This window comes from Vibrio sp. 10N.261.52.C2, assembly GCF_041471425.1.
GTDB lineage: Bacteria > Pseudomonadota > Gammaproteobacteria > Enterobacterales > Vibrionaceae > Vibrio > Vibrio crassostreae_C.
Window position 1 is genome coordinate 1 of sequence record NZ_JBFROH010000008.1, and the last position, 57,671, is coordinate 57,671.

Annotated in this window: 42 protein-coding genes; 19 read left to right on the forward strand and 23 right to left on the reverse strand. The window is 45.4% G+C overall.

The window, feature by feature from the left end:
- Positions 1-67: 67 nt before the first annotated feature.
- The gene (gene nadC / locus AB4307_RS01735) at positions 68-958 is read right to left on the reverse strand and encodes a carboxylating nicotinate-nucleotide diphosphorylase (RefSeq protein WP_004738163.1); all 891 of its coding nucleotides are present in this window, start codon (positions 956-958) and stop codon (positions 68-70) included.
- A 134-nt stretch (positions 959-1,092) separates the two neighbouring features.
- Between nadC and ampD the strand changes: the two genes are divergently transcribed.
- The 5 genes from ampD (at position 1,093) to lpdA (ending at position 9,237) form a co-directional block, all read left to right on the forward strand.
- The gene (gene ampD, locus AB4307_RS01740; RefSeq protein ID WP_372130924.1) at positions 1,093-1,641 is read left to right on the forward strand and encodes a 1,6-anhydro-N-acetylmuramyl-L-alanine amidase AmpD; all 549 of its coding nucleotides are present in this window, start codon (positions 1,093-1,095) and stop codon (positions 1,639-1,641) included.
- 483 nt (positions 1,642-2,124) lie between these two features.
- Positions 2,125-2,886 carry a pyruvate dehydrogenase complex transcriptional repressor PdhR gene (gene pdhR, locus AB4307_RS01745; RefSeq protein ID WP_029225519.1) on the forward strand — a complete coding sequence of 254 codons (762 nt, stop codon included), beginning with the start codon at positions 2,125-2,127 and terminating at the stop codon, positions 2,884-2,886.
- 62 nt (positions 2,887-2,948) lie between these two features.
- Positions 2,949-5,612: a pyruvate dehydrogenase (acetyl-transferring), homodimeric type gene (gene aceE, locus AB4307_RS01750; protein WP_017059442.1), complete on the forward strand. Its 2,664-nt coding sequence runs from the start codon at positions 2,949-2,951 to the stop codon at positions 5,610-5,612.
- A gap of 26 nt (positions 5,613-5,638) precedes the next feature.
- Entirely contained in the window at positions 5,639-7,564 is a 1,926-nt protein-coding gene (gene aceF, locus AB4307_RS01755) for a pyruvate dehydrogenase complex dihydrolipoyllysine-residue acetyltransferase (protein ID WP_372130926.1), read from the forward strand.
- A gap of 242 nt (positions 7,565-7,806) precedes the next feature.
- On the forward strand, positions 7,807-9,237 hold the full coding sequence (gene lpdA, locus AB4307_RS01760; RefSeq protein ID WP_017059440.1) for a dihydrolipoyl dehydrogenase: 1,431 nt from the start codon (positions 7,807-7,809) through the stop codon (positions 9,235-9,237).
- 203 nt (positions 9,238-9,440) lie between these two features.
- On the opposite strand, the gene AB4307_RS01765 is transcribed toward lpdA, so the two are convergent.
- The gene (locus AB4307_RS01765) at positions 9,441-10,046 is read right to left on the reverse strand and encodes a LuxR/HapR/OpaR family quorum-sensing transcriptional regulator (protein WP_019824386.1); all 606 of its coding nucleotides are present in this window, start codon (positions 10,044-10,046) and stop codon (positions 9,441-9,443) included.
- A 337-nt stretch (positions 10,047-10,383) separates the two neighbouring features.
- Here AB4307_RS01765 and hpt point away from each other — a divergent pair, with 337 nt between their 5' ends.
- Positions 10,384-10,914 (forward strand): hypoxanthine phosphoribosyltransferase, encoded by a 531-nt coding sequence (gene hpt, locus AB4307_RS01770; protein ID WP_017059438.1) that lies wholly within the window; start codon positions 10,384-10,386, stop codon positions 10,912-10,914.
- A gap of 74 nt (positions 10,915-10,988) precedes the next feature.
- Here hpt and can read toward each other — a convergent pair whose 3' ends face one another.
- A complete protein-coding gene (gene can / locus AB4307_RS01775; RefSeq protein ID WP_017063246.1) occupies positions 10,989-11,657 on the reverse strand; it encodes a carbonate dehydratase in 669 nt (222 codons plus the stop codon).
- A 286-nt stretch (positions 11,658-11,943) separates the two neighbouring features.
- Between can and AB4307_RS01780 the strand changes: the two genes are divergently transcribed.
- The 3 genes from AB4307_RS01780 (at position 11,944) to AB4307_RS01790 (ending at position 15,601) form a co-directional block, all read left to right on the forward strand.
- Positions 11,944-13,575, forward strand: coding sequence for a SulP family inorganic anion transporter (locus tag AB4307_RS01780; RefSeq protein WP_017063247.1), 1,632 nt, complete (start codon positions 11,944-11,946; stop codon positions 13,573-13,575).
- 336 nt (positions 13,576-13,911) lie between these two features.
- Positions 13,912-14,829, forward strand: coding sequence for an ABC transporter ATP-binding protein (locus tag AB4307_RS01785; protein WP_017059435.1), 918 nt, complete (start codon positions 13,912-13,914; stop codon positions 14,827-14,829).
- Position 14,830: 1 nt separating this feature from the next.
- Positions 14,831-15,601, forward strand: coding sequence for an ABC transporter permease (locus AB4307_RS01790; RefSeq protein WP_010435987.1), 771 nt, complete (start codon positions 14,831-14,833; stop codon positions 15,599-15,601).
- A gap of 105 nt (positions 15,602-15,706) precedes the next feature.
- Here AB4307_RS01790 and panC read toward each other — a convergent pair whose 3' ends face one another.
- The 7 genes from panC to sfsA form a co-directional block, all read right to left on the reverse strand.
- Complete coding sequence (panC, locus tag AB4307_RS01795; RefSeq protein WP_017059434.1) at positions 15,707-16,597, reverse strand: pantoate--beta-alanine ligase; 891 nt, start codon at positions 16,595-16,597, stop codon at positions 15,707-15,709.
- A gap of 8 nt (positions 16,598-16,605) precedes the next feature.
- On the reverse strand, positions 16,606-17,400 hold the full coding sequence (gene panB / locus AB4307_RS01800) for a 3-methyl-2-oxobutanoate hydroxymethyltransferase (RefSeq protein ID WP_017059433.1): 795 nt from the start codon (positions 17,398-17,400) through the stop codon (positions 16,606-16,608).
- A 22-nt stretch (positions 17,401-17,422) separates the two neighbouring features.
- On the reverse strand, positions 17,423-17,908 hold the full coding sequence (folK, locus tag AB4307_RS01805) for a 2-amino-4-hydroxy-6-hydroxymethyldihydropteridine diphosphokinase (protein WP_004735459.1): 486 nt from the start codon (positions 17,906-17,908) through the stop codon (positions 17,423-17,425).
- Positions 17,905-19,260: a polynucleotide adenylyltransferase PcnB gene (gene pcnB, locus AB4307_RS01810; RefSeq protein ID WP_017059432.1), complete on the reverse strand. Its 1,356-nt coding sequence runs from the start codon at positions 19,258-19,260 to the stop codon at positions 17,905-17,907. The genes folK and pcnB overlap by 4 nt, the downstream gene beginning before the upstream one ends.
- A 183-nt stretch (positions 19,261-19,443) precedes the next feature.
- A complete protein-coding gene (gene gluQRS, locus AB4307_RS01815) occupies positions 19,444-20,319 on the reverse strand; it encodes a tRNA glutamyl-Q(34) synthetase GluQRS (protein ID WP_372128460.1) in 876 nt (291 codons plus the stop codon).
- A gap of 218 nt (positions 20,320-20,537) precedes the next feature.
- The gene (dksA, locus tag AB4307_RS01820; RefSeq protein ID WP_017059430.1) at positions 20,538-20,984 is read right to left on the reverse strand and encodes an RNA polymerase-binding protein DksA; all 447 of its coding nucleotides are present in this window, start codon (positions 20,982-20,984) and stop codon (positions 20,538-20,540) included.
- A gap of 135 nt (positions 20,985-21,119) precedes the next feature.
- On the reverse strand, positions 21,120-21,845 hold the full coding sequence (gene sfsA, locus AB4307_RS01825) for a DNA/RNA nuclease SfsA (RefSeq protein WP_017066814.1): 726 nt from the start codon (positions 21,843-21,845) through the stop codon (positions 21,120-21,122).
- A 34-nt stretch (positions 21,846-21,879) separates the two neighbouring features.
- Between sfsA and hrpB the strand changes: the two genes are divergently transcribed.
- The 4 genes from hrpB (at position 21,880) to acnB (ending at position 32,007) form a co-directional block, all read left to right on the forward strand.
- Positions 21,880-24,378, forward strand: coding sequence for an ATP-dependent helicase HrpB (gene hrpB, locus AB4307_RS01830; RefSeq protein ID WP_372130928.1), 2,499 nt, complete (start codon positions 21,880-21,882; stop codon positions 24,376-24,378).
- A complete protein-coding gene (mrcB, locus tag AB4307_RS01835) occupies positions 24,375-26,774 on the forward strand; it encodes a penicillin-binding protein 1B (protein WP_372128462.1) in 2,400 nt (799 codons plus the stop codon). Before hrpB ends, mrcB begins: the two co-directional genes overlap by 4 nt.
- Positions 26,775-26,812: 38 nt before the next feature.
- The gene (locus AB4307_RS01840; RefSeq protein ID WP_372130930.1) at positions 26,813-29,146 is read left to right on the forward strand and encodes a patatin-like phospholipase family protein; all 2,334 of its coding nucleotides are present in this window, start codon (positions 26,813-26,815) and stop codon (positions 29,144-29,146) included.
- A gap of 272 nt (positions 29,147-29,418) precedes the next feature.
- Positions 29,419-32,007, forward strand: a complete 2,589-nt coding sequence (acnB, locus tag AB4307_RS01845) for a bifunctional aconitate hydratase 2/2-methylisocitrate dehydratase (RefSeq protein ID WP_017072021.1) — start codon at positions 29,419-29,421, stop codon at positions 32,005-32,007.
- Between the two features lie 101 nt (positions 32,008-32,108).
- Here acnB and AB4307_RS01850 read toward each other — a convergent pair whose 3' ends face one another.
- The 3 genes from AB4307_RS01850 to AB4307_RS01860 form a co-directional block, all read right to left on the reverse strand.
- Complete coding sequence (locus AB4307_RS01850) at positions 32,109-33,242, reverse strand: glycerate kinase (protein WP_372130932.1); 1,134 nt, start codon at positions 33,240-33,242, stop codon at positions 32,109-32,111.
- Between the two features lie 16 nt (positions 33,243-33,258).
- Positions 33,259-34,524: a GntP family permease gene (locus tag AB4307_RS01855; protein WP_017059423.1), complete on the reverse strand. Its 1,266-nt coding sequence runs from the start codon at positions 34,522-34,524 to the stop codon at positions 33,259-33,261.
- 127 nt (positions 34,525-34,651) lie between these two features.
- Positions 34,652-35,806 (reverse strand): sugar diacid recognition domain-containing protein, encoded by a 1,155-nt coding sequence (locus AB4307_RS01860; RefSeq protein ID WP_017059422.1) that lies wholly within the window; start codon positions 35,804-35,806, stop codon positions 34,652-34,654.
- 131 nt (positions 35,807-35,937) lie between these two features.
- Between AB4307_RS01860 and AB4307_RS01865 the strand changes: the two genes are divergently transcribed.
- The 6 genes from AB4307_RS01865 to AB4307_RS01890 all read left to right on the forward strand — a co-directional run bounded on the left by AB4307_RS01865 (position 35,938) and on the right by AB4307_RS01890 (position 42,347).
- Complete coding sequence (locus AB4307_RS01865) at positions 35,938-36,306, forward strand: YacL family protein (protein WP_019824378.1); 369 nt, start codon at positions 35,938-35,940, stop codon at positions 36,304-36,306.
- A gap of 238 nt (positions 36,307-36,544) precedes the next feature.
- Positions 36,545-36,883 (forward strand): P-II family nitrogen regulator, encoded by a 339-nt coding sequence (gene glnK / locus AB4307_RS01870; protein WP_004738200.1) that lies wholly within the window; start codon positions 36,545-36,547, stop codon positions 36,881-36,883.
- Between the two features lie 27 nt (positions 36,884-36,910).
- The gene (amtB, locus tag AB4307_RS01875) at positions 36,911-38,140 is read left to right on the forward strand and encodes an ammonium transporter AmtB (protein ID WP_372103185.1); all 1,230 of its coding nucleotides are present in this window, start codon (positions 36,911-36,913) and stop codon (positions 38,138-38,140) included.
- Between the two features lie 295 nt (positions 38,141-38,435).
- Positions 38,436-39,449 carry a Fe(3+) ABC transporter substrate-binding protein gene (locus tag AB4307_RS01880; protein WP_372103188.1) on the forward strand — a complete coding sequence of 338 codons (1,014 nt, stop codon included), beginning with the start codon at positions 38,436-38,438 and terminating at the stop codon, positions 39,447-39,449.
- Positions 39,450-39,693: 244 nt separating this feature from the next.
- On the forward strand, positions 39,694-41,319 hold the full coding sequence (locus AB4307_RS01885) for an ABC transporter permease (RefSeq protein ID WP_017068890.1): 1,626 nt from the start codon (positions 39,694-39,696) through the stop codon (positions 41,317-41,319).
- The gene (locus AB4307_RS01890; protein WP_102394603.1) at positions 41,319-42,347 is read left to right on the forward strand and encodes an ABC transporter ATP-binding protein; all 1,029 of its coding nucleotides are present in this window, start codon (positions 41,319-41,321) and stop codon (positions 42,345-42,347) included. Before AB4307_RS01885 ends, AB4307_RS01890 begins: the two co-directional genes overlap by 1 nt.
- Positions 42,348-42,497: 150 nt before the next feature.
- Here the strand turns inward: AB4307_RS01890 and AB4307_RS01895 are convergent, their stop codons facing one another.
- From AB4307_RS01895 to AB4307_RS01940, 10 genes are all read right to left on the reverse strand, one after another.
- Positions 42,498-43,910, reverse strand: a complete 1,413-nt coding sequence (locus AB4307_RS01895; protein WP_017072023.1) for a phosphoglucomutase/phosphomannomutase family protein — start codon at positions 43,908-43,910, stop codon at positions 42,498-42,500.
- Positions 43,911-43,984: 74 nt separating this feature from the next.
- Entirely contained in the window at positions 43,985-46,390 is a 2,406-nt protein-coding gene (locus AB4307_RS01900; RefSeq protein ID WP_017066806.1) for a glycoside hydrolase family 94 protein, read from the reverse strand.
- A 128-nt stretch (positions 46,391-46,518) separates the two neighbouring features.
- The gene (locus AB4307_RS01905; protein ID WP_372130934.1) at positions 46,519-48,480 is read right to left on the reverse strand and encodes a beta-N-acetylhexosaminidase; all 1,962 of its coding nucleotides are present in this window, start codon (positions 48,478-48,480) and stop codon (positions 46,519-46,521) included.
- Between the two features lie 12 nt (positions 48,481-48,492).
- Positions 48,493-49,377 (reverse strand): glucosamine kinase nucleotide-binding domain-containing protein, encoded by an 885-nt coding sequence (locus tag AB4307_RS01910; protein WP_017066804.1) that lies wholly within the window; start codon positions 49,375-49,377, stop codon positions 48,493-48,495.
- A gap of 2 nt (positions 49,378-49,379) precedes the next feature.
- Positions 49,380-51,101: a glycoside hydrolase family 9 protein gene (locus AB4307_RS01915; protein ID WP_017063263.1), complete on the reverse strand. Its 1,722-nt coding sequence runs from the start codon at positions 51,099-51,101 to the stop codon at positions 49,380-49,382.
- Between the two features lie 98 nt (positions 51,102-51,199).
- On the reverse strand, positions 51,200-52,195 hold the full coding sequence (locus AB4307_RS01920; RefSeq protein ID WP_017059411.1) for an ABC transporter ATP-binding protein: 996 nt from the start codon (positions 52,193-52,195) through the stop codon (positions 51,200-51,202).
- Between the two features lie 87 nt (positions 52,196-52,282).
- Positions 52,283-53,266 (reverse strand): ABC transporter ATP-binding protein, encoded by a 984-nt coding sequence (locus AB4307_RS01925; RefSeq protein WP_017063265.1) that lies wholly within the window; start codon positions 53,264-53,266, stop codon positions 52,283-52,285.
- Positions 53,267-53,268: 2 nt separating this feature from the next.
- The gene (locus tag AB4307_RS01930) at positions 53,269-54,294 is read right to left on the reverse strand and encodes an ABC transporter permease (protein WP_372130936.1); all 1,026 of its coding nucleotides are present in this window, start codon (positions 54,292-54,294) and stop codon (positions 53,269-53,271) included.
- 2 nt (positions 54,295-54,296) lie between these two features.
- On the reverse strand, positions 54,297-55,283 hold the full coding sequence (locus AB4307_RS01935; protein ID WP_017059409.1) for an ABC transporter permease: 987 nt from the start codon (positions 55,281-55,283) through the stop codon (positions 54,297-54,299).
- A 169-nt stretch (positions 55,284-55,452) separates the two neighbouring features.
- Positions 55,453-57,135, reverse strand: a complete 1,683-nt coding sequence (locus tag AB4307_RS01940) for an ABC transporter substrate-binding protein (RefSeq protein ID WP_017056650.1) — start codon at positions 57,133-57,135, stop codon at positions 55,453-55,455.
- Positions 57,136-57,671 lie beyond the last annotated feature (536 nt).

The following is a 57,671-nucleotide window of genomic DNA, read 5'->3' on the forward strand; positions in this document are numbered from 1 at the left end:
CGATGAACCATAAAAAAGGCACCGTTATTAACAGTGCCTTTACAGAAATTATTTATTATTCAGTAAATTACGCTTTGAATCTCATTGATAGATCCATTGCTTTTAGGTGCTTGGTTAAAGCGCCTACCGAGATGTAATCAACACCCGTTTCAGCAAATTCTGCGATGGTGTCTAGTGTCACGTTACCAGAGTTTTCTAGTGCAGCACGACCCGCGTTAATCTTAACTGCTTCACGCATCATGTCCGTAGTGAAGTTGTCTAGCATGATGATGTCTGCGCCAGCGTTGATAGCTTGCTCTAGCTCTTCTAGGCTCTCAGTTTCCACTTCTACAGGCTTACCCGGGTTTAGCTCTTTTGCTGTTGAAATAGCTTTCTCAATACCACCACAAGCGATGATGTGGTTTTCTTTGATTAGGTAAGCATCGAAAACCCCAATACGGTGGTTGAAACCGCCGCCACAAGCGACTGCGTATTTTAGTGCGCTGCGCAGGCCAGGTATCGTTTTACGAGTATCTAACAGGCGGCACTCTGTGTGTTTAATTTTGTCCGCGTAGATAGCTGTTGCTGTCGCACAACCAGACAGTGTTTGAATGAAGTTCATTGCGTTACGCTCGCCCGTTAGTAGCGCGCGTGCTGGGCCAGTTAGGGTGCAAAGTGTTTGGTTTGGTTCAACCTTGTCGCCATCTTCTACATTCCACTCGATAGTCACTTCACCGCCCAGTTGCTTAAACACTTCATCAGCCCAAGCTTTACCGCAGAACACGCCGTGCTCACGGGTAATAATGGTTGCACTGTTGATTGCGTCTGCAGGGATTAGACTTGCCGTAATATCAGCCGCTGGATCTAACGTGCCACCTAGATCTTCTTTGATGGTCTCAGCGACTGCACGAGTGATCTCTAGAGGCAGTTGCTCTTTTAAGTAGTCAAGGCGTTGGTGGCTGTTATGTGTGTTTTTCATCGCAAATCTAATCTTGAAAGGGAGTGGGAATGGAATGATACTCTTGCTTAACTTCAAATTAAAGAGGCTAGCGCGACTGCTCTTTGGGCAAGGTCACATCTTATTGTGCTAGCAGAAAATAAAGTGAGACCAAGATGACGATCAGCTCCAATGGATGGTATGACAACGCTCGGCATGTTCCTTCCCCGTATTTTGATGCTAGACCGAGTGCCGACGATATCTCTCTGCTGGTGGTTCACAACATTAGCTTGCCTCCGGGTCAATTTGGTGGGCCTTACATTGAACAGTTTTTTACGGGAAAACTCGACCCTGTCGAACATCCGTTTTTTAAGGTGATTCACCAAATGGGCGTTTCGGCGCATTGCTTGATTCGTCGTGATGGGGAAGTGGTGCAGTTCGTCTCTTTCTTAGACCGAGCTTGGCATGCGGGTCAATCGAGCTTCGCTGGCCGTGAAATATGTAATGACTACTCTATTGGCATTGAACTGGAAGGCAGTGACTTTGTTGCTTATACCGAGCAGCAATACCAATCTTTGGCTCAATTAACGGAGACATTGGTGTCGAACTTCCCGCAGATTACGCGTCAGCGTATCACTGGCCATCAATACATCGCTCCGCTACGAAAGACTGACCCCGGTTTGGTTTTTGATTGGAAGAAATATCAAGGCCAACTGAGTTTCTAAATCCGAATTCACAACAAGACTCTGCTCATTGAAGGGCTCTAGATAATCAACGATGAGCATAATTGTTTGTGAATTTTTGTTGTGCTTTTGTAAAGGAAGTGGTCGGACGGGGAGCATCAATAAATCGAGAGTGTGACGAGCTTATCAAACACTCATTTATTAAAACTTATGAACAGAATTTCCACCCTAAATGTGCGCTTGGTTCGATTTTTAAACGAGTGACGCTAATCTTTCTGAAACAATTCATTTTTATCCTGAAACTTTCTAGCACGAACACTCCCCAAAAGTATTACCCCTGTAAATGGTAAGACCAATTTGGTTGCTGTTTTAAATTTCATTTGTTAAATCATGGTTAATTCACGCTGTATTCTATGATGCAGGTCAATTTTAGGCTGGACAGTGGCGTTTTAATTATGTTAATTTCTGCCCAACTTAAAATTGGTATTACCAATTGTCAGCGAAGAAAAAGAAGAACAACAAACTATGGCTTATCAAAGGATTCGTCAGCCAAAACTCTCCGATGTTATCGAACAAGAGTTAGAAAGGTTGATAGTGGAAGGAACACTGGCTCCAGGGCAGCAGCTGCCGCCTGAGCGCGAACTGGCGAAACAGTTCGATGTGTCTCGACCTTCGATCCGAGAAGCGATACAACGTTTAGAAGCAAAACGCTTGCTTACTCGCCGTCAAGGTGGAGGTACGTTTGTTAGCGAAAATATCTGGAAAAGCTTTTCAGATCCTTTGCTTAATTTGTTGTCGTCCCATTCTGAAACCCAACTAGACTTGTTGGAATCGCGTCATGCGATGGAAGGGATTTCGGCTTACTTCGCGGCATTGCGTGGCACTGATGAAGACTTTGCTCGAATTCAAGCATGCCAAGAAAAAATTCGCGGTGCGCAAGATAAGGGTGATATTGAAGCCGAATCTGCAGCAGTGATGGCTTTTCTTATTGCTTTAACAGAGGCAGCGCACAATGTGGTGTTATTGCACATTGTTCGTAGCTTGGCTCCGTTACTCGAACAAAATGTCTTAGAAAATTTAAAGCTGTTGCATCGTCGTAAAGACGTTGTGGAGAAAGTGAGTATACATCGAGCTAACATTGTAGATGCGATCGTTTCAGGGCAGCCAGAACAGGCGCGTGAAATGTCACATTCTCATTTAGCTTACATCGAAGAAACATTGCTGGATTTGACCAAAGAAGAATCGCGCCGCGAACGTTCTCTACGTCGAATTCAACAGGGTAAATAGCCGTAATACTTCGGCTTTTTACGTGTTTAGTAGAATCCAACTAACAAAAAGGATAGATCGCCATGTCTGACATGAAGCATGACGTTGATGCTCTGGAAACTCAAGATTGGTTAGAAGCTCTTGAGTCAGTAGTACGTGAAGAAGGTGTAGAACGTGCACAGTTTTTACTAGAACAAGTTCTAGATAAAGCACGTTTAGATGGTGTTGATATGGCTACAGGCATCAACACAAACTACATCAACACAATTCCAGCAGCACAAGAGCCAGCTTACCCTGGTGACGTAACTCTTGAGCGTCGTATTCGTTCGATTATTCGCTGGAACGCAATCATGATCGTATTGCGTGCTTCTAAGAAAGACCTAGACCTTGGTGGTCACATGGCTTCTTACCAGTCAGCAGCAGCGTTCTACGAAGTATGTTTCAACCACTTCTTCCGTGCTCCAAACGAGACAGACGGTGGCGATCTAGTTTACTACCAAGGTCACATCTCTCCAGGTATCTACTCTCGTGCATTCGTTGAAGGTCGTCTAACTGAAGAACAGCTAGATAACTTCCGTCAAGAAGTTGATGGTAAAGGTATCCCTTCTTACCCGCACCCGAAACTGATGCCTGAGTTCTGGCAGTTCCCGACAGTATCTATGGGTCTTGGCCCTATCTCTGCTATCTACCAAGCGCGCTTCCTTAAGTACCTTGACGGCCGTGGCCTGAAAGAAACTTCAGCGCAACGCGTATACGCGTTCCTAGGTGACGGTGAGATGGATGAGCCAGAATCACGTGGTGCTATCTCTTTCGCTGCGCGTGAGAAGCTAGACAACCTATGTTTCCTAATCAACTGTAACCTACAGCGTCTAGACGGCCCTGTAATGGGTAACGGTAGCATCATCCAAGAACTTGAAGGCCTATTCAAAGGTGCAGGTTGGAACGTTGTTAAAGTTATCTGGGGTAGTAACTGGGATTCTCTACTAGCTAAAGACACTACTGGTAAGCTTCTTCAACTAATGAACGAAACTATCGATGGTGACTACCAAACATTCAAATCTAAAGATGGCGCATACGTACGTGAGCACTTCTTTGGTAAGTACCCAGAAACAGCTGCACTAGTTGCAGACATGACTGATGACGAAATCTTCGCTCTTAAGCGTGGTGGTCACGATTCTTCTAAACTGTTTGCTGCATTCAACAATGCTAAAGAGACAAACGGTAAGCCAACTGTAATCCTAGCTAAGACTGTTAAAGGTTACGGCATGGGTGATGCAGCTGAAGGTAAGAACATTGCACACGGTGTTAAGAAAATGGACATGACTCATGTTCAACACCTACGTGATCGCCTAGGCCTAGAAGACATCCTTTCAGATGAGAAGATCGCTGAACTTCCTTACCTGAAATTGGAAGAAGGTACGCCTGAGTACGAATACATGCACGCTCGTCGTAACGCTCTACACGGTTACACACCTGCACGTCTTCCTAAGTTTACTCAAGAGTTCAAGGTTCCTGAGCTAGACGCATTCGCACCTCTACTAGGTGAACAGAAGCGTGATATCTCTACAACTATGGCTTATGTACGTACGCTAAACATCCTTCTTAAAGATAAGAACATTGGTAAGAACATCGTTCCTATCATCTGTGATGAAGCTCGTACATTCGGTATGGAAGGTCTATTCCGTCAGGTTGGTATCTACAACCCACACGGTCAAGAATACACACCTGAAGATAAAGGCATCGTTTCTTACTACAAAGAAGCAACGTCTGGTCAAGTTCTTCAAGAAGGTATCAACGAACTAGGTTCTATGGCTTCATGGGTTGCTGCTGCAACTTCATACAGCACAAACGATCTACCGATGATCCCGTTCTACATCTACTACTCAATGTTCGGTTTCCAACGTATTGGTGACATGGCATGGCTAGCAGGCGACCAACAAGCTCGTGGCTTCCTACTAGGTGCTACTGCAGGTCGTACAACACTGAACGGTGAAGGTCTACAGCACGAAGATGGTCACTCGCACATCCAAGCGAACACTATCCCGAACTGTATCTCTTACGACCCAACGTTTGCTTACGAGCTAGCGGTAATCATGCAAGACGGTATCCGTCGCATGTACGGTCCTGAGCAAGAGAACGTTTACTACTACCTAACAGTAATGAACGAGAACTACGCAATGCCAGCAATGCCAGAAGGCGCTGAAGAAGGCATCCGTAAAGGTATCTACAAGCTTGAATCTCACGCTGGTGCTAAGGGCAAAGTTCAACTAATGAGCTCTGGTACTATCATGAATGAAGCGCGTAAAGCGGCTGAAATTCTAAGCGAAGAGTACGGCGTAGCATCTGACGTATTCTCTGTAACGTCGTTCAACGAACTAACTCGTGACGGCCAAGCGGTAGAACGTGACAACATGCTTCACCCAGAAGCTGAAGAGAAAGTACCGTACATCACGACTGTTCTTGGTAAAGAACCTGCAATCGCAGTGACTGACTACATGAAGAACTACGCTGAGCAAGTACGTGCGTACATGCCAACTGAGTCTTACAAAGTACTTGGTACAGATGGTTTCGGCCGTTCTGACAGCCGTGCAAACCTACGTCGTCACTTCGAAGTGAACGCTGGCTACATCGTAGTTGCAGCTCTAACTGAACTGGCTAAACGTGGTGACATCGAGAAATCTGTAGTTGTTGAAGCAATTGCTAAATTCGATATCGACACTGAAAAAACTAACCCGCAATACGCATAAGACTGGCATTAAGGTAGGTAAATACAATGACAATCGAAATTAATGTACCAGACATCGGTGCTGACGAGGTTGAAGTAACTGAGATTCTTGTAAACGTTGGCGACAAGGTTGAAGAAGAGCAGTCACTGATCACTGTTGAAGGCGACAAAGCTTCAATGGAAGTTCCTGCGTCTCAAGCGGGTATCGTTAAAGAAATCAAAGTAGCGGAAGGCGATTCTGTTTCTACTGGTTCTCTTATCATGATCTTCGAAGCGGAAGGTGCTGCAGCAGCACCGGCTGCTCCAGCAGTTGAAGCGGCGGCACCAGTTGCAGCTGCTCCTGCAGCGGCAGCTGAGCTTAAAGAAGTTCACGTTCCTGACATCGGCGGTGATGAAGTTGAAGTAACTGAAATCATGGTTGCTATCGGTGACGCAGTAGAAGAAGAGCAATCTCTTCTTACTGTTGAAGGTGACAAGGCTTCAATGGAAGTTCCTGCACCATTCGCTGGTATCGTTAAAGAAATCAAGATCGCTTCTGGTGACTCAGTATCGACTGGTTCTCTAGTAATGATTTTCTCTGTAGAAACAGGTGAAGTAGCGGGCTCTGGCGCTCCAGTTGCATCAGCTCCTGCTCCAGCGGCGGCACCAGTTGCAGCGGCTCCAGCAGCATCAGCTGAAAAAGAAGTAAACGTTCCTGATATCGGTGGTGACGAAGTAGAAGTTACTGAAATCATGGTAGCGGTTGGCGATACAGTAGAAGAAGAGCAATCTCTAATTACTGTTGAAGGCGACAAAGCTTCAATGGAAGTTCCTGCACCATTCGCTGGTACAGTAAAAGAGATCAAGATTGCAGCTGGCGACAAAGTGTCAACTGGCTCTCTAATCATGACTTTCGTCGTGGCCGGCACTCCGGTTGAAGGCGCAGCGCCTGCTCCTGTTGCAGCACCTGCACAAGCAGCAGCTCCAGCGGCGGCACCTGCTCCTAAAGCAGAAGCACCTGCAGCGGCTCCAGCAGCAGCTGGCGACTTCCAAGAGAACGGTGACTACGCGCACGCTTCTCCAGTAGTTCGTCGTCTAGCTCGTGAATTTGGCGTTAACCTTTCTAAGGTTAAAGGTACTGGTCGTAAGAGCCGTATCCTTAAAGAAGACGTTCAGTCTTACGTTAAAGATGCACTTAAGCGTCTTGAGTCTGGTGCAGCTGCATCTGGCAAAGGCGGCGACGGTTCTGCTCTTGGTCTACTACCATGGCCAAAAGTTGACTTCAGCAAGTTCGGCGAAACTGAAGTTCAGAAGCTTTCTAAGATTAAGAAGATCTCTGGTGCTAACCTGCACCGTAACTGGGTAATGATCCCTCACGTTACACAATGGGACAACGCAGACATCACTGAGCTAGAAGCATTCCGTAAAGAACAGAACGCAATCGAAGCGAAGAAAGACACTGGCATGAAGATCACTCCACTTGTGTTCATCATGAAAGCTGTTGCTAAAGCGCTAGAAGCATTCCCAGCGTTTAACTCTTCTCTTTCTGAAGATGGCGAAAGCATCATTCTTAAGAAGTACGTAAACGTGGGTATCGCTGTTGATACACCAAACGGTCTAGTTGTTCCTGTCTTCAAAGACGTGAACAAGAAAGGCATTTACGAGCTATCTGAAGAGCTAATGGCTGTTTCTAAGAAAGCACGTTCTGGTAAGCTAACAGCGGCAGACATGCAAGGCGGTTGTTTCACAATCTCTAGCCTTGGTGGTATTGGCGGTACTGCATTTACTCCAATCGTAAATGCTCCAGAAGTAGGTATCCTAGGTGTATCTAAGTCTGAAATTAAGCCAGTTTGGAATGGTAAAGAGTTCCAACCACGTCTACAGCTTCCACTGTCTCTATCATACGACCACCGTGTGATCGATGGTGCTGAAGGTGCACGCTTCATTACTTTCCTAAACAGCGCACTATCTGACATTCGTCGTCTAGTACTGTAATTGAGAAAGTAATTATTAAGGTGACTTTCGGGTCACCTTAATTCTTTATATAAAGACTATTTTTAGACAACAGTTTCCTGCATTTCTCATAATCTGATGGGGAATTGTTGTCTAGCTCACAGGCTAACTTAAAGCTACTTTCACACTGTTAACATCTCTGTAAAATGTTTCCTGTTTGAAAGCCCAATAATTTTAAGAACATCTACTCAGCCTGTTAGGGATAATGACTACAAGAGGTCACAATGAGCAAAGAAATTAAAGCCCAAGTTGTTGTACTTGGTTCAGGTCCTGCTGGTTACTCAGCGGCATTCCGTTGTGCGGATTTAGGTCTAGAAACAGTACTAGTTGAACGTTACAGCACTCTTGGTGGTGTATGTCTAAACGTTGGTTGTATTCCATCAAAAGCACTTCTTCACGTTTCTAAAGTAATCGAAGAAGCTAAAGCGATGGCAGAGCACGGCGTTGTATTCGGCGAGCCACAAACGGACATCAACAAGATCCGTATCTGGAAAGAAAAAGTAGTTGATCAACTAACTGGCGGTCTTGGCGGTATGGCTAAGATGCGTAACGTTACTGTTGTTAACGGTTTCGGTAAGTTCACTGGTCCTAACAGCATTCTTGTTGAAGGCGAAGGCGAAGCAACAACTGTTAACTTCGACAACGCAATCATTGCTGCGGGTTCTCGCCCAATCAAACTTCCTTTCATCCCACATGAAGACCCACGTATTTGGGATTCTACGGATGCACTAGAACTAAACGAAGTACCTGAAAAACTGCTTATCATGGGCGGCGGTATCATCGGTCTTGAGATGGGTACGGTTTACCACTCTCTAGGTTCTAAAGTTGAAGTTGTAGAGATGTTCGATCAAGTTATCCCTGCTGCGGATAAAGACATCGTTAAAGTTTTCACTAAGCGCATTAAGAACAAGTTCAAGCTAATGCTTGAAACTAAAGTGACTGCTGTTGAAGCAAAAGAAGACGGTATCTACGTTTCAATGGAAGGCAAAAAAGCACCAGCTGAAGCTGAACGCTACGATGCTGTTCTTGTTGCTATCGGTCGTGTTCCAAACGGTGCACTTATCGACGCTGAAAAAGCGGGTATCGAAGTTGATGAGCGTGGTTTCATCAATGTTGATAAGCAAATGCGTACTAACGTTCCTCACATCCACGCGATCGGTGATGTTGTTGGTCAACCAATGCTTGCTCACAAAGGTGTGCATGAAGGTCACGTAGCTGCTGAAGTTATCTCTGGTAAGAAGCACTACTTCGACCCTAAAGTAATCCCATCAATTGCGTACACTGAGCCAGAAGTTGCTTGGGTAGGTAAGACTGAGAAAGAAGCAAAAGCGGAAGGCATCAATTACGAAGTTGCTACTTTCCCTTGGGCTGCTTCTGGTCGTGCAATCGCTTCTGACTGTGCAGACGGCGTGACTAAGATGATCTTCGATAAAGATACTCATCGCGTAATCGGTGGTGCTGTTGTTGGTACTAACGGTGGTGAACTTCTTGGCGAAATCGGCCTAGCAATCGAAATGGGTTGTGATGCAGAAGATATCGCTCTTACTATCCACGCTCACCCAACTCTACACGAGTCTGTTGGTCTAGCTGCGGAAGTATTCGAAGGTTCAATCACTGACCTTCCAAACAAAAAAGCAGTGAAAAAGAAGAAGTAATTCTTTCTTAGTCACTCGCTAATGTTTTTAAAAGCCGCTGATTTGTCAGCGGCTTTTTTATGTCTGAAGTAAGGCGCAGGAACGTTTCACTCCGAGATGCGAGTACGCTGCGCTCCGGGATACGAAGAGCGAGTGCTAAAAACAAAAAAGGATTGACGCAATACGCCAATCCCTAAGTTTTTTTCGAAGACCGAATTTCAAATCTATTTATAAATGCACAGCATGTTCAAATAGCTATCCGTTAAGCTTGAAAGCTCTTCTGGCGTTTCTACACGTTTCGCTTGGATGAATAGCGAGTAGCAAATGCCGTGGAATAGATTCGCTAGATGTTTAGGGTCGTGATCGTCACAGACTTCGCCGCGTTCAATCGCTTTGCTAAACATGTTTTGTACTAACATTTGGTTAGTGCGGTTCGTTGTTACGAATAGCGGCCATACTTCATCACGAGTCGAAGCGCTCCATTCGAACCATACATTTAACCAATGGCTATCTTGAGCCACTAACGTCACCATTTCAGTCGCAATATTATGTAGGTTTTGTTTTGCGTGAATATCCAGATCGATATTGTCTGAAAGGAAGTTAGAGAATTGGCGTACAACGTGATTTAGTACTTCATCAACCAGATCTTCACGGGTTGGGAAGTAGTTAAATACCGTTGCGACAGACACCTGAGCGATGTCTGCAATATCAGCGTGTCCACCACGACCGATGCCGCGGCGAGAGAATACCTCAAGAGCGATTTCCATCAATTGAAGTTTTCTTTTTAAAGGTGAAAGCCTAGTTCTAGGTCTCTTAGATATTGAGTCCATTTTATTTTCCTTGCCAACGAAATTTTTATATTAATGATTTTATTATTATTTAAGCCAAGATGAGTGTAATGGTGCATATGCGAATGGTCAATCCTTTCAGCTTGTTTTATAGACAGTTACATCAAACTTGATACATAAAGCGTGATCAGCATTGATGTGAAAGGAGACGAGTATTGGATAAGGCACCAGCGCACATTTCGTGGAGAATCTGACAGTAAATTCGAACCATAAGGTGGTGTGGGTATTTGAGCAGTGCTAGACTTACGCACAAAATTGAGCGACACAACTGACGAAACTGTCAACATTCGTCGCAATCACCAAATAAAATGAGAGCAGTATGAAGCATACAGTTGAAGTCATGATCTCTGAGCAAGAAGTTCAGGATCGAGTGAACGAACTAGGCAAACAGATCACGGAACACTACAACGGTAGTGAAGATCTAGTTTTAGTTGGCTTATTGCGTGGATCTTTTGTCTTTATGGCAGATCTTGCTCGTGCTATCGATTTAACTCACCAAGTTGATTTCATGACCGCGTCTAGCTACGGCAACGGCATGGAAAGCTCACGTGATGTTCGTATTTTGAAAGATCTTGATGATGATATCCAAGGTAAAGACGTTCTACTTGTAGAGGATATTATCGATACAGGTAACACGCTGACTAAAGTAAAAGAGATTCTGAGCCTACGTGGTCCTAAGTCTATCGAAATTTGTACGCTATTAGACAAGCCTTCTCGCCGTGAAGTGACTGTCGATACAAAATGGATTGGTTTTGAGATCCCAGACGAGTTTGTTGTTGGTGTTGGTATCGACTACGCACAAAAATATCGTCACCTACCGTACATCGGTAAGGTAGTACCTCAAGAGTAATCATTACGCTTGTGGTTTAGAAGTCATTAAAAAGCCCGCTTGATGCGGGCTTTTTGTATATATGACGGAATGGGTTAGCTTTGTTGACTAAGAAGAGGCGTCGTTAAGATCTTGTTTAATGCATCTAAGTGACTGTTCTCTAAAGTATCGTTACTTGAGCAACGTACGCCAAGGTCCTGTAGCTTGCCATCGCCAATACCATAAACCACACCATGGATTTCAACGTCTTGGCCACGCTCCCACGCATTTTGCATAATGGTTGAGTTACCTAGGTTATAAACCTGTTCTGCGACGTTAATTTCGCATAACTTGTCACCCCATTGCTCACGAGGAAGCCCCTCGATTTGCTTGCGGTATTTTAGGTAATTGTCACGGATGTGCAGTAACCAGTTGTTGATAAGACCAAGTTTAGGGTTATCAATCGCCGCGTTAACACCGCCACAACCGTAGTGACCACAGACAATAATGTGTTTCACTTTAAGCACATCTACTGCGTACTGAACAACAGATAGACAGTTTAGGTCTGTATGAACCACTTGGTTGGCCACGTTTCGGTGAACAAACAGTTCTCCAGAATATAAGCCAGTCAGGCGCTCGGCTGGAACTCGGCTATCTGAACAACCTATCCATAGAAAACCAGGGCTTTGACCCTCTTCAAGCGTTGTAAAATACTCAGGTCTTTCAGAGCGAATTTCTTCAGACCATTTGGAATTGTTCTCAAAAAGCTGTTTTATTTCTGGCATCTTGCTTCTTACATCCCTCAATTAAGATGCTTAACTATACACAATGTTACAAATTCAATCTCGTAAAAACTGCGTCAAAATGTACTCATCTGACGTGTTCTAGTACGGAAAATCATAAACTTAGCCCACTATCAATAATCCGGTTATAAGACATGAATAATGTGATTGAATTAACACTTTCTGAACACTTGATACATTTGCTAAAGTGATAAGGTTTGTCATTTCATCATCAGGAAGGTGTGTTTTGTTTGGAAGTCGTTTTACGGATATCAATCTCAAAGGGGATATGTTTGGCGGTGTAACTACAGCCATCATCTCGTTACCTTTAGCATTGGCATTTGGTGTTGCTTCTGGCGCGGGAGCTGAAGCTGGCTTGTGGGGCGCCATTATGGTTGGCCTATTTGCAGCATTGTTTGGCGGTTCGAGTAGTTTGATTTCTGAACCTACCGGCCCGATGACGGTGATCATGACTGCCGTAATGACGAGTATGGTTGCTAAATATCCTGAAACGGGTATGGCAATGACCTTTACTGTCGTGATGATGGCCGGTGCATTCCAGATATTACTTGGTACGTTAAAGCTAGGAAAATACGTCACTTTGATGCCATATAGCGTGATCTCCGGATTCATGTCGGGCATTGGCGTTATTCTGATTATCTTGCAGCTGTCTCCATTGTTAGGGCATGCCGCTCCATCCGGTGGTGTAATGGGCACGCTCTCTGCTTTACCTGATACGCTAGCAAACTTAAAAGTGAGTGAGCTATTTCTAGGTGCTCTGACACTCGGTATTCTTTTTGGCTTCCCCGCTAAGTATCGTAAGTATGTGCCTGCTCAACTGGTCGCGTTAGTGGCTGTAACGCTCTTGTCCGTCATTATTTTTGATACCGACTCTATTCGCCGTATTGGTGAAATCCCAGCTGGTTTACCTTCCCTCGTTATCCCTACGATCAGCGCTGAACAGTTTACTACTATGGTTATCGATGCCTTGGTGCTTGGTACATTAGGTTGTATTGATACGCTTTTGACCGCGGTTATCGGAGATTCATTGACTCGTAAAGAGCATGACTCAGACAAAGAGCTTCGTGGCCAAGGCATTGCCAATATGATCTCTGGCCTGTTTGGTGCACTACCTGGCGCGGGTGCCACTATGGGGACTGTAACCAATATTCAGGTGGGAGCGCGTTCTCCGCTTTCAGGTGTTATTCGAGCTTTAGTACTTGCGCTCGTGGTATTGGTTGCAGGTGGTTTAACAGAACCGATTCCTATGGCAGTGCTGGCTGGTATCGCGATGTATGTTGGTTTCAATATCCTAGATTGGAGCTTTATCCAGCGCGCGCACAAGGTTAGCTATGCCGGCATGGGCGTGATGTACGGCGTGATGCTATTGACTGTGTTTGTTGACTTGATTATTGCCGTTGGACTGGGTGTGTTTATCTCGAATATTCTGATTATTGAAAGATTAAGCCGAGAGCAAGCCAGACAAGTTAAGGCGATCAGTGATGGTGATGATGAAGACGATATCCCATTGACTGATAGCGAACGTCAGTTACTCGATAGTGCCAATGGTAAGGTGCTATTCTTCTACCTATCAGGGCCGATGATATTCAGCGTTTCAAAGGCGATTTCACGTCAGCACTCAAGTATCTCTGACTATGAAGCGATGATTCTAGACCTGACAGATGTACCTATGATTGATGTCACTGTTGGCCTAGCGCTAGAGAATGCGATTAAAGATGCATTGGATGCGCAGTGTGAGGTGTATCTGCTGTGTCCTAATGAGAATACTCGTCAACAACTAGAGAAGTTCCACGTGATTGACCTAGTACCTGAATCCAACACTTATCGATTCAGATATGAAGCCCTGACGGCAGCAACAAGCTATGTCGACAGAGATGAGCATCAATTTGAGTCAGTTTAATTTTTCAGTAATAAGCTGATATGAATGACCTGATATGAATAAGCCATAGACGCTCACTTCAAGACTGATCATTAATGCCGTTAAGTGAATCACTTAGCGGCATTTTTATATTTATTGAACGTTGATTTAGTCTTCACGTAGCCAAGACGCTTATTTGTTTTCGAAAGAAACTCTCACACGATATTTGTATTAATCGTCAATCAACGATAAACTTGTTTGCAAAATGGCCGAGTTAACAAGTTTGGGTTAGTTTTCTGCTAGCTCGTTTTAAGCATTACTCTCTTCCTCAAGCTCGGTCGTCTACATCTTATCTATAGCAAATGGCAGTCTATCTCTATGTATGCATTAGAAATTGAGCAATTAAGAAAAACTTATGCTGGGGGCTTCGAGGCTCTTAAGGGCGTTAGTTTACAAGTAGAAAAAGGCGACTTTTACGCACTACTTGGTCCCAATGGTGCGGGTAAATCAACCACCATTGGTGTTATCTCTTCACTGGTAAATAAAACGTCAGGCAAGGTTAAAGTGTTCGGCTACGACATTGATACCGATCTGGAATTGGCGAAGCAGAACTTAGGCCTTGTGCCTCAAGAGTTTAACTTTAACCCGTTTGAAACCGTTGAACAGATCGTGCTGCAACAAGCGGGTTATTACGGCGTGCCAAAAGCATTAGCGAAAGAGCGAGCGAAAAAGTACCTATCTCAACTCGATCTGTGGGAAAAGCGTGGCGAACGCGCGCGTAACTTGTCTGGTGGTATGAAGCGTCGTTTGATGATCGCGCGTGCATTGATGCATGAACCTCATTTGTTGATTCTTGATGAACCGACAGCAGGCGTTGATATTGAACTACGTCGTTCAATGTGGGAATTCCTAAAAGAGATCAATGAGAAGCAGGGCATTACCATTATCTTGACCACGCACTACCTAGAAGAAGCAGAAATGCTGTGTCGCAACATTGGTATCATCAATCGCGGTGAGCTGATTGAGAACACAACAATGAAAGCGCTGTTGGGCAAATTGAGTGCTGAGACCTTTATTCTGGATCTGGAAGAGGGCACGACTGAACCTAAGCTTGAAGGCGTGAATAGCCAAGTGATGGTCAATGGCTCGCTAGAAATCGAAATCGACAAGAACCTAGGTTTGAATACCATCTTTGCTCAATTGAGCGAGCAACAGGTTAAAGTCCTCTCTATGCGTAACAAAGCAAACCGTCTAGAAGAGCTATTTGTGAGTATCGTCCGTGAGGGGAGTAAATAATATGTACAGCCTATATTGGACCGCTTTCTGCAGTTTGTTGACCAAAGAGATCAATCGCTTTACTCGTATCTGGGTGCAGACTCTGGTGCCGCCAGCGATTACCATGACGCTTTACTTCATCATCTTCGGTAACCTGATTGGTGCGCGTATTGGTGAAATGAACGGCTTTAGCTACATGGAATACATTGTTCCCGGTCTGATCATGATGTCGGTGATCACCAACTCATATTCCAACGTTGCTTCATCGTTCTTTAGTGCCAAGTTCCAGAAGAACATTGAAGAGCTGCTTGTAGCGCCTGTTCCTAACTACGTGATTATCGCCGGCTTCGTAATGGGTGGTGTGGTTCGTGGATTGTTAGTGGGTACCATAGTAACCTTCGTGTCGTTGTTCTTTGTCGACTTACAAGTTGACCATTGGGGCGTGATCATTGCGACGGTATTTTTAACGTCGGTAGTATTCGCTTTGGGTGGCTTGATTAACGCGGTATTCGCACGCACGTTTGATGATATCTCTATTATCCCAACCTTTATCTTAACGCCGCTGACGTACCTTGGTGGTGTGTTCTACTCGATCAGTCTATTGCCTGAATTCTGGCAAGGTGTATCGAAGTTGAACCCTATCGTGTACATGGTTAACGCGTTCAGATATGGCTTCTTGGGTGTGTCTGATGTGGGGATCGTGACGTCGTTTGGCGTACTAGGTGTGTTTATCGTGCTGTTGTATGGCATTGCACACTACCTAGTGACAAAGGGTATTGGCTTACGTAGCTAACCTTTGGTTCATCTAAGTAACAGGTAAAGAAAAGGTCGATATAACATCGACCTTTTTTATGTTTTGCGTTTGGTGTTTTTGTTTTGCGTTAAGAGCAGAAGCCGACTATTCAGTCGTTTCTTCTTTCACTTCTTCTTTGGTTTCCGTTACCAAATCGAGAACTTGGTTATCGATAAGACGCGTCTTACCTAGGAAAGCCGACATTAGAATCACTGCTTGAGTTGATTCTGAAGTGATCGCTTGCAGAGTTTTAGCATCACAAATGAAGATTTCGTCAGGTTGAAGATCTGCAGCGCGTAGCTGGTCAGTAGCATCTTCAATCACTGATGCGTAATCATCGCGACCACCACGAATAGCGCTGCTGATCCAGCGCATAGTACGCGCTAAAACGGGCGCTCGTTGGCGCTCGTCAATCGTTAGGTTGCTATTGCGAGAGCTCATTGCCAAACCATCCATTTCACGAACGGTCGCAACGCCGACAACTTCAATGTCTAATGCTAAATCAGTGGTCATCTGGCGAATAACAGCAAGTTGCTGAAAGTCTTTCTCGCCGAAGCATGCAAAGTCTGGCTGAACGATATTAAACAGTTTAGTGACAATGGTTGATACACCACGGAAGTGACCTGGACGAGAGGCACCTTCAAGCATGTGAGATATGCCAGGGACCTCAACAAACGTCTGCTTGTCTAATCCATCTGGGTACATCACCTCTGGCGTTGGTGTAAATACTAGCTCAACCCCTTCACCTGTTAGTTTGCTTAAATCTGCTTCTAACGTTCGAGGGTAGTTGTTTAGGTCGTCTGCACGGTCAAACTGCATTGGGTTTACAAAGATGCTTACCACAACGATGTCGGCCAGTTCACGAGCTTTCTTTACCAGAGTCAGGTGGCCTTCATGCAGGTTTCCCATTGTCGGTACAAAAGCAACCGTACGTCCATCACGCTTAAACTGTTTAATCTGCTCACGAAGAGCCGCTATTTCAGCAAAAGTTTGCATACTTACTCCTAAGCGATTGTATGAGCTTCATCAGGGAAGCGCGCGCTCTCTACTTCTTCTTTGTATAGAGCTACTGCCTTACGCATATCACCTGTTTCTGCTAGGAAGTTCTTAGAGAACTTCGGCATGTAGTTCGCAGAAATACCGAACATGTCATGCATAACCAAGATCTGACCATCGGTAACATTACCTGCGCCGATACCGATAACCGGTACGTCACAAGCTTCTGTAATTCGTTTTGCCAATGAAGCTGGCACACATTCAAGTAGAACGATTTGAGCGCCTGCGTTTTGCAGTGCTAACGCGTCAGCAACCATTTTGTCGGCTTGCTCGTCGTCACGACCTTGAATCTTGTAACCACCAAAAATGTTCACAGACTGGGGCGTCAAGCCTAAGTGTGCACATACTGGTACTGCACGTTCTGTTAGCATCTTCACAGTATCAACCAACCAGCTTCCGCCTTCGATTTTTACCATGTTCGCACCAGCACGCATCAAAGTCGCTGCGCTCTCACAAGCTTGTTCTGGCGTCGCGTAGCTCATGAAAGGCATGTCAGCCATAAGAAGACAATTTGGGCTACCAGCACGCACTGAGCGAGTATGGTAAGCAATGTCTTCAACGGTTACTGGTAATGTATCGTTATGGCCTTGTAAAACCATACCCAGTGAATCACCGACAAGCAGAACTGGCATTTCTTGGCTTTCGAATAATTGAGCAAAGCTCGCATCATAAGCTGTCGAAGTCGCAAATTTACGGCCTTCACGTTTGCATTTGATCAGGTCGTTAATGGTTACTTTTTTCATTGGTTTTCCTTAATGCGCTTGGCTATTGTTGCCAAACATTGAGCCCGTTCTTATCTACTATTTTCAGTAGTTCTGTCAGCTCAGTCCCATCAGGGAGTTGTAAACTTGGTGCGATTTCAGCAAGCGGGTAGAGTACAAACTCTCGTTCTTTCATTCCATAATGAGGAACGATTAAGCGCTCTGAATCGATCACCTCATTGCCGTATAGCACAATGTCGAGATCCAAGGTTCTTGGTCCCCAACGTTCGTCTTTACGGACGCGCCCTTGCTCTAGTTCGATCTTTTGAGTGCAATCAAGCAGTTCAATTGGCGTTAATTCGGTTTGGATAGCGACTACCGCGTTGATGTAGTCTGGTTGATTTTGCGGTCCCATTGGAGTGCTACTATATAGCTGAGAGGTCGCAATAAACGTTGATCGCGGTAGGCTTTTTAGCGTTTCGATAGCCAAATTTGCTTGGCTAACTGGGTCGGCAAGGTTGCTGCCGACCGCAATGTAAGCAGTTATCATTCGGATTGCTTACTCTTTTTGTTTCGGTAAGTCTTACGGCGACGATGGCCTGACTTTGATGGTGCTGCAACGTCGTTAGCCATTGCTTGACGCATGTTGCGACCCGCAGTCTGATAACGCTCCCACCATTTTGCTAACTCTTTGGTTTCGCCACCTTCAATCTCACCACGCATTTCTAGGAAATCGTAGCCTGCACGGAATTTGTTTAATTCCATTAGACGAACAGCGCGTTTACCGTTGCGACGAGGCAGTCGAAGTTGCAGTTGCCAAACTTCGCGAATGGTTGCTGTGTGACGACGAGGAATAGCAATAGACTTTACTTGCTGATCTAGAATGATGTTACTCGCTTCCATGATCGCATCGTAGTGTGCCATACCCTGTTCAGCGACAAGTTTGTCTGCCAGCTTGTTCATTGGGTACCAAAGCATCGCTGCGAACATGAATGCTGGGTTTACTCGCTTACCATCTTCGATGCGAAGGTCGGTTGAATCGAGAACCAAATCAAGCATCTGCTCTGTGTGTGAGTCGTAATCTTCGGTGAAGTGCTCCGCTACCGCTGGGAACATCTGTTGGAATAGATTGTACTCGCGCATCAAGTGGTAGGTTTCTAAACCGTGACCTGATTGCAGTAATTTCAGAGACTCTTCGTAAAGGCGCGCTGCTGGGATATCTCTTAGAAGGTGAGCTAACTCTTCAATCGGGTCAGCCGTGTCTTCTTCGATGTCGAAATCCAGTTTAGCGGCGAAGCGCATTGCACGTAGCATACGTACTGGGTCTTCGCGGTAACGCGTTTCTGGATCGCCAATCAGGCGGATCAGTTTATCTTCTAAATCTTCTACACCACCCGCGTAATCGTGGATGCTGTAGTCTGCAATGTTGTAGTACATCGCGTTGATTGTGAAATCACGACGCTCTGCATCTTCATCAACACTGCCGTACACGTTATCGCGAAGTAGCATGCCTTCTTTCGATTGTGCAGAAACGTTCTTCGATGGTTCTTGGTGGTGACCACGGAAAGTTGCCACTTCAATGATGTCGCGACCAAACATGATATGTGCCAAGCGGAAACGGCGACCGATAAGACGACAGTTTCTGAAGAGGTGTTTGATTTGCTCTGGCGTTGCGTTGGTCGCAATATCAAAATCTTTTGGCTGAGAGCCTAATAAGATATCGCGCACACCACCACCGACTAGAAATGCGTCAAAACCCGCACCATTCAGGCGATATAGCACTTTTAGTGCGTTGTCGCTGATCTGCTTGCGTGAAATATTGTGCTCTTGACGAGTATAAATATTCAGAGCTAATTCGTGGAATCCGCGTTGTTCGCTTGGGGTATTGTCGTTTGTATTCATTAGTTTAGAACAAAGTAGGTATCGCCAACTTTGTTTTTCTCTTAGTCCAAAGTGGTAGTGCAGAGTTTAATTGCGGCTAATAATAGCTTAGCGCGAGCCATTTGAGAACATCGTCTGCTTAACCACAGTGGTTGGTTATGGCATTTTTATGTGTCGTTTTTGCTATTTGCCGTGAGTTTCGAGCTAATTACAGTGCTCTTTTTGTAAACTATCAGGTAACTGACTGACGTTCCATTGCTGGCAGCCCCACAATAAAATCTCATCCATTGAAGCCTCATAAAGGGCCGTCGGGATATCAAAACCTAAGAATCGCATCGCGTTGAGTAACGTTGGTTTTGGGTTGTCTAGATCTATCGCGGTGGCATGGTTCTGTTTTGACAGTTTATTCCCCAAGCCATCGGTTGCCAATGGTAAGTGCAAGTAGCTCACTGTTTTTTGCTTGAGCGTCTTATACAAACTGATTTGTCGACCTGTTGGTTCTATCAGGTCTGCGCCTCTTACGACTTCTGTTACTCCTTGGTCGATGTCATCAAGAACAACGGCCAAGTTATAGGCAAACAATCCATCTCTGCGTTTAATAATAAAATCTTCTGCAGCTAATGCTTTAGGGATTTGAATGGTGCCGTGGCGAACATCATCAAAGGACTCTACTGGAAAGTCCATGCACAAGCGCACCGCCTGTTCACCTGAATCGATTAGGCCTACATCTCGACAGTGACCATTGTAAAAGCCGCCCAAAGCCTTTATCTGCTTGCGGGTGCATTGGCAGTAGTAGGCTTGATTGTCAGCAACCCATTGATCGATTTGAGCTTGATACAAGTCATGACGTTGGCTTTGATAGACGACTTCACCATCCCAAAATAGATGGTAAGCCTCAAGCGTCTTAAGAATGAGGTCTGCAGCGCCGGCCATTTCTCTTGGCGGGTCGAGGTCTTCCATACGAACTAACCATTTTCCTTGGTTAGATTTCGCTTGAAAGTAGCTACCAAGAGCAGCAACAAGTGAGCCAAAATGAAGAGGACCTGACGGTGATGGTGCAAAGCGCCCGATATAATTCATGAGTGAACAACCTAATCTAAATGGTACCGCAGTAGCCGATTCTTAAGACGTTTGACAAGAGCTTTAATGCCTAGAACTAAGCTTCAATCTATAGAACAAGGTTTGATGTATAGAACTAAGGCTTAAAGCTGCTATTTACTATCAAGCGTGTGAAATACTTCGCTTGGATAACAAACAAAAAAGGGAGCCAAGGCTCCCTTTCTTTACATCTGCAAGAATTAACCTTGCATCTGTTTTTCTTTGATCTCTGCAAGTGTTTTACAGTCAATACAAAGATCAGCAGTTGGACGAGCTTCAAGGCGACGAATGCCAATCTCGATACCGCAAGAATCACAGAAGCCGAAATCGTCTTCTTCGATCTTGTCTAATGTCTTCTCAATTTTTTTGATAAGACGACGCTCACGGTCACGGTTACGTAACTCTAAGCTGAATTCTTCTTCTTGAGAAGCACGGTCAACTGGGTCTGGGAAATTCGCTGCTTCGTCCTGCATGTGGTGCACAGTACGATCAACTTCTTCCCTGAGCTGGTTGCGCCAAGCTGCTAAAATTTTTGTAAAATGTTCCGTTTGCTCAAGTGACATGTACTCTTCACCTGGCTTCTCTTGGTACGGTTCAACACCTGCGATGGCTAGGATGCCTAGCGCTTTTTTCTTAGATTCTGGCATACAGCATCTCCTATTTACACCTAGTCAACTGCAAAGCAGCTAATTTTAAGGCGGGTATCTATAGCAGAAAGAACGAATGGTGGCAAATACTCTTATTCAAACTTGCAATCAATGTGATTAGTTCAGCATCTTTGCTTAGCTATTGATAAATTCAACAGCTTGTTTTAGTTGTATTTGAGTACTGCTGAGCTCTGCTTTATAGCAAAGCACTTCAACTCCAGCGTCTTGTGCTTGTTTTAGTAATAACGAATATTTGGCGTCTATATGGTGTGCCGCAGACACTTTTTCAATACCTGAATGTAAAACAGTGAATAAAAGTACGGCTCTATTTCCAGATTCGACCATTTCTGTGAGTTCACGCAGATGTTTTTGGCCTCTGGTTGTGACCGCATCAGGGAAAAAACCTTGCCCTTTAGTTGACGTTTCTTGCTCGTCGAGCAAAGTGACGCTTTTCACTTCGATATAGCAAGGCGGCTTTTCGTTATCTTCAAGCAGAATATCAATGCGACTATTCTCACTGCCATATTTCACTTCGGTTCGTAACGCGTTATAACCTAAGAGTTCAACTATAGTCCCATTTTCAATTGCTTCCACTGCTAGCTGGTTTGCCCGCGCAGTATTTACACAAATACGATGACCTTTGTCTGTTTCTGAGATCTCCCAGCTGTTTGGGTACTTTCTCTTTGCATTATCGGAGGTTGAGTACCACACCGTATTGCCAGGAGTCGCACATCCTGTCATCGCTCCAGTGTTAGCGCAGTGGATAGTGCGCTCGCTACCGTCTGGAAGTTGGATGTCAGTGAGAAAGCGTTTATAGCGTTTAATAAGAGTCGCTGGCTCTAATGGCGGATTGAAGTGCATATTACTTATTTAGACAGGTAGGTTTTTATGTACAATGTTGCCAACATTACACCACAAGGTTCTCCCATTGCCACAACTGCCCATAGAAGCTGTGATGCCAGATCTGCTCGCTGGCGTAGAAACACACACTCAACTTATTCTAAAGGCCGCTCCCGGTGCGGGTAAGTCAACATTCTTCCCTTTACAGTTAGTTAAGACCAACGCCGTTCAAGGCAAAATCATCATGCTTGAACCGAGGCGTTTGGCTGCAAGGAATATTGCTACTTACTTAGCGAGCCAATTGGGAGAAAAGGTGGGAGAGAGCATTGGCTTTAGAGTTCGTGGTGAATCTAAAAGCAGCAGTACGACTCGCTTAGAGATTGTTACTGAAGGGATCATGACAAGAATGATCCAAACCGACCCTGAATTGACAGGGGTTGATATGGTGATCTTTGATGAATTTCATGAGCGCAGCATTCACGCAGATACCGCATTGGCTTTTAGCTTAGAGATCCAAGACGCGCTGCGTGACGATCTAAAAGTGGTTGTGATGTCGGCAACCTTAGATCAACAAGCGCTACAAACTTTGCTACCGGATGCCAAATACGTTGAATCACAAGGTCGCACCTTTCCGGTCGATTTCCGTTATCAGCCTCTTAGTGCAAATGAATATCTAGCCCCTAAAATGGCTAACGTGATTCGCTCTTTGATGGAGAAGGAATCCGGTTCGTTGCTAGCATTCTTGCCTGGCGTGTCTGCGATTAAGCAGGTGGAGTCGCAATTAGAACAACTCTCTAGCGATATCGATGTGTGCCCTTTGTATGGTCAACTCAGTTTTCCTCAACAGCAGAAGGCGATAGCACCATCTGAGAAAGGGCGTCGCAAAGTGGTGTTGGCCACCAATATTGCTGAAACTTCTTTGACTATCGAAGGTATTCGATTAGTGGTGGATTCTGGCCTTGAACGAGTCGCCAAGTTTGATTTGAAAACAGGTATCACCAAGCTTGAGCAAGTGAAAATCTCGCAGTCTTCCGCTGAGCAGCGTGCAGGCCGCGCCGGGCGAATTGAAGAAGGCTTGTGTGTTCGCTTGTACAGCGAAACGCAGTTAATGCAGCAACCCGCTGTACCTGAGCCTGAAATTCTACATTCGGATCTCTCTTCGCTGGTGTCTGAATTGACGCAATGGGGCGCTGCGAGTGCTGATGAACTGCAATGGTTAGACGTTCCACCCAAAGCTTCTATCGGGCAAGCCAAGCAACTCTTACAGACTCTTGAATTGTTAGACGATAATGGTCAATTTACGGCATTAGGAAAACAGGTCCAACGTTTAGGTCTAGAGCCTCGTATTGCCAGCATGTTGGTTAAAGCGCAGCAAGGTAGTCCTGCTCTGTTGAATGTCGCGATTGTTGCTGCTGCTTTGCTGGAAGAGCCGGAGCGCAATGTGACGGATATTCAACACTCTTTGCATCGACTTAAGCAAAGAAAACATTCCAAAAATAGCGTTGTGATGCAGCGAGCGAAAAGTCTCGCGAGCAAACTCAATCATCACTTAGATTTGTCACAAGCTGACGAATCATTGCTACCATTAGTGCTTTGTTTTGCCTTCCCAGACCGGATTGCACAAGTGAGAAGCGCGACCAGCAGTGCTTTCCTTTTGGCGAATGGCCACGGTGCTGAGGTTCGTGATGATGATCCACTGGCGAACAGTAACTATATCGTAGTGATTGATTTGATGCGCAGCACAGGGCGAGCCAGTCAGATTTTCTTAGCCACCGCGGTTGATATCGCACAGTTAGAAGCTGAATTTCCAAAACTGTTTGTGCGTTCCGATTACGCCGATTGGGATGAGAAACGTGGCCGTTTAGTTGCTGAGCAGCGTGTATCTCTGGGCAAGTTGATTATCAGCACCAAAGCTTTACCTGATCCCGATGCGAATCAGGCGAGCCAAGCGCTGCTCAATTATGTCGCTCGATGCGGGCTGGATCGCTTAAATTGGACAGCTTCGGCTAAGCAGTTGGTTGAGCGTGTGCGCTGTGCAGCACTTTGGATGCCTGAGCATGATTGGCCAGCGATGGACGATGCGAGTTTGATTGAACACCTTGATGAGTGGCTATCTCCCTATCTGAATGGCATTAAGTCGGCAAAAGGGCTAGCTAGTGTTTCGATTGAGCAAGCATTGTCGGCTTATCTTGGCTGGCCTTTGAATCAAGAAATCGACCAATGGCTGCCAACACACTATCTGATGCCAACAGGCAGCAAGAAGGCCATTCGTTATCAATATCAATCTGAACCAGTGATCTCAGTGCGAATGCAGGAAGTCTTTGGCGAACAAGACTCGCCATTGATCGCGCAAGGGCGTAAAAAAGTAGTGCTTGAGCTCCTTTCTCCAGCACAGCGACCACTGCAAATTACTCAAGATTTAGCCGGCTTTTGGGCTGGTGCGTACAAAGAAGTACAAAAAGAGATGAAAGGCCGTTACCCAAAACATCCTTGGCCGGATGACCCTGCTAACCATGTAGCAACCACTAAAACCAAACGACAGTTGAATCGATGATGACCAAAATGTTAACGCCAAAAAAGGCACCACCTAAAAAAGCGCCAGCAAAGAAGTCACCAGCGACCAAAGCCAAGCCAAGAAAACCAAGAGCGGCTGCGAAAAAGACCAAACCTAAGGCTAAGAAATCTGGCAAAAGAGGTTGGTTGAAGATCCTATGGGGCATTTCTTGGAAAGCGGGCTTAGCGCTTGCGGCATTGCTGTTGTTCGTCGGTATTTATCTTGATTCTGTGGTCAAACAGCGCTTTGAAGGTCAGCTGTTTGATTTGCCAACCGTGGTTTATGCGCGAGTGCTAGACCTGTCTCCGGGAACTCCGGTGAGTTTGGTTCAGGTTAAGAATGAGCTCGATGTACTTAATTACCGTAAGGTGAACGCGCCTCGTCACCCAGGCGAATACTCTTCTTCTTCGACCAAGATTGAAATGATTCGTCGTCCGTTCGAGTTTGTTGATGGACCGGAAGCGGATCGTCATGTGATGCTGCACTTCAATGGTAACGAATTAACTCGCATTCAGTCGCTGGAGAAGAAAGGCGACATGGGCTACCTGCGTGTTGAACCGAAAATGCTTGGCATGCTTGAGAAAAGTAACGATGAGCAGCGCCTGTTCTTAAAACGCAATCAGTTCCCAGAAGTGATGGTTGATGCCTTACTGGCAACCGAAGACCGAAACTTCTATCAACACGATGGTGTGTCGCCACTGGCCATCGCTCGTGCAATGGTCGTTAACGTCAAAGCTGGGCGAACGGTACAAGGTGGTAGTACGCTGACACAACAGTTGGCAAAAAACCTGTTCCTGTCCAGTGAACGTACATTGTGGCGTAAGGTTCGTGAAGCCTACATTGCACTTATCTTAGACCATCGTTACAGCAAAGACCGTATCCTAGAGGCTTACTTAAATGAGGTTTATCTTGGACAGAATGGTGGGCAAGCGATTCATGGCTTCGGTTTAGCGTCTCGTTTGTATTTTGGTCAACCTATTCAAGAGCTGCGCATCGATCAGCTAGCACTGCTGGTGGGTATGGTGAAAGGACCGTCGTATTACAATCCGGTTCGCTATCCTGAGCGTGCTAAGACTCGACGCGATCTGGTTCTTCGCTTATTGATGCAACAAGACATCTTAACTCCGCGACAATACGAAGAGGCGGCGAGTCGTGATTTGGATATTCAAGACAACCCACGCATTGCTAGCCGTCAGCCCGCTTATTTCCAACAAGTAAACATTGAGCTTAAGAAGTATGTCGGCGATCGATTTGAGGCGAAAAAAGGGATTCGAGTCTTTACCTCTCTGGATCCGGTATCTCAAGACAAGTTAGAGAAGTCGATTGCTCGTAAGGTGCCTGATTTATCGAAAACCGCAGGTAATAAGCTGGAAGCAGCAGCTATTGCCGTGGATAGAAATACCGGTGAAATCCGGGCGATGGTCGGTGGTAAGCGTACTGGCTACGATGGCTTTAACCGTGCCTTGAACGCGAGTCGCCCAATTGGTTCTTTGGTCAAGCCTGCAATTTACTTAACCGCACTAGAGCAGCCTCAGAAGTACACGTTGGCGACAACATTGAAAGACACGCCACTGAGCTTGAAAGGCAGTAAAGGTAGCGTGTGGAGCCCGAGAAACTTCGATCGTAAGTTCCGTGGCGATGTGCCTTTGTATGTGGCGCTTTCTAAGTCTTACAACGTACCTACTGTTCGTTTAGGCATGCAATTAGGCATTGATAGTGTCTCGGATACGATTGGAAAACTGGGGGTCGATAAAAATGAGATTCGCCCAGTGCCGTCGATGTTTTTGGGTTCGTTCTCACTGACTCCGTTCCAAGTTGCGCAGATGTATCAAACCATTACCAATTCTGGGCGTATAGCACCTTTGTCTGCGCTTCGCTCAGTTGTTGATAACGATGGCGAGGTTCTGTATCAGTCGATCCCTCGTGTATCACAAAGCGTTGACCAGCAAGCCGCTTGGCTTACAACCTATGCAATGAAACGTGGCGTGTCGGAAGGCACGGGCCGTTTCCTACAAGGTCAGTTTGCATGGGCAGGGTTAGCTGGTAAAACTGGCACTAGTAATGACAGCCGAGACAGTTGGTTCGTGGGCGTAGATGGTCGTGAAGTGACGACCATCTGGCTAGGACGTGATGATAATAAGTCGACTAAGCTTACTGGTTCGAGTGGTGCGTTACGTGTTTATGCCGATTATCTCAAACAGAGAACACCCGAGCAGTTATTACTGCCTTGGCCGACAGGAATTGTCACCGCTAACTTTACTCGAACTTCTGAAGGGGCTTTAGAGTTTGATTGTGATGGTGCAGTTAAACTGCCACTTTGGGATGAGGATGGAAACATTAAAAAGGGCTGTGAAAGTCAACCAAAACAGTGGCTAAAGAAGCTTTTTCAGTGGTAAAGTCGTAACAAGAAAGAATGACAAGGACAGTTAAAATAATGATTTCTCGTTGGTTAGTGAGTGGCTTAGGTGTTGTCGGTACTGTGATCAGTTTTCAGCTGTTTGCATCCACCGCGACACAGATTGATCAATCTCAGCAGGCTGAACAAGCTCATAAAAGGCCAACCGTTGCTGTCGTTCTTGCTGGTGGTGGGGCAAAAGGTGCAGCTCACATTGGTGTGCTTAAAGCTCTAGAAGAGATGCAAATCCCGGTTGATTACATTACCGGTACCAGTATGGGCTCATACGTTGGTGGTCTTTATGCGACAGGGATGAGCGCAGACGAGATCGAGAGCTTTATTTATACGGTTGATTGGAATCGCGGTTATCGTGATCGCGTTAACCGTAGTGATCGCCGTGTACGTGACAAAGAATATGAAGACCGCTACCAACTGAACACCGATCTCGGCTTAGGTTGGGGCGAAATCAAAGCAAGGAAAGGGGTGGTGCAAGGCCAGAATATGTTGCGTATTCTGCGTGAGACCACGGGTAATCTATCCTCATTCGATTCTTTCGACCATCTTGCTATCCCATACCGTTCAGTCGCAACTGACATTATCGAACTTGAAGAGGTGGTCATCGATCATGGCCACCTTGTTGATGCCATGATGGCGAGTATGTCAGTTCCCGGCGCGCTTCCCCCTTATGACCTCGATGGTCGAATGCTGGTTGATGGTGGTGTCACCAATAACATGCCCGTCGACGTAGCCAGAGCGATGGGTGCAGACATCGTCATTGCGGTGGATATCAGTACCAACTACAAAGGCAAAGATGATTTCACGAATTTTCTAGCCGCAGCTGACCAACTCTCTAATTATCTTGTTCAACGCAGCACCCAAGAGCAAGCTGAAACTTTAACAGACGATGATGTCTTCCTGCGCCCAGATGTTGGGGAAATGGAGACGACAGAATTTGATAAAATGCCATCGGCTTTCCTCGCGGGCTATGAAGTCGCTAAGCAGCATACTGATGAACTTTCTAAGCTATCGCTCTCAAATGCCGATTATCAGTATTATATCGAGGACAAACAAAAAGCGCGCAGACAGCTTAAACACGGCGATCAGACCGTCGTTGACCGAGTCGTTATTAATAACAATACCCACTATTCCGATAAGCTGATCGAAAACCGTTTAAACCTTGATTCAGGTAAGGTTCTGAAGACCAGTGAAATTGAATCTAAAGTACAAGACCTCTATGCGCTAGATAGATTCGAGTTGGTGACTTATGAATTTGACACAGTGAATGGCGAGGAGCAACTGCTAGTCGATGTGAACGAAAAATCTTGGGGGCCAAACTACCTCAATTTTCGATTCTTTCTTGAAGATGACTTCTCTACTACCAGTCAGTACTCGATCGGTGTTTCAGCCAACTTTACCGATATTAATAAGCATGGTGCAGAGCTAAGAACTAACGTCGAGATGGGTACTGACAAACGAATTGAAGCGGAACTTTACTCGCCCTTCTTTTCGAGTCAAAAACTGTTCACTTCTGCATCGATTGCTTATAGCAAGGAAAACAGAAACCTACCTGTAGATATTGATGATATTGAAGAGCCGACACTGGACGTAACGAAAGACTACTTTCCAATGACTTATAGCGAGTATGTCGGTGAATTAGCATTAGGCTATCAACCTACCTTGTGGCAAGAGCTGAAATTTGGTGCTCGTTATACTGATGGGGATGTCGAGGTGGCTTCTTTACCTTCGTTAGGTAATGGTGGTTACAAGCGTATTGGTGGATTTATCAATTATCGATTGGATACTTTGGATAACTTCAGCTTGCCAACTGAAGGTTATTTTGTTGATTTAGAGTACCTTGTTTCTCATGATGACTTTCAGAATGATAGCTCGATTAACGAAACAGAGTTGACGTCTGAGAGCGATACGGTCTATGAGTTTTCGGCTAATTTAATGGCTGCAAAGAGTATCGAGAAGCATACTTTAGTCGCAAAGCTCGATTACGGTATTGTAGAGAGCAAAAATTCGATTTTCCCTATTGATCCTAAAGAGCTTGGTGGCTTCTTAAACCTGTCAGGTATTCCAAGGAACAGTATGATTGGCCAGAACTTGGCTTACACCAGCCTTATCTATCGTTACAAGTGGTTTGAAAATGACTTCGGCCTCTTTGAATCACCATTCTACGTGGGTGCTTCCATTGAGCATGGTGGTGTTTGGTCGAACAATGATTTGAGTATTGATGAAGCGCCAATGTACACCGCGGGTTCTGTTTTCGCGGGTGTTGATTCTCCAATCGGGCCGATCATTTTAGCTTATGGCCGAACCGAAGATAATTTCGATTCGGTGTATCTGATTGTAGGTACGTCCTACAAATAATCATGCGCAGAGTCGCCATTTAAGTGCGTAATTAGGCAAAAATAGTGGGACTTTCGTCTTAACTTGCTATGTTGGTCAAAATGATAAGATTTTAATTTAACGTTAAATTTGCTATTCTACCGCCCACAGTTTGGCCTCTATGACGCCGCTCATCAATACAAATTGAATGACAAAAATGGCAATGGAGAGCCAAGTTTCCAAGGATGTTCACTTCTTTATTTTACTAACAATTATGAAGGGAAGAAGTGAACCGCAATGAGAGGAAAAAAGTCGTGCTTGAAGCCTACCGTAAACACGTCGAAGAACGTGCTGCCGAAGGAGTTGTTCCAAAACCACTAGATGCTGAGCAGGTAGCTGGCCTAGTTGAACTTCTGAAGAATCCACCTCAAGGTGAAGAAGAAATCATTCTTGACCTACTAGAAAATCGCATTCCACCGGGTGTAGATGAAGCTGCTTACGTAAAAGCTGGCTTCCTTACGGCTATCACTAAAGGTGAAGTAGCTTCGCCACTAGTAAGCAAAGCAAAAGCTGCAGAACTGCTTGGTACCATGCAAGGCGGTTACAACATCGAATCTCTAGTATCTCTACTAGACGATGCTGAGCTTGCTCCAATCGCTGTTAAAGCGCTATCTCATACTCTACTGATGTTCGATGCGTTCTATGACGTAGAAGAGAAAGCGAAAGCTGGCAATGCTGCTGCACAACAAGTACTTCAATCTTGGGCTGATGCTGAATGGTTTACAGCGAAAGATAAAGTAGCAGAAAAAATCACAGTAAAAGTATTTAAAGTCACTGGTGAAACGAACACCGATGACCTATCTCCAGCGCCTGATGCATGGTCACGTCCTGACATCCCAGTACACGCGAAAGCGATGCTGAAGATGGAACGTGATGGCATTACTCCTGATGAACAGGGTAGCGTTGGTCCAATCAAACAAATTGAAGAAATGCAAAAAGATGGCATTCCACTGGCTTACGTTGGTGATGTTGTTGGTACAGGTTCTTCACGTAAATCGGCAACAAACTCAGTACTTTGGTTCATGGGTGAAGATATCCCATTCGTACCAAACAAGCGTACTGGCGGTGTTTGTCTTGGTGGTAAAATTGCACCAATCTTCTACAACACAATGGAAGATTCAGGCGCACTACCCATTGAACTGAACGTACAAGACATGAACATGGGCGATATCATTGATATCTACCCGTACGAAGGTGTTGTTCACAAGAACGGTTCTGTGATCTCAAACTTTGAGCTAAGCAAAGTACTTCTTGATGAAGTGCGTGCTGGTGGCCGTATTCCACTGATCATCGGTCGTGGTCTAACGGGTCGTGCTCGTGACGCTCTAGGTCTAGCTGAAACGGATCTGTTTGCTAAACCAATCGATCCATCTGCATCTGATAAAGGCTACACGCTAGCTCAGAAGATGGTTGGTAAAGCATGTGGCGTTGAAGGTGTGCGTGCTGGTCAGTACTGTGAACCTAAAATGACGACAGTGGGTTCTCAAGATACGACCGGTCCTATGACTCGTGATGAGCTTAAAGATCTGGCGTGTCTTGGTTTCTCTGCAGACCTTGTAATGCAGTCTTTCTGTCACACATCGGCATACCCGAAACCTGTTGATGTAAACACTCACCATACGCTACCTGATTTCATCATGAATCGTGCGGGTGTTTCACTTCGTCCGGGTGATGGCGTTATCCACTCATGGCTAAACCGTATGCTTCTTCCTGATACTGTAGGTACAGGTGGTGACTCGCATACTCGTTTCCCTCTAGGTATTTCATTCCCTGCGGGTTCTGGCTTGGTAGCATTTGCTGCAGCAACAGGCGTTATGCCTCTTGATATGCCTGAATCTATCTTGGTTCGCTTTAAAGGTGAAATGCAACCGGGTATCACGCTACGTGACCTAGTACATGCCATTCCTCTTTACGGCATCAAGCAAGGCCTACTAACGGTAGAGAAAGCCGGTAAGATCAACGAATTCTCTGGTCGTGTACTAGAAATTGAAGGTGTTGAGCACTTATCTGTTGAGCAAGCATTTGAGCTTTCTGATGCATCTGCTGAGCGTTCTGCTGCAGGTTGTACCGTTAAGCTTTCTGAAGAGTCTATCTCTGAGTACTTGAACTCGAACATCGTGATGCTGAAGTGGATGATCGCTGAAGGTTACGGTGATGTTCGTACGATTGAGCGTCGTATTACAGCAATGGAAGAGTGGCTAGAGAACCCTGAGTTGCTATCTGCTGATTCAGATGCGGAATACGCGCACGTTATCGAGATTGACCTTGCTGATATCGATCAACCAATCCTATGTGCACCAAACGATCCAGATGATGCTCGTCTTCTATCTGACGTTCAAGGCACAGAGATTCAAGAAGTGTTCATCGGTTCTTGTATGACCAACATCGGCCACTTCCGTGCCGCTGGTAAGATGCTTGAAGAGTTCAATGGTTCTCTAAACACTCGCCTATGGGTTGCTCCGCCAACGAAGATGGATAAAGACCAACTGACAGAAGAAGGCTACTACGGCATCTTCGGTCGTGCTGGGGTACGTATCGAAACTCCTGGCTGTTCACTATGTATGGGTAACCAAGCTCGTGTTGCTGATGCTTCGACGGTTATGTCGACGTCAACGCGTAACTTCCCGAACCGCTTAGGTAATGGCGCGAACGTTTATCTGGCTTCTGCTGAGCTTTCTGCTGTTGGCGCGATTCTAGGTCGCATCCCAACGAAAGAAGAGTACTTAGAGTACGCTGAGAAGATTAATGCAACGGCTGCTGATACATACCGTTACCTGAACTTCCATAAAATGGGTCAGTACACGGAAAAAGCAGACACGGTTATCTTCCAAGAGCCTGCGTAACGTCTGATTTTGTTGTAAATATAATTAAGGCCGCTGTGAATAGCGGCCTTAATTGCTTTTAGCATACAGCGAAAATTGCTTTTAGCTTACAGAGAGCTCGATTAGTGCTTAATCGTATACATTGCTGCAACATTGCGAGCAGTAAGTTCAATATTTTCAGCCGCTTCAGCCAAAGCTGTCGGCAAGTCTACTGAACGGTTCACTACCGCAAATACCGCGTCGATACCATGCTCATGAACCACACCACAATCACTGGCTAGACAGCCGGCAATACCGATGACAGGCAGTTTATGTTTTTTGGCTGTGCGAGCGACACCAATCGGTGTTTTGCCATGAATGGTTTGGCTATCAATGCGCCCCTCTCCTGTAATCACAAGATCAGCATCTGAGACTATTTCATCTAAATTGACGGCGTCCATTACGATGTTAATACCAGGGCGAAGCTCCGCATTTAACAGGCCAACAAGTGCCGCGCCTAGACCGCCTGCCGCGCCAGCACCAGGGAGATCAATGACATCGACGCCTAACTGGTTTTTCATGATACTGGCATAATGAGCAAGGTTAGCATCTAACAGCTCAACCATTTCTGGTGTTGCGCCTTTTTGCGGACCGAATACCTGTGATGCCCCTTTTGGTCCGCATAATGGATTATCGACATCACAAGCGACCTCTAAGCGTACGTTTTGTAGGCGTGGGTCGAGGTTGGTGAGATCAATGGTTGTCAGTTTTGACAGTTCACCACCACCAAACACCAGCTCGTGACCCTCTGCATCTAGCATACGAATGCCTAGCGCTTGAGCCATTCCTAAGCCACCATCATTGGTCGCACTACCACCAATGCCAATAATAATATGCTCAACACCTTTATCTAATACGGCTTTGATCAACTCACCCGTACCATAGGTAGTGGTTTTTAGTGGATTACGTTGTTCTGGAGAGACTAAATCTAGGCCGGAAGCGGCCGCCATTTCAATAATGGCAGTTTTACCGTCACCGAACATACCGTAGTAGCCTTCGACAATTTCACCTAATGGACCAATCACTGGATGTTGGATGATAGAGCCATTGGTCGCATCCACCAGAGATTGTACTGTGCCTTCACCACCATCAGCCATTGGTAATTTTACGTATTCGGCGTTTGGTATTAGCTGTTTAAAGCCATCTTCAATCGCTTGAGCAACGCCCATTGCTGATAGGCTTTCTTTATATGAGTCAGGAGCAATTACAATTTTCATTTTGATACCTTTAAACTTAAACAAACAGACCAAATACACCGAAGATCATTACTGAGACGAAGGCGATAACAAGACCGACCGCTGACTCATAAGGGATGAGTTTTAGACGTTCATGAATACTCATATGTACCGCACCACCCGTGGCATGGAAGAAGCTACCATGTGGCATATGGTCAAGTACTGTCGCACCAGAGTGGATCATTGCTGCGCCTGCGAGAGCTGGAACACCTAGCTCAAGAATGGTGCTGGCAAATACATTCGATGCCACTACTGTTCCGGCAGTTGTCGATGCGGTTGATAGTGCCATCAGTGCGCCAGAAAACGGAGCAAGTAAGTAAGAAGGCAGCCCAGACATCGTCAGCACTTCAATCAGATCAGCTTTTAGTCCTGAGTTAGCAATGATGCCTGCAATGGTTCCTGTGCCCAGTAGCATTACAGCAACCGGTGCCATACGTGACAAGCCTGAAACCGCAAAGCTATTGGCTTGTTTGAAGCGACCCATAGCCAGTGCACCCAGCAATCCACCCAAGGGTAATGCAATTAGAGGATCAACATTGATATCAGCGAGTGGTCGCAGCGCGAGTAGGGCAATAGCCACTAACGGTGCAACGATTGAAGAAGAAAAGCTTGGCAGTGAACTTTGATCCGCTTTGACCACTTCACTTTCCGCTACTTTTGAACCTTTATTGACGAGGCGCTTTGCCAAGAAGTAGGCGAAAAGCAGCCCAAATAGACCCGGAATCACGCCTGCAGCCATCACAGAGGTTAACGGAACATTGAACGCATCAGCCGCCGCAATGGCATTTGGGTTAGGCGACATGACATTACCTGCTTTACCGCCGCCCACCATCGCTAAAAGGATCGCGGTTTTAGAAAGGTCTGCGCGGCGAGCAATAGCCAGTGCAATAGGAGAAACCGTGATAACGGCCACATCAACGAAAACGCCAACAGCGGTTAAAATCATGGTCGCAATGGCAAGAGCAAGTAAGGCGCGAGTTTCGCCTACTTTTTTGATGATGGATTCTGCAATCGAGGTAGCCGCCCCTGATTCAATTAGTACGCCGGCCAACACACCAGCGGCGAGAATTCGCATCACTGAAGTGACGATCCCTTGGGCACCACCTATCATTAACTCAACGGTTTCGGTGAGAGAAACGCCGCCAACCACGCCGCCAACCAAAGCACCGATGATCATGCCGTAGGTGGGTGGCACTTTTTTAAGAATGAGCGCGATAGCAACAATCAATGCTGAAAGTGCGCCAAGAGTTGAAACTTCAATCATGTTCTATTTCCCAGATAACGATGTGTCATTTTCGGCAAATATAAAGATATAGGGTTGGTAAGTCTTTGTCATTCTCTACAAATAAGTGCTCAAATCGGTCCTTTTAAATTGTGCAGTTGCACATTTTTTAGCTCGACCAGTGGAATAGATTTATTGCAATGTAGAGTTGAAATAGATCGTCTATATTGTTGATATTTAATGATGTTATTTGGTTTATCTTGTCTGTTCGATAGCGTAGCGTATTGCGATGGATATGTAGTTCGTTACAGGTGAGAGCTGAATCACAGTTCTGCTTTAAATATGTCTTCAAAGTTTTGATCAGTATCCCTTTACTGTCCTGTTGTTGAAGATGTAGGTAAGACTGCTCCAGTTGCTCACGAATCCATGGATCTTGTAACAGGCTACTCATAATGGCCGGCAGTCGATAGTCTTGATAGAAAAACATGTCTCCGGGGCGGTTACCGACACTGCGCATAGTGAGCTCAGCGGTATCATATGAGCGTGCTAAACCAGAAAGTCCGGTAAAGTAATCCCCAAGCGCAATCTTGATTTGAAACTTAGCTTCTTTCTTTATTCTTTTGAGTAGCAATTTCACGCGCTTGGCTTCTGCATCCTTGGACCAGCTGTTCCCTATCAGGGTTATAGGCTTGAGTACCACCACTTCGTTTTGTGAAACAGACAAGATACCGACTAAATTATCGCGCTCGGGATATTCAAGTAAATGTACTAATTGCTGTAAGTTTTCCAATGAAGGCGCAGTGTCTCCTATCGGTAACACCTTGACGATGGCGGCAATCCGCGGTTGTGCAAGGTCGAGATCCAGACGCTGTGCGATGGATTGCAGTTGCATGTCATTAAGCGTGCTACCTCGGATTAATTGCAATACCAATTCTTCACGATGCCTCTTATTCCATTCTACTTGAGACATAAGTACAGCTTGTTCAACAATAAGCTCAGCGGTCATCTTCACCAGCTCACCAAAATGATGAACTTGCTGCAGTGTCCCAGAAACCCCAATCACCCCAATGACATTATCCTGAAATAGAATCGGTAAATTAACTCCAGGCTTAACCCCTTTTAGGTGTTCGGCAGTGGCTTCGTCAATATTAACGACTCGTGATTCGGTGATGGCAAGTACCGCTCCTTCATGTTTTTGGTATAAGCGAGTAGGATCACTGGATCCAATAATGCGACCTTTATTATCCATCACATTAATCGAGTGTGGGATGATCTTCATGGTTCGTTCGACAATTTGTTTGGCAATCATTTCGTTCAACTGCATAGAGCCCTCCTCTTCATTGACTGTGTAGGTTGGATCGTAACGATAAATTCGTCAATACGCTCGTTTCTGACAAGACAATGGTATACTCAGAAATAGTATCGCTTGAGTATTAATGCAGTATAGGTTGAGTTATGGAGTTTGAATTTACTAGAAACACTCTAATGGGTGAATACTATGTGAAATGCAGCATGGGCCATGAGATTGTTGGCCGTTGGCTTCAAGAAGAGATCGGTAAAGATAAGCAAAAATTAGATCATGTGATGGCGTTGATTGAGCAATCTCGACAGGACTTGAGCAATGAAGTGACGTTGCTTGGCAAAGAGATTAGCCTTGCGATTAATGAAGACGAAGTAACGATTCAAGAAAACGTGTTAGCGCATGAGCAAGAGATGGAAGAGGGCAGTGAGTTCGACTTCTATAACTGTGAAAGCCAAGCAAGCTGTGGAATCGACGATTTCGAACTGCTCATCGAACGCTGGATGGATTTTTTAGGTTACTAGTCCTAAGACCTATTTGTTAGTCATTCAGAGCTTTGAAGGCTCCGTTGCCCAAAACTGGAGCAATAAGAGCATCGCGCATTAAGATAGTGAAAAGGCTGCACCATGTTGGTGCGGTCTTTTTCGTTATTACGACCTTATTATCTTCATCTTATTTAAAATCAAGCACTTAACTTTTTGGCACGCTACTTGGATTGTAATAAGAGAATTAACGGATTAAGTAAGAATTTAAGGAACGAATATGAAATTAATAAATGCCATTGTTAAGCCATTCAAATTAGACGATGTACGCGAAGCGCTCTCTGATGTGGGTATTGAAGGTATGACTGTTTCTGAAGTGAAAGGCTTTGGTCGTCAGAAGGGACATACTGAATTGTATCGTGGTGCAGAGTACCAAGTAGATTTCCTACCAAAGGTGAAGCTAGAGATTGCTACCCAAGCTGAGAATGTTGACCGAGTTGTTGAAGCGATTAGCCAAGCGGCACACACCGGAAAAATCGGCGACGGCAAAATTTTTGTGTATGACCTAAGCCAAGCCGTACGAATTCGTACTGGTGAAATGGATGCTGAAGCACTTTAAAGAATTACAAGGACTGGAGACTTTAATATGGAACTTACAACAACAGTAACGGAACTACGTTACGCACTAGACACTTTTTTCTTCCTCATTTCAGGTGCGTTGGTAATGTGGATGGCAGCAGGCTTCGCGATGTTAGAAGCTGGCCTAGTTCGTTCAAAGAACACCACAGAAATTTTAACTAAGAACATCTGTTTGTACGCAATTGCTTGTACTGCTTTCTTAGTGGTTGGTTACAACATCATGTATGTCGACAACGGTGAAGGCGGTTGGTTGCCATCATTTGGTACTCTAATTGGTACACAAGGTGAAGGCGCAGACCACTCTCTAGAATCAGACTTCTTCTTCCAGGTAGTATTCGTTGCAACAGCAATGTCTGTAGTATCTGGTGCGGTTGCTGAGCGTATGAAGCTTTGGTCATTCCTAATCTTCTCTGTAGTACTAACAGCGTTCATTTACCCTGTTGAAGGTTATTGGACTTGGGGCGGTGGTTTCCTATCAGAAGCGGGTTTCAGTGACTTCGCAGGTTCAGGTATCGTACACATGGCTGGTGCAGCAGCAGCGTTAGCTGGTGTTCTACTACTCGGTGCTCGTAAAGGTAAATACGGTAAGAACGGTGAAATCTACCCGATTCCTGGTTCAAACATGCCACTTGCAACGCTAGGTACATTTATCCTTTGGTTCGGTTGGTTCGGTTTCAACGGCGGTTCTCAACTGATGGTTTCGGATTTTGAGAACGCAACAGCAGTAGGTCAAATCTTCCTTAACACCAACGCAGCAGCAGCAGCAGGCGCAATTGCAGCACTACTAGTATGTAAAACAACTTGGGGTAAAGCAGACCTAACAATGATTCTTAACGGCGCGTTAGCTGGCCTAGTAGCAATCACTGCAGACCCTCTATCACCATCACCTCTATTTGCTGTAGCGATTGGTTCGGTATCTGGTGCATTGGTTGTATTCAGCATCATCGCTCTAGACAAAGTTAAGATTGATGATCCAGTAGGTGCTATCTCTGTACACGGTGTATGTGGTTTCTTCGGTCTAATGGCTGTGCCACTAAGCAACGCTGATGCAACGTTTGGTGCTCAGCTAATGGGTGCAGCAGTCATCTTTGCATGGGTATTCGGTGCTAGCCTAGCAGTATGGGCGGTGCTTAAAGCAACAATCGGTATCCGAGTAACGGAAGATGAAGAACTTGAAGGTATGGACATGCACGATTGTGGTGTCGGCGCTTACCCTGAGTTTGTATCAGTAAAATAATCAACAGTCGTCGCCTAATCTGAATGGGTTAGGTTGGACAAAGAAAGCCCCGCAACTCTTGTTGCGGGGCTTTGTTGTATTTACGGTTGCACAATATATAAACACGAACGTTGAAGTTAGGCTCATTGTTTAAGGGGAACGACAAGACACAAAGTTGAAATGGTTTGTTACAAAAGTGAGAGTTTGAATGGTCTGAGTAGACGGATTTTTTGTTGGTCGTCATTGTAATTATGTTAATGATGAATATAATAACGCAACTGATAGACATTATCATTTCGATATAAAGGATTTTACAATGAAGAAACTGCTAACACTTTCAGCTCTAGCGTGTGGTGTAATTGCCCCGACAGCAATGGCTGCGGAAGAAGTAAACGTATACTCTTACCGTCAACCTTTCCTTGTTGAGCCAATGTTCAAAGAGTTCACAAAAGAGACTGGTATTAAAGTAAACGTTAAGTTTGCTAAAAAAGGTTTAGCAGAGAAGTTAGCTCAAGAGGGTGAATACAGCCCAGCTGACGTTGTCTTAACTGTAGATATCAGCCGTCTATCTGAATTAACTAAACAAGGTCTAGTTCAATCTGTAGAGAGCGATGTACTTGAAAAGAACATCCCAGCTCAATACCAAGATACAGATAACGAGTGGTTCGCTCTAACAACTCGTACACGTAGCGTTTATTCTTCACGTGACCGTGTTGGTCGTCTAGGTGAAGAGTTCACTTACGAAGATCTAACTAAGCTTGAATTTAAAGGCAAAATCTGTACTCGTAGTGGTAAGCACCCATACAATGTTTCTCTAGTATCTTCGATGATTGCTCACAAAGGTGAAGCTGAAACGAAAGAATGGCTAGAAGGCGTAAAAGCAAACCTAGCACGTAAGCCTCAAGGTAACGACCGCGCGCAAGTTAAAGCGATTAAAGAAGGTCTATGTGATGTTGCTCTTGGTAACAGCTACTACCTAGGTAAGATGGTTAATGATAAAGAGCAAAAAGCTTGGGCTGACGCTGTTTACATTAACTTCCCTAACCAAGAGACAACGGGTACTCACGTGAATATCTCTGGTATGGCAATGGCTAAATACTCTCCAAACGAAGAGAATGCCGTTAAGCTAATGGAATTCCTATCGGGTAACACAGCACAAAGCATGTATGCAGAAGTGAACTATGAATACCCAGTAAAAGCTGATGTTAAACCTTCTGAGCTTGTTGCTTCATGGGGTGAATTCAAAGCAGATACAATTTCTCTAGACCAAATTGCTGACCACCACGCAGCAGCAATTAAACTATTAGACGAAGTTAAGTTCGATCTTTAATTTATTACTGTAGGCTTCGGCCCAAGTAAAATGACAACCTCAAGTCGCCATTTTCGGTCACTTGGGGTTGTTTGTTTTGGAAAATCACTTTTTGATACAAAGCTCGCCGTCGATCCCTTGAGTTATTAGCATCTCACCTTGAAGTCATTACAGTATATGGGTATAAATAACCCCACCATTAAAAGGACATGAGATGTATTTGCAAATGCATTTGTGTTTCATTAAGCCTCTTTGTAGTTAGGCGATGAAAGAAAAGAATTATTTATGGAACACCAGTAGCGGCATTATTGCTGTATTACTGGTTTTACCGATCTTAGCGATTTTTACGACGGCTGTTGGAGAAACAGATGAGCTATTTTCTCATCTGATGTCCACAGTAATGCCCACCTATGCTTACAATACGGTGGTTTTAGTCATGGGAACCTTATTCCTGTCTTTGGTTTTTGGTATTCCGTCTGCTTGGATTATGGCAATGTGCCGTGTTCCGGGAGAGCGGGTTTTGCAATGGGCGCTAGTACTGCCATTAGCAATGCCAGGCTATATTGTTGGGTATATATTCACCGATTGGTTCGACTTTGCTGGGCCTGTTCAAGTTCTACTGCGAGATCTTACTGGGTGGGGACCCGGTGAGTATTGGTTCCCGGATATTAGAACCTTATCTGGTGCTATTATTGTTCTGTCTCTCGTTCTCTATCCTTATGTTTACTTGCTGTGCCGCGCCGCATTTATGGAGCAAAACGTCTCCTTACTGCAATCCGCTCGGTTGCTAAAATGCTCACCTTGGGAAAGCTTTCGTCGTATCTCGTTGCCACTTGTTCGCCCATCAATGGCGGTAGGTCTATCGCTTGTTGCGATGGAAACTATCGGTGATTTTGGTACCGTGAGTTACTTTGCAGTCAACACTTTAACGACAGCGGTTTACGATACCTGGTTAGGTTATTCAAGTTTAACGGCTGCTGCGAAAATATCGGCAATTATGCTAGTTATCGTGATCTTGCTGTTGAGTTCAGAGCGCTACAGTCGTCGTAAACAGAAACTGTTCCAGAATCAATTCAGCAGTCGTGAAGACTTTCGTTACGACCTATCCGGTTGGAAGAAGTGGTTGGCACTGTTTTGGTGCTGGGGATTAGTGTGCGTTGCATTCTTATTCCCTCTGGGTCAGTTGATGATCTATGCCTACAAATACTTTGCACAAAGTTGGACGCCTGAATTCAGAGAGTATGCTGTTAACAGTCTTTATGTGTCAGTAATCGCGGCGATTATTGGCGTTATCATTGCGATGATTGTGAACTTTAATCAACGTGTCAGCCCGAGTAAGAAAAATCAGGCTTACATGCGTATTGCTTCGATGGGCTATGCTGTTCCAGGCACTGTGTTGGCGATTGGTGTGATGGTGCCTGTGTTGTTCATGGATCACTTAGTCAATGATATTGCCAAAGTGATGGAGTGGGGACGTCCGGGGCTGATTTTCTCTGGTTCCATGTTTGCGCTTATCTTTGCAATGGTGGTACGTTTTTCTGCAGTGGCGATTGGCAGTATTGAAAGTAGCTTGAGTAAAGTATCTCCTTCATTGGATATGGCTTCTAAAACCATGGGTTGCAATACCAACCAGATGTTACGTCGTGTTCATTTACCTTTGATTAAACGCGGCGCGCTGATCGCCGGTTTACTGGTGTTTATCGAATCAATGAAAGAGCTAAATGCGGCATTGCTGCTGCGTCCTTTCAACTTCGAAACATTAGCGACCTATGTTTATAACTATGCCTCAGATGAGCACCTCGAATTGGCGGCGATGCCTGCTGTATTACTGGTGTTAGTAGGTTTAATTCCTCTGATCATCGTAAACCGTTCTTTGGAGCAGAAACACTAATGAGTTGTGCATTATCAATTAAAGATCTGACTTGTAAGTATGAGTCGCAAACCATCTTGGAAGCGCTCTCGTTAGAAGTTGAGCATGGTGAAATTGTTTGTCTTCTTGGTGCAAGTGGTTGCGGGAAAACCACCTTACTTAAGGCGATTGCAGGCCTGCTTCCATTGAGTAGTGGCGTAATGAGTTTAAACTGTCAAACCATTGATGATGGCGATAATTGGTTGCCACCGGAGCAACGAAATATCGGTATGATTTTCCAAGACTACGCTCTGTTCCCGCACTTGACGGTCAACCAGAACGTTGGCTTTGGACTAAAAGAACTCTCAGAGCAGCAAAAGAAAGAGAAAGTTCAAGAGATGTTAGAGTTGGTTCATTTAGATGAGTATGGTGAACGATACCCGCATCAACTTTCTGGTGGTCAACAGCAGCGTGTTGCGATTGCCCGATCTTTGGCATACAAGCCTGACTTACTGCTGTTAGATGAACCATTCTCGAACATTGACACTCAAGTTCGTCATGAGCTGATTTCTCAAATTCGTAAGATCTTTAAGAAGCAGGGTGTGACCGCTATTTTTGTGACTCACAGTCGCGAAGAGGCATTTGCTTTTGCAGATAAGATGGCTGTGATGAACCATGGTGTGATTGAACAGTATGGTTCGGCATCTGAGTTGTATTTCCACCCTTCGAGTAAGTTCGTTGCTGATTTCTTGGGTGGCGGTAGCTACTTAAAGGCACAGCGTATTTCGGAGCATGAATTTGAAACCAGTTTGGGTATGGTTGAAGCCAAACCGCAAACGGAGATTGAGTTCGGCAATACATGTGAGCTTCTGCTAAGGCCCCAGCATATCCAAGCAAGTTACGAGCAAGATAGTGCTATTTCGGTGCTAGAACAGCAATTTATGGGTGATCACTGTCGTTATGTAATCGAAGCGCATGGTCAGAAGTTATTAGCAACCTCGTCAGAAGCACTTGAAGTGGGTATGCCGGTCAACGTAAAAGTCGATACCAAAGGCGTATTGGCTTTTTAAAGAGATATAACGCGATACTAATCGTTACAAGAATCGCGATAAAAAAGCCCAGCACTTTAATCAAAGTACTGGGCAAGAGTTCTTCACTTATAGGCTTTAACAAGGCAGTGATTTGTTAAGTCCCATACAAAACTGCTGCACTCTATAAGCCTATAGAGAGAGGAAGTCTTTCACTTTTTGAAGAACACGTTCTGCAGTGTCTTTATCTTCCATTTCTGCGAAGATTCGTAGTAACGGCTCTGTTCCTGAGAAGCGAGCAATGACCCAGCCGCCATTCTTGAAGTACACCTTGGCACCATCTTCATAGCTGACTCTTTCAATTTCGTATTCAAATTCAGGCAGTTGCTTCTCGACGTAGATCTTAGTGTAGAGCGCTTCTTTCTCTGAAGGTTTAAACTTATAATCGCCTTCTGCGGTGTAGGCATAGCCATATTTAGAGTAAATCTCATCAAGTAATTCAGACAGCTTCTTGCCTGTCACACTGATCATCTCAACCAGTAAGCTTGAAGCAAATACGCCATCCTTACCTTTGATATGACCACGAATGGTTAAACCCCCCGAACTTTCGCCGCCAATCAGAGAGTCATCGGCCTCCATTTGTGAGCTGATGTGCTTAAAGCCTACAGGAACCTCAAAGCTCTTCTCACCATGATCCGCCGCGACTTTATCCAGTAGATGTGTGGTTGCGATGTTACGAACGACAGAGCCCTTCCAACCTTTGTATTCCAGCAAGTAGTAGTAAAGTAGGAGTAGTACTTCGTTAGGGTGAATGAAGTGACCTTTCTCATCGATGATTCCCAAACGGTCGGCATCGCCATCAGTACCAATACCAATGTCATAGCCTTCTGCTGCAACTAAGTGCTTCAAGCGATAGAGCGTTGCTGCGCTAGGAGAAGGCATTAGGCCACCGAAGTCTGGGTTTTTACCATCGTTGATTACGTCGACATCACAACGACCGTTGATAAGAACCGTTTGCAGAGCGTTTTTCGCCACACCAAACATTGGGTCGATCAGCACGCGTAGATTCGCTTTCTTAATCGATTCAATATCGATGGCATTAATGATGGAATCAACAAAGGCGTTCATCGGGTTGATGATTTCGATCTCTTTGTCATTCAACGCTTGCTCGAAATCGACACGAATAATATCTTCGTTGGTCAGTGTTGCGATTTGCTGTTCGATCTTCTCTGTGATGATCTCATCAGCATCACGGCCACCTTCAATGAATACCTTGATGCCATTGTAATCGGCTGGGTTGTGAGAGGCGGTAATACACGCCGAGTAGGTGCATCCCATCTCTTTTGCTTGGAACATCACGATAGGTGTTGGAACAAACTTATCGATGAAGCTTACTTTGATGTTGTTCGCCGCAAGTACTTCTGCAAACCAACATGCGGCTTTATCGGAAAGGAAACGACGGTCATAGCCGATCACAAACCCATTCTTGGCTGCATCTTCGTTGTTAATGATGTTAGCGAGCGCTTGCGCTACCAAACGGACGTTTTCTCTAGTGAACTCTTCACCAATGAAAGCGCGCCAGCCACCTGTACCAAATTTAATCATTAGAAAATCCTTTTAGTCTCATTGTCTCAAGCCCGTAAAGACTTGAGACAAGAGCTGTTCGTTAAATTGCGTGACTAGCCTAGAACAACGACAACATCGTTCACGCTGCCTTCTGCTTGTACTGGGATTGCGCCTTCAACTGACTCACCATTGATAGTGATAGAGGCAACGCCTTTGCTTACTGCATTCGGGTTTTGCACTGTGATGTTGTAAGTTGCGCCACGCCATTGACGAGTAACCTCGAACTCTGGCCAATCTGTTGGGATACAAGGATCAACCGTTAAGCCTTCAAAGCCTGTACGAACACCAAGAATGAAGTTGGTTACCGCGAAGTAAGCCCAACCCGACGTACCCGTTAACCAAGGGTGGTTTGCACGGCCGTGGTCTTGGTGATCTTTACCCATGATGAACTGCACGTACGAGTATGGTTCTGCGTAACGTGTTTCAATCATGTCGTTTTGGTTGTACGGGTTCAGTGCGTCGTAGAACTTCATAGCACGGTCACCACGACCTAGTTTCGCTTCTGCTACCCAAGCCCATGGGTTAGGGTGAGAGAAGATTGCACCGTTCTCTTTTACACCCTGGTAAACGCGAGTTACGAAGCCGATATCATCGTTTGGTGTTGCGAATGAAGGAGAGTTTAGGTGTAGGCCGTATTCAGAGAAAAGGTTCTCATCAACAGCGTCCATCGCTTTCTCGCCGCGTTCTTGAGATACCGCGCCAGATAGAACTGCTAGCGTGTTTGACTCAAGGTGTACACGACCTTCGGCTTGTTGAGCGGTACCGATCTTGTCGCCATTTTTAGTCAGACCACGGATGTACCAGCCACCCTCGTCATCCCAAAGGTGCGTTTCACACGCCTCGCGAACGTTAGCAGCCATTTCAGTGTATTTCGCAACGTCAGCATCGTTATTGCGGAACTTAGCAAGATCTAGGAATTCTTGTAGCGCCCAGAAGTGTAGGAATGAAACCATTGAAGATTCACCACCACCTAGGTTCAAACAGTCATTCCAGTCAGCACGAAGGCCTTTACAGATACCCGTTTGACCCACGTATTCAGCAGAGAAGTTCAGTGCCGCTTTCATGTGTTCATAAACTGTCGCCTCGCCACCGTCTGCGTATGGAATCACTTCATCGAAGAAGTCGTGCTCACCGGTTTCCATCACGTACTTGATGATGGTTGGAACGATCCATAGGTGATCATCAGAACATGTATCTTCAATGCCGTGGATCTTGTCGTCATCTGACGGTGTTGGAACAACTGTTGGTGATTTTGATGGCTCAACGTCGGCTTTCTCTGGATCGAACCAGTCAGGATCGAACAAGTGTAGACCGTAGCCCGCTTTCACTTGGCCGCGAAGCAGGTCGATAATACGTTTCTTGGTCATTTGTGGGTTGGCATGGGGTACTGAAATAGCATCTTGAGCCGTATCACGGTAACCAAGACCAGTACGACCGCCAACTTCGATGAATGATGCAAAGCGTGACCAAACCACACAGGTTTCCGCTTGGTATAGCGTCCACGTGTTGATCATTGTGTCTAAGCCTTCGTTTGGCGACTTAACTTGGAATTTGTTGCAACGCTCGTCCCAGTGATCTTTGATGCCTTGGAAAGCGGCGTCTACGTTTGCTGTGTCTTGGTACTTCTCACGTAGGCGTTCCCCGTTGCCTTTACCGATACCGAGTACATACGCAAAGCGAACTTCTTCACCGGGTTGAATCGTAAATTGCTTGTGCAGAGAACCACAATGGTTGTAACAAGTTTGAGCGCTGTTAGAACACTTACCGTTTTCAACCGCAATTGGATTTGCTTCATCACGGTACATACCAAGGAAGTTGTCACGTTGGCCATCGTAGCTGTCTGGTGAGAAAGTTGAAGCTAGGTAGTAGAAGCCTTCAAAGTCGTTAGTGTTGTAGTACAGGTCGTATTCCAGAACACCTTCTTGGTAAGACGTGCCCGCAGAGTACAAAGACATCTGATGGTTTTGATTGTCTGATTGAATATGGCTGAAAGAGAACTCAACAAACGAGAAAGTGCTGATAGTACGTGGCTTGTCAGTGTTGTTCTTTAATACAACGTCCCAAACTTCTGCATCTTCACCCTTAGGTACGAATAGCGTCTTGGTTGCGGTAATGCCGCTGTATTCACATTTGAACTTTGAGTATGACAGGCCGTGACGAACCTCGTAGTTCGCTTCATCTAGGCTCTTGGCCACTGGTTGCCAAGAGATAGACCAGTAATCACCCGTCTCATCATCACGCAAGTAAACATAGTGTCCAGGACGGTCAAAGGTGCCGTTTGGACGGAACTTAGTAACACGGTTGTATTCCGGAGAGTTGTAGAACGAGTAACCGCCCGCATTGTGCGAAATCACGGTACAAAACTTTTCAGTACCTAGGTAGTTGGTCCAAGGTGCTGGTACATCAGGGCGAGTGATGACGTATTCGCGATTGTCGTTATCGAAATAGCCGTATTTCATTGTCATTTCCTTTTTAACAAACTGCATCTATGCAGCTAATTTTTAAATAGTGATGCTGAGTCTTATCTGACTGAGCACCTTAATTTGAGTTAGCAAGCGCTCGATGTGAGTGTTGCTTTGGTTTTGTTTTATTGAGCTTTCCAAGGGTTGCGATAGTCAACATTGAGTCTGTCGAGTAGCGGCAAGTGACCCTTTAGGCGAGACAGGTAATCTAGCCAGTTTCGGTTGTTTTTATGTGTCCAACATCCTTCAGCTAAAGCGCTAATTCTTGGAAATACCATGTAATCCATACGCTTTTGGTTGGTGACGATCTCACACCATAGAGCACACTGAATTCCGCGGATCCGCTTACGAATTGGGTCGGTGTCGGATATCTCAGCAAGCGCTTCGTAGGTATAAGCTTGTTCTAATGGGATAACGGCAGCCCAATCTACGCCCGGCTCTTCCGGTGCATAATCTTGGGTCATGTCGAGATAGGTAAATTGTGCAGGTTGCAATACCACATCAAAGCCTTGGCGAGCGCAATTGACAGCCGCTTCTTCACTGAGCCATGAATAGATGATGGTCTCTTTGCTCACCTTGTCGCCGTGCTGAGCTTCTTCCCAGCCCACCATGCGTTTGCCGAGTTGCTTAAGCTTATTCTCGGCATAGCGGAATAGGTGACCTTGCAAATCTTTGCTGTCTTGGTATTGATGTTCTTTCATCAGCGCTTGAGCTGCAGGGCTGTTAGTCCATACGCCCGGTGGTACTTCGTCTGCGCCCATGTGAATCAATTCGCTAGGGAATAGCTCTGCGACTTCTTCAATAACCGCATCTAAGAACTGGTAAGTGCCCGGTAAACCTGGATTTAACACATTGTCGTTGTAGTGCTGAATGCTCTTGTATTGAGTAGTGTCAGCTTGCTCTACCAACATGTCAGGCAGTGATTTGATTGCGGCACGGCAGTGTCCCGGAATATCGATCTCTGGGATCACCGTGATGCTGCGTTGCTCTGCGTATTCAATGACTTCGCGAATCTGTCGTTGTGTGTAGAAGCCGCCATAGTTGTCCGCAATGTGGGTATATTGCGGCTCTAGTGCATGATCAGGGCCACGCCAAGCGCCAATTTCTGTTAGCTGTGGCAGGCTCTTTATCTCAATTCTCCAACCTTCATCGTCAGTTAGGTGCCAATGAAATACGTTGAACTTGTAGTGCGCCAGTTGATTGATTAAACGCTTCACTTGCTCTACTGAGTGGAAGTGACGAGCGCAGTCCAACATCATGCCGCGGTACTTAAAGCGCGGTTGGTCGGCTATCTTGCAACATGGTAGAGAGAAGTTCTCTGCGTCCAGTTGTTGAACTAGTTGAATCAAGCTTGCCACAGCGTGTGTAAAGCCCGACTGGCTGCCTGATTCAGCAATAATCTGTTGTGCAGTGATGGTCAGTTTGTATTCGGCTTCATCTAACGTCGGGTTGCTGCGAAATAGAATGTTGCCGCTTTCGTCTTTTGAAAGTTCAGCTGAAAGCGCGGTCGAAAGAGACAGCTCAAAGGTCGAGAGCAACTCTTGCTGGAACCAAGAGACTGCCTTATCAGCAAGATGAGATTGAACCTCAATTCTGCAGTCGTTATTTAGCGCGAAGTTACTTAGCGCGAAACTACCTTGCTGAAATTCGATCTGATTAGGCTGAGGAATCAATGCAATCTCAGCAGCGTTAACTTCAGGTATTTGATTGCGTTCACGGTATGGCGAAGCCAGTACTATGGGTGATATCGCGACAGGCAGTACCGATGTTTCTCCATCATTATGTGACTGGATAAAGGCATCGTTAAGGCCATCAGAATAGAAGCGGAATGGTGCGCTTTGAATACTGAATTCAAGGTAGTAATGGTTGTTGGCCTTTAACACTGACGAACTTGGTGTGAATGAGCAAAAGCTGCCAACTTGAGTCAGCTCTCCTTGCGATAAACTCTCTGGAAGGATGAAACGATCAAATGCAAAGTGCAGAGACCAATCTTTTACGTCGAGGTCACTTAAGTTATGTACCGTAAGGCCAAATCGGCAGTTATTTTTTTGTTCAGAAAGAACAGCTAAGTCGATGCGATAATTCATATAACTTCCCTGCTAAGCCTGTTGATACAAGTTGTGTTGTGGTTTTCCGGCAAACATCAATGCGCCTTCAATAGCGTCGAATTGAGGTTTAACGATCCATTGTTGTACTGGTGGTGATAGCCAGTTGAGAATACGCTCAGCGATACTTCCCATTAAGCACACCTTGTCAGCGCCTTTTCGATGCAGTGCTAAGACAAACATTTCGATATCAGCCGCGGTTTGCTTGAGCATATCGATAGCCAGTTCGTCACCTTCGTTAGCGAGTTGAAAAATAACTGGTGAGAATTGACCGTAATCCTTTGGAATAGCACCTTTTGACCATTCGACAATGGCATCCACATCATTATTAAAGTGATTCATCACATGTAGAGTCAGCGGGGTTTTGTTGCGAATACCGTCTTCTGCAAGCAAGACTTGTTGAATCAAACGTAAGCCCATGACTGCGCCGCCGCCTTGATCTGAAATCGGAAATTCACGACCGCCAACCACATATTGCTCACCGTCTTTTAGGAAGATACCGCAAGAACCCGTACCACCGATCATGATTGCGCCGTCTTGGCCATTGTGAGCACCAATGCAAGCGCCATAAGCGTCGGTATTTAGTGTCATGCTTGCGAAAGGGTGTGGTTGAGCCATGAAGTCGAACCATGCTGATTTTTGCTCAGCGCCAGCCAGCGCTAGGCCAACATGCATATTTGAAAAATGGTCTGAGTTGAGTTGCCCTTGTTGTGCCGCTTTTGTGATGGCATCAATAATTGAGCTCATCGCAACATCAACACCCAAAAGGATGTTGCCACTGCCACTTTTCGCTTCACCAATCAGTTTGCCTTGAGCGTCACGAATACGAGCACGACAAGAAGTACCACCACCATCAATACCGACGTAGTAAAGAGTCATTATTATTGCTCCTTACGCTGAGCTAAGAAGTTGAACTGTGCAGCGGTTGCTAATAAGAACCACGCACCATGAGGGATCCATTGCTCACCCCAGCGCCAGTTTTGAAGCATGTCATCTTTTTGTGCTGGTGGATTGAACGCAATGTCTTGTTCATCTTCAAAACCAGCTGTGATGCCATTACAGATACCGCCTTTCGCATTGAAGAACCCAAGCTGAGGTAGGTAGTCTGGGTTGTTATGGCCATGACCATCGAGCATGCACATGTGGTATGGGTTGAGGCCCAAGATCCAATCAAGGCTATTTTGTGAAAGCTGGATTAAGCGCTCTTGAAGTTCGCTATCTTTAATGTGCGGTTGAACTAGGTAAGCCATGGTTGCGAGTGAGCCAAGGCGTGCGTTCTCGCCTTGCCACCAGTAACCGGTTTCGTTCTGTTGAGCGACGAAGAAGGCATCACGTTTATCACCATCGACAGATTTAACGTATTGTCTTGGATAGCCAAATGGGTTGGTGACTTTGTCGGTGATGTTGATTTCGAACTGACAAGCTTGTTCAACAACTGTGCGCGCCTGTTCTTTTAATTCAGCATCGGTTTCGTTGTCGATGTATTCACATAGTGCAATCACAGGAAGACCGGCTTCAGCTGCGTGAAAGTATGGACGAGAGCCATCAGAGTTTGCCGACCAGAAGTGCTCAAATGAATCATCGGATTGCTGACGAGAGATTAAACGAGTCGCCCAAGTTCTTGCTTCTGATAGGTATTGCTGGTCTTGTGTTACGCGATACAGCTCATTGGCTGCGAGTAGGGCGCAATACTCATCGATGATGTTCTCTTCACCATCGTTTAGATACTGGAGGTTGTACTCTTTTAGATGCCAGTAACCCTTAACCGCCATTTCAAGGTATGTGTGGCTCGAGTAGCTGCCAGAGATTTCAAGCTCAGAAGCTGCGGCTAATGCTGCGATAGCAACACCTGCACCTTGTCGGTAGCCCGCTTGTAAGTCCGTTGATTTATGACCTTCTTGAGTCGCATAAGCGCAGATATCGCGTTGGTTGATATCTTTGCTCCATTTGTCGAATACCGTCATATAGAAGTATCCGTCAGCGTCTTGCATACGCACTAAGAAGTCGGCACCGAACAGAGCCTCTTCCGTTAGACGAGTCATGGAGAATTTCGGGAAGTCTGGGTTATGGCCAGTCAAGCGTACGCTTTTTAGCATGTTCCAAACGACCATCGGAATTTGTTGTGGGTTTAGGTAGTTACCATAAGACAGGTGGCTAAAATACTTACTGACATCACCTGATGCGTCATACCATCCACCGTGGACATCGACGTATCGGTCGGTACCTAGAATTTGTGCTTGTCGATCTTTTTTGTCGAAAATCCCGCCACAGCGTTGTGACTTAAAGTAATGAAGCACATCAGAAAACGTGTGGTTCATTAATAGGTTGCTACCAATCTCAAATACTTCTGAACGCAGGTTGTCAAAACGTAGGTAGTAGCGACCAGATTCAGTGACTGAACTGAAATCAATAGTGAAGAATTGCCCTTGATGCCAATTTGCTACGCGGCCTTGTTTAACCACATCAAAATTTCCGACAGTCATATGGTTGTCAGCACAGACGAGTAGAGCCGTAGTGCTTGATAGGCGAGCTTTCTTAGTTTGTAGGATAGCTTGCTTCGGGCCTGTGGACTCATAGCCAATATGGTTGGTCAATAACAGCATCAATATTCTCCGACAGTCCTAGTTTCTATTGGCTAGGTACTTGAATGTTTTGGATATAAATAGTTAGGGTCCGAAGACCCTAACTTGGGTTTTATTGCTTAGCTTTCGTGTAGGTAACAGCGCACAAAGTGGTTATCAGCGAGTTGCGTAACCCCTGGTAGCTGCTCTTTGCACTTATCCATTGCGTGAGTACATCGGCCTGCAAATGGGCAGCCTGCTGATACTGGTGTCCACAGAGGAATCTCACCTTTGTTGCCTGCAAGTTGCTCGTGGATCGACTTCTTAGGATCTGGAACGGCCGAAACAAGCAATTGGGTGTATGGGTGCTGAGGGTTAGCAATCACGTCATCGGTATCGCCCCATTCCACCATGTGTCCCACGTACATCACCGAAAGGTCTTCAGCGATGTAACGAGCGGTTGCGATATCGTGAGTGATGTAAAGCAGAGACATTTGCTTCTCGAACTTCATCTCTTCCATTAGGTTCAAAACACCGGCACGAATCGATACATCAAGCATTGAAGTTGGCTCATCGGCTAGTACAACTTCGGCACCTACCGCGATGTTGCGGGCTAGGTTGACACGTTGACGCTGACCACCAGACAGTTGGTGAGGGTATTTCTTCGCCGTCTCTTTTGGCGGAATGAGACCTACTTGCTCTAAAAGATCGTAAACGCGTTCTTCTAGCTCTTTCTTGTTGCCCGGAGATACTTTCTTGTGGATCAACAGTGGTCGAGCAATGTGGTGGAAGATATTGTGCGTTGGGTTCAATGAACCAAACGGGTCTTGCCATACCATCTGCACGCCTTCACGGTAGTGCATAAGATCTTTTCTGCTTGAGATCTCTTGGATATCACGACCTTTGTATTCGATCGTGCCGCCTGAAGGTGCGTACATTTTTGCGATCATTTTTGCGGTTGTTGATTTGCCTGAACCAGACTCACCAACCACTGCTAGGCCACGGCTTTTGTACATCTTGAATGACACGTCGTTAATCGCACGCATCATTGGGGTTTGAATGGTGGTACTGCTTATTGGGAAGTCTTTTACGACATTCTTGCCTTCTACCAATAATTGACCGAAATCTTTGCTCATAATTGTCTCCAGAATCCTTATTCGCTTTGCTTGTTTTTAGGCGGTCGAGCCGCCTTGTTCGTTATTCACGCTGAGTCAGCGTGCAAGCTATAGCTTCCTTTGTACTATTGGGTCACCGTACAGGTGGCAGTTAGACAAATGTCCCGGGTCGATAGAACGCAGCTTGGTTGGCACCTTGGTACACTTTTCATGTACACGGTCACAACGAGCTTGGAAACGACACCCTTCAGGGATCTCTAACAGGTTCAGAGGGTTACCCGGAATACCTGCTAACTTTGTCTTTGGCCCTGTCAGTGGAGGGAAAGAACTTCCCAACCCTTTGGTGTAAGGGTGGTAAGGGTTTTCTAGAATATCTTGAGAGTTAGCTACTTCGATTAGCTCACCTGAGTACATGATGCCGATGCGGTCAGAGAACTCGACCATCAATGACAAGTCATGGGTGATGAACAGAATTGAGAAGCCAAATTCTTCTTTTAGTGCATAGATCTTTTGTAGGATTTCGCGTTGCACAACCACATCAAGTGCGGTTGTCGGCTCATCCATAATGATCAGCTTTGGATTCAGTGCTAACGCGATAGCAATAACCAAGCGCTGACGCATGCCGCCAGAGAATTGGTGAGGATAGTCACTCAATCGGCTCGGGTGAATATCGACGATTTCAAGTAGACCTTCAGCACGCTGCTTAGCTTGCTCGCGAGTCATGTTGGTGTGACGCATGATTACGTCACAGAACTGCTCTTCCATCGGTAGTACTGGGTTGAGTGCGTTCATCGCGCTCTGGAATACCATCGACATCTCACTCCAACGGAACGACTGCATACGGTCATCACTGTATTCAAGGATGTTCTCACCGTTGAAGATAACCTCACCACCACTGATGTAAGCGGGCGGCTTATGAAGACGCATAAGAGAGAAAGCGACCGTTGATTTACCACAGCCAGATTCACCAGCTAGGCCGAAGACTTCACCTGGAGCGATGTCGAAACTTACGTTGTTACACGCACGAACATCGCCAGACTCTGTGATGTAATCCACGCATAAGTTGCGGATAGAAATTAGTGGTTCAGACATGATTATTTATCTCCGCTCCAAAGTGCATTTTGTGGTGGTAGTTCTGGTTCACGTTCTTCTTTGTCTTGAGCTGCTAGTTTCTTCCAACGCTTCATGCCTTTGTGAGAACGCAGTTGCGGGTTAGCAATTTCATCGACCGCGAAGTTAAGTAGAGCAAGGCCAGTTACAAGTAGTGTCAGTGCGATACAAGGAGCCAGCAGTTCCCACCAAGCGCCAATCAGCATTGATGAAGAGGTTTGAACGTTGTAAAGCATGATGCCCCAGCTGATTGTGTTCGGGTCACCAAGACCTAGGAACGAGATGGTTGCTTCCATCATGATTGCGTACATCACCGAACCGATGAAGCTTGCGCCAACGATAGAGATAAGGTTTGGCAGAATCTCTACGAAGATGATGCGGAATGAAGATTCACCCAAAACTTCAGCGGCTTTTACAAACTCTTTTTCACGCAGTGCTAAGGTTTGGGAGCGAACAACACGGGCACCCCAAGCCCAAGACATAAAGCCGATAACCAAGGTTATGGTGAGTGGCCCTGCCTCACCGATAAAGGCTGCTACTACGAACAGTAATGGGTATTGAGGGATTACCAGCATGATGTTCATTGCGGCTGTTAGAACGTCATCGACACGGCCACCGAAGTAACCTGCAGAAACACCAATAACAGTTGCGAGTAAACATACGGTTAGACCCGCACCAAAACCTACAGCAAGAGATACGCGTGCGCCGTATACCACTTGAGACCAAACGTCACGACCCATACGAGTTGTACCTAGTACGTGGTCTGCCTTTTTAGACATGATCAATGTACGACGGTCGTCTGCTAGATTTTGAGCAACCCAGCCATCAGGGTTAGTTTGTGCAGACTTCACCACGAAACCAGGATATTCGTGTGGGTTACCTGTACGCTTGTCTGGTACATGTTTGGTGATTAATGGAGCTGCAATCGCGCCAAGAATAAAAATACTTAGGATGATGACGCCTGTTAGGGCCATCTGGTTACGCCAAATGAGTTTTAAAAAGTCTTTCATGATTATTTACCACCCTTACGAAGACGAGGGTCAAGAACAACGTAAAGCATGTCTGCAACTAGGTTAAAGAACAGCATGAATAGCGTCATGATAAGCAGCTGACCTTGCAGTACTTGGTAGTCACGAGCGTTAATTGCGTTGAAAAGTACGCTGCCAAGACCTGGGTAGTTAAAGATGATTTCGATAATTAACTGACCGCCGATTGCCATACCTAGCGACATTGACAGGGCTGTCACACTAGGTAGCATCGCGTTACGAGCTGCGTAGTTGAATACCACTCGGTTTTCGCTCAGGCCTTTGCCTTTCGCCATGGTGATGTAGTCTTCGGCTAATAGGTTGATCATGTTGTTACGCATGTTTACTAGGAAGCCACCAATTTGAACAACAGAAGCACAGAACAGTGGTAAGAAGGCGTGGTAAGCGACATCTTTAATGAATGCCCAGCTTGTCCAATCAGGTATAGTACCAGCGGTGTAGGCATACCCTGTTGGGAACCACTTCAAGCCAATTGCAAAGGTAAATAGTGCAATCATCGCGATAACAACTTGAGGAACGGCTTGTAGAATCAGCATCCCTGGCGTTACGAAGGCATCGTACTTACTGCCGCGTTTCCACGCTGCGAAAATACCTAGGATTGAACCAATCGAGAAAGAAAGAATAACTGCGGTGCCGGCTAAGAAAAGCGACCAACCGAATGCTCCACCCAACAGTGTGTTTACAGAAAGTGGGTAGAATTGAATTGATGTACCAAGTTCCCAGCTAAGAATGTTCTTCATGTACGCCACGTATTGAACTAAGTAGCCACCATCAACGAAGCCTAATAGTTCTTTCATTGCAGCAATACGCTCTGGAGTAACTTGTACAGAAGCGTTCGCAAACATCATGGTAACTGGGTCACCAGGCATTGCTCTTGGAATAATAAAGTTTAACGTCGCAGCAACTAATAGCGCGACAAAATAAAATGACAAACGTCTTAAAAAATAACCCATAACTCACACCTTACTCACCCAGATTGTTTCCCTGTTTCTGGATTCAGGTCGCTCCTAGCGAAATTTGGAACGAAAAACCCCCTGACGACTAGCGCCATACTTTCAATTGAGAGTGTGGGGATTTTTATAAGCGGCGTAAGAGGTTACGCCGCAAGGATTGAACGATTACTTATTTAACTGGTTTTAGGTCCAGTACATGAAGTAGACGCTCTGGAATACCAGCCCAAATGTTTGGACGGCCTTTTGGATTTTCTTCGTTCCACCAACCAGTGAAGCGAGTTGTGTTGTATTGGTACATGTAAGCACCAGACATCACAGGGATTGTCACTTGGTCTGCAGCGATGATTTGCTGGATACCGTGTGCAATGTCTAGCTGCTCGTTCTTATCAGCTGTTTTGTAGAAGCTGTTTAGAAGACCATCTAGCTTGTCGTTTTTGTAGAAGTGCATTGCGAAACGAGGCATACCATCACCAGATTGTAGTGATGAGTTGTAAGCACTGTTCCAGTACGTGTATGGATCCGCACCGTGGAAGTAGTTTGTGTATGCTACGTCGTATGTACCTTCAAGCATTGCTTGGTTGTAAACAGAGAAGTCAGGTGTACGAGCTTTTGCTTTAATACCGATTTCGTTTAGCTGTTCTACCGCTAGTTGAACTGTGTTGTTGAAGTCAGTCCAGCCGTTTGGCGATTGAATCATTAGTTCGAAAGACTTGCCTGATGGAGTGTCAACAAAACCATCTTTGTTTACATCTTTGAAGCCAGCGTCAGCAAGAAGCTTCTTCGCGCCTTCAGCGTTGTAAGTGTTGAAGCCTTTGTACTTGTCATGAGTTTTTTCATCAGACCAAGCTTCAAACGCGTAGCCAAGACCCGATGCGAAATCGTTTACAGTACCGCCACCGTAGAATGCGATGTCGATGATAGTTTGACGGTCAAGAGCCATAGAGAAAGCACGACGGAAGTCAACGTTGCTCAATGCTTCATGCTTCGCAGCATCAGGGTGCTTGAAGTTAACGATGAATGCCTGTGTACCTGCTGGCGGGTACCAGTAGTGGTGTTTAGGGCTAGCTGCTGCGTATGTACGATCGATATCTGGAACGAAAGAAGACGTCCAGTCCATTTCACTGTTTACAACTTTACCTAGGAATTGGTCGTTGTTCGCAATTTGTGGAACACGTAGACAGTCAACATCTAGGTTGTCTGCATCCCAGTAGTTCGGGTTTGCACACTGGATGTATAGCTGCGCTGTAAACGTATCGATTTCTGTAAATGGACCAGAACCTACCGGGTTCTCATTGGTAAACGTTGATGGATCTTTAACGTCTTTCCAGATGTGCTTAGGTACTACAGGTACTTTAGCAATCTCGTAAGGTACGTTTGAGTTTGCTTCTGTTAGTGTGAACTTAACTTGGTTGTCGTTCAGTTTTTCTACAGAAGTTACCCAAGAGTTGATACCAGATTGGTCAAGCTCTGGCTTCTCTTTTACAAGGTTGAAAGAAAAAACAACATCATCAGCAGAGAAAGTTTCTCCGTCAGACCATTTAACACCCTTACGAATGTCGAAAACAACGCTCATCAGATCATCTGACATCTTGAAGTTTTCAGCTAGACGGAACACTGGAGTGTTACCGTGCATTTCGTTAAATACTACTAGCGGCTCATACATGAAGTCAGTTGTAGTATGTAGGTTAGTAGCACCAAGGTACGGGTTAAAGTTACGTACGAATGTAGTGTACTCTTTCGGGTGAACGGTCAGTTCACTGCGTTCTGCAGCGGTTGCTACTGATGCAAAACCTGTTGTAGCAGTTGCAATAATTGCTGTTGCTATTGCTGTTTTTTTTATATTGGCAAGCATAGCTGTTCCTTACTATTTGCTTTCATTTCACTAATGGATTGAATGTTATCTGTCGCTAAATTGTTTAGTAGATACACACTCTGGTTAAAGGCCTACCTCTTCTTCGTTGCTCCAGATTCATCGTTGATTCTGAGAAGTGGTAAGAGTGGCCTGTAGGCCTTTGGCAGGAGTAAGAAAACACCTTATCGATGAATTAATCAAACTCGTTTCCCGTCAAAAACGTTAAAAACACACAACCCCACGTCATTAACGTCAAAATAGGTTGCTTTGGTGGTTTTTCGTACGCAATTGTTAAAGTGATGTGACTCGCATTTGGTTTTGAGGTTCTTGCAGGTTGTAAGTGGCCACTAACTTTAAAGGCTTTTTATTATAATGCCTTACCCTACGTTGGTATAATTGTAGATCTCGGTCACTTGCCAGTTTTACGTTAAATTTCCCTAGAAAATTAAATCTGCCGTTCTGTTGTGACTCGCTTCTCAAACTGCAACAAAGAGTCAGATATGATTGAGAATAGAACGAAAAGTACTGACGGTTAC

Excerpts from the sequence above, each read along its gene's own strand:
- nadC (WP_004738163.1), bottom strand. The coding sequence starts at position 958 with ATGAAAAACACACATAACAGCCACCAACGCCTTGACTACTTAAAAGAG.
- ampD (WP_372130924.1), top strand. The coding sequence starts at position 1,093 with ATGACGATCAGCTCCAATGGATGGTATGACAACGCTCGGCATGTTCCT.
- pdhR (WP_029225519.1), top strand. The coding sequence starts at position 2,125 with ATGGCTTATCAAAGGATTCGTCAGCCAAAACTCTCCGATGTTATCGAA.
- aceE (WP_017059442.1), top strand. The coding sequence starts at position 2,949 with ATGTCTGACATGAAGCATGACGTTGATGCTCTGGAAACTCAAGATTGG.
- aceF (WP_372130926.1), top strand. The coding sequence starts at position 5,639 with ATGACAATCGAAATTAATGTACCAGACATCGGTGCTGACGAGGTTGAA.
- lpdA (WP_017059440.1), top strand. The coding sequence starts at position 7,807 with ATGAGCAAAGAAATTAAAGCCCAAGTTGTTGTACTTGGTTCAGGTCCT.
- AB4307_RS01765 (WP_019824386.1), bottom strand. The coding sequence starts at position 10,046 with ATGGACTCAATATCTAAGAGACCTAGAACTAGGCTTTCACCTTTAAAA.
- hpt (WP_017059438.1), top strand. The coding sequence starts at position 10,384 with ATGAAGCATACAGTTGAAGTCATGATCTCTGAGCAAGAAGTTCAGGAT.
- can (WP_017063246.1), bottom strand. The coding sequence starts at position 11,657 with ATGCCAGAAATAAAACAGCTTTTTGAGAACAATTCCAAATGGTCTGAA.
- AB4307_RS01780 (WP_017063247.1), top strand. The coding sequence starts at position 11,944 with ATGTTTGGCGGTGTAACTACAGCCATCATCTCGTTACCTTTAGCATTG.
- AB4307_RS01785 (WP_017059435.1), top strand. The coding sequence starts at position 13,912 with ATGTATGCATTAGAAATTGAGCAATTAAGAAAAACTTATGCTGGGGGC.
- AB4307_RS01790 (WP_010435987.1), top strand. The coding sequence starts at position 14,831 with ATGTACAGCCTATATTGGACCGCTTTCTGCAGTTTGTTGACCAAAGAG.
- panC (WP_017059434.1), bottom strand. The coding sequence starts at position 16,597 with ATGCAAACTTTTGCTGAAATAGCGGCTCTTCGTGAGCAGATTAAACAG.
- panB (WP_017059433.1), bottom strand. The coding sequence starts at position 17,400 with ATGAAAAAAGTAACCATTAACGACCTGATCAAATGCAAACGTGAAGGC.
- folK (WP_004735459.1), bottom strand. The coding sequence starts at position 17,908 with ATGATAACTGCTTACATTGCGGTCGGCAGCAACCTTGCCGACCCAGTT.
- pcnB (WP_017059432.1), bottom strand. The coding sequence starts at position 19,260 with ATGAATACAAACGACAATACCCCAAGCGAACAACGCGGATTCCACGAA.
- gluQRS (WP_372128460.1), bottom strand. The coding sequence starts at position 20,319 with ATGAATTATATCGGGCGCTTTGCACCATCACCGTCAGGTCCTCTTCAT.
- dksA (WP_017059430.1), bottom strand. The coding sequence starts at position 20,984 with ATGCCAGAATCTAAGAAAAAAGCGCTAGGCATCCTAGCCATCGCAGGT.
- sfsA (WP_017066814.1), bottom strand. The coding sequence starts at position 21,845 with ATGCACTTCAATCCGCCATTAGAGCCAGCGACTCTTATTAAACGCTAT.
- hrpB (WP_372130928.1), top strand. The coding sequence starts at position 21,880 with ATGTTGCCAACATTACACCACAAGGTTCTCCCATTGCCACAACTGCCC.
- mrcB (WP_372128462.1), top strand. The coding sequence starts at position 24,375 with ATGATGACCAAAATGTTAACGCCAAAAAAGGCACCACCTAAAAAAGCG.
- AB4307_RS01840 (WP_372130930.1), top strand. The coding sequence starts at position 26,813 with ATGATTTCTCGTTGGTTAGTGAGTGGCTTAGGTGTTGTCGGTACTGTG.
- AB4307_RS01850 (WP_372130932.1), bottom strand. The coding sequence starts at position 33,242 with ATGAAAATTGTAATTGCTCCTGACTCATATAAAGAAAGCCTATCAGCA.
- AB4307_RS01855 (WP_017059423.1), bottom strand. The coding sequence starts at position 34,524 with ATGATTGAAGTTTCAACTCTTGGCGCACTTTCAGCATTGATTGTTGCT.
- AB4307_RS01860 (WP_017059422.1), bottom strand. The coding sequence starts at position 35,806 with ATGCAGTTGAACGAAATGATTGCCAAACAAATTGTCGAACGAACCATG.
- AB4307_RS01865 (WP_019824378.1), top strand. The coding sequence starts at position 35,938 with ATGGAGTTTGAATTTACTAGAAACACTCTAATGGGTGAATACTATGTG.
- glnK (WP_004738200.1), top strand. The coding sequence starts at position 36,545 with ATGAAATTAATAAATGCCATTGTTAAGCCATTCAAATTAGACGATGTA.
- amtB (WP_372103185.1), top strand. The coding sequence starts at position 36,911 with ATGGAACTTACAACAACAGTAACGGAACTACGTTACGCACTAGACACT.
- AB4307_RS01880 (WP_372103188.1), top strand. The coding sequence starts at position 38,436 with ATGAAGAAACTGCTAACACTTTCAGCTCTAGCGTGTGGTGTAATTGCC.
- AB4307_RS01885 (WP_017068890.1), top strand. The coding sequence starts at position 39,694 with ATGAAAGAAAAGAATTATTTATGGAACACCAGTAGCGGCATTATTGCT.
- AB4307_RS01890 (WP_102394603.1), top strand. The coding sequence starts at position 41,319 with ATGAGTTGTGCATTATCAATTAAAGATCTGACTTGTAAGTATGAGTCG.
- AB4307_RS01895 (WP_017072023.1), bottom strand. The coding sequence starts at position 43,910 with ATGATTAAATTTGGTACAGGTGGCTGGCGCGCTTTCATTGGTGAAGAG.
- AB4307_RS01900 (WP_017066806.1), bottom strand. The coding sequence starts at position 46,390 with ATGAAATACGGCTATTTCGATAACGACAATCGCGAATACGTCATCACT.
- AB4307_RS01905 (WP_372130934.1), bottom strand. The coding sequence starts at position 48,480 with ATGAATTATCGCATCGACTTAGCTGTTCTTTCTGAACAAAAAAATAAC.
- AB4307_RS01910 (WP_017066804.1), bottom strand. The coding sequence starts at position 49,377 with ATGACTCTTTACTACGTCGGTATTGATGGTGGTGGTACTTCTTGTCGT.
- AB4307_RS01915 (WP_017063263.1), bottom strand. The coding sequence starts at position 51,101 with ATGCTGTTATTGACCAACCATATTGGCTATGAGTCCACAGGCCCGAAG.
- AB4307_RS01920 (WP_017059411.1), bottom strand. The coding sequence starts at position 52,195 with ATGAGCAAAGATTTCGGTCAATTATTGGTAGAAGGCAAGAATGTCGTA.
- AB4307_RS01925 (WP_017063265.1), bottom strand. The coding sequence starts at position 53,266 with ATGTCTGAACCACTAATTTCTATCCGCAACTTATGCGTGGATTACATC.
- AB4307_RS01930 (WP_372130936.1), bottom strand. The coding sequence starts at position 54,294 with ATGAAAGACTTTTTAAAACTCATTTGGCGTAACCAGATGGCCCTAACA.
- AB4307_RS01935 (WP_017059409.1), bottom strand. The coding sequence starts at position 55,283 with ATGGGTTATTTTTTAAGACGTTTGTCATTTTATTTTGTCGCGCTATTA.
- AB4307_RS01940 (WP_017056650.1), bottom strand. The coding sequence starts at position 57,135 with ATGCTTGCCAATATAAAAAAAACAGCAATAGCAACAGCAATTATTGCA.